Annotated in this window: 52 protein-coding genes and 4 pseudogenes; 46 read left to right on the top strand and 10 right to left on the bottom strand. The window is 69.8% G+C overall.

Annotation, left to right across the window (positions count from 1 at the left end):
- From F4X11_09295 to F4X11_09500, 42 genes and pseudogenes are all read left to right on the top strand, one after another.
- The coding region (locus F4X11_09295; GenBank protein ID MYN65209.1) for an S-methyl-5'-thioadenosine phosphorylase at positions 1-466 on the top strand (466 nt) is incomplete at its 5' end.
- Positions 463-1,383 carry a sugar kinase gene (locus tag F4X11_09300; GenBank protein MYN65210.1) on the top strand — a complete coding sequence of 307 codons (921 nt, stop codon included), beginning with the start codon at positions 463-465 and terminating at the stop codon, positions 1,381-1,383. The genes F4X11_09295 and F4X11_09300, both read left to right, overlap by 4 nt.
- Entirely contained in the window at positions 1,367-1,882 is a 516-nt protein-coding gene (locus F4X11_09305) for a DUF2085 domain-containing protein (GenBank protein MYN65211.1), read from the top strand. The genes F4X11_09300 and F4X11_09305 overlap by 17 nt, the downstream gene beginning before the upstream one ends.
- Positions 1,883-1,887: 5 nt before the next feature.
- The gene (locus tag F4X11_09310) at positions 1,888-2,277 is read left to right on the top strand and encodes a hypothetical protein (GenBank protein MYN65212.1); all 390 of its coding nucleotides are present in this window, start codon (positions 1,888-1,890) and stop codon (positions 2,275-2,277) included.
- A gap of 254 nt (positions 2,278-2,531) precedes the next feature.
- Entirely contained in the window at positions 2,532-2,879 is a 348-nt protein-coding gene (locus tag F4X11_09315; GenBank protein MYN65213.1) for a VanZ family protein, read from the top strand.
- A complete protein-coding gene (locus F4X11_09320; GenBank protein MYN65214.1) occupies positions 2,869-3,651 on the top strand; it encodes an enoyl-CoA hydratase in 783 nt (260 codons plus the stop codon). The genes F4X11_09315 and F4X11_09320 overlap by 11 nt, the downstream gene beginning before the upstream one ends.
- A complete protein-coding gene (locus tag F4X11_09325) occupies positions 3,648-4,160 on the top strand; it encodes a 6,7-dimethyl-8-ribityllumazine synthase (protein ID MYN65215.1) in 513 nt (170 codons plus the stop codon). Before F4X11_09320 ends, F4X11_09325 begins: the two co-directional genes overlap by 4 nt.
- 65 nt (positions 4,161-4,225) lie before the next feature.
- Entirely contained in the window at positions 4,226-5,404 is a 1,179-nt protein-coding gene (nusB, locus tag F4X11_09330; protein ID MYN65216.1) for a transcription antitermination factor NusB, read from the top strand.
- A gap of 392 nt (positions 5,405-5,796) precedes the next feature.
- Complete coding sequence (lysS, locus tag F4X11_09335; GenBank protein MYN65217.1) at positions 5,797-7,479, top strand: lysine--tRNA ligase; 1,683 nt, start codon at positions 5,797-5,799, stop codon at positions 7,477-7,479.
- 23 nt (positions 7,480-7,502) lie between these two features.
- On the top strand, positions 7,503-8,738 hold the full coding sequence (locus F4X11_09340) for an FtsX-like permease family protein (GenBank protein MYN65218.1): 1,236 nt from the start codon (positions 7,503-7,505) through the stop codon (positions 8,736-8,738).
- A 26-nt stretch (positions 8,739-8,764) separates the two neighbouring features.
- Positions 8,765-9,439, top strand: coding sequence for an ABC transporter ATP-binding protein (locus F4X11_09345; GenBank protein ID MYN65219.1), 675 nt, complete (start codon positions 8,765-8,767; stop codon positions 9,437-9,439).
- A gap of 94 nt (positions 9,440-9,533) precedes the next feature.
- Entirely contained in the window at positions 9,534-11,969 is a 2,436-nt protein-coding gene (locus tag F4X11_09350; protein MYN65220.1) for an ATP-dependent Clp protease ATP-binding subunit, read from the top strand.
- A 146-nt stretch (positions 11,970-12,115) separates the two neighbouring features.
- Positions 12,116-13,153, top strand: a pseudogene (locus tag F4X11_09355) (hypothetical protein).
- 399 nt (positions 13,154-13,552) lie between these two features.
- Positions 13,553-13,807: pseudogene (locus F4X11_09360) on the top strand (outer membrane protein assembly factor BamA).
- Positions 13,808-13,894: 87 nt separating this feature from the next.
- Positions 13,895-14,896 carry a BamA/TamA family outer membrane protein gene (locus F4X11_09365; GenBank protein ID MYN65221.1) on the top strand — a complete coding sequence of 334 codons (1,002 nt, stop codon included), beginning with the start codon at positions 13,895-13,897 and terminating at the stop codon, positions 14,894-14,896.
- Positions 14,897-14,912: 16 nt separating this feature from the next.
- A complete protein-coding gene (locus F4X11_09370) occupies positions 14,913-15,584 on the top strand; it encodes an OmpH family outer membrane protein (GenBank protein ID MYN65222.1) in 672 nt (223 codons plus the stop codon).
- 103 nt (positions 15,585-15,687) lie between these two features.
- Positions 15,688-16,953: an acyl-ACP--UDP-N-acetylglucosamine O-acyltransferase gene (gene lpxA / locus F4X11_09375; GenBank protein MYN65223.1), complete on the top strand. Its 1,266-nt coding sequence runs from the start codon at positions 15,688-15,690 to the stop codon at positions 16,951-16,953.
- Positions 16,954-16,973: 20 nt separating this feature from the next.
- Positions 16,974-17,813 (top strand): LpxI family protein, encoded by an 840-nt coding sequence (locus F4X11_09380; protein ID MYN65224.1) that lies wholly within the window; start codon positions 16,974-16,976, stop codon positions 17,811-17,813.
- The gene (locus F4X11_09385) at positions 17,810-18,778 is read left to right on the top strand and encodes a Gfo/Idh/MocA family oxidoreductase (GenBank protein MYN65225.1); all 969 of its coding nucleotides are present in this window, start codon (positions 17,810-17,812) and stop codon (positions 18,776-18,778) included. The genes F4X11_09380 and F4X11_09385 overlap by 4 nt, the downstream gene beginning before the upstream one ends.
- On the top strand, positions 18,775-19,671 hold the full coding sequence (locus F4X11_09390) for a hypothetical protein (protein MYN65226.1): 897 nt from the start codon (positions 18,775-18,777) through the stop codon (positions 19,669-19,671). Before F4X11_09385 ends, F4X11_09390 begins: the two co-directional genes overlap by 4 nt.
- The gene (locus F4X11_09395) at positions 19,668-20,468 is read left to right on the top strand and encodes a menaquinone biosynthesis protein (GenBank protein MYN65227.1); all 801 of its coding nucleotides are present in this window, start codon (positions 19,668-19,670) and stop codon (positions 20,466-20,468) included. The genes F4X11_09390 and F4X11_09395 overlap by 4 nt, the downstream gene beginning before the upstream one ends.
- Positions 20,465-21,682 (top strand): dehypoxanthine futalosine cyclase, encoded by a 1,218-nt coding sequence (gene mqnC, locus F4X11_09400; protein MYN65228.1) that lies wholly within the window; start codon positions 20,465-20,467, stop codon positions 21,680-21,682. Before F4X11_09395 ends, mqnC begins: the two co-directional genes overlap by 4 nt.
- Entirely contained in the window at positions 21,061-22,929 is a 1,869-nt protein-coding gene (locus F4X11_09405; GenBank protein ID MYN65229.1) for an amidohydrolase family protein, read from the top strand. Before mqnC ends, F4X11_09405 begins: the two co-directional genes overlap by 622 nt.
- A gap of 33 nt (positions 22,930-22,962) precedes the next feature.
- Positions 22,963-23,817 (top strand): 4-hydroxybenzoate octaprenyltransferase, encoded by an 855-nt coding sequence (locus F4X11_09410; protein MYN65230.1) that lies wholly within the window; start codon positions 22,963-22,965, stop codon positions 23,815-23,817.
- The gene (locus F4X11_09415; protein ID MYN65231.1) at positions 23,807-24,418 is read left to right on the top strand and encodes a UbiX family flavin prenyltransferase; all 612 of its coding nucleotides are present in this window, start codon (positions 23,807-23,809) and stop codon (positions 24,416-24,418) included. The genes F4X11_09410 and F4X11_09415 overlap by 11 nt, the downstream gene beginning before the upstream one ends.
- Complete coding sequence (ubiE, locus tag F4X11_09420) at positions 24,406-25,158, top strand: bifunctional demethylmenaquinone methyltransferase/2-methoxy-6-polyprenyl-1,4-benzoquinol methylase UbiE (protein ID MYN65232.1); 753 nt, start codon at positions 24,406-24,408, stop codon at positions 25,156-25,158. The genes F4X11_09415 and ubiE overlap by 13 nt, the downstream gene beginning before the upstream one ends.
- A gap of 15 nt (positions 25,159-25,173) precedes the next feature.
- Entirely contained in the window at positions 25,174-26,277 is a 1,104-nt protein-coding gene (locus F4X11_09425) for an energy transducer TonB (protein MYN65233.1), read from the top strand.
- Positions 25,998-27,362, top strand: a complete 1,365-nt coding sequence (gene miaA, locus F4X11_09430) for a tRNA (adenosine(37)-N6)-dimethylallyltransferase MiaA (protein MYN65234.1) — start codon at positions 25,998-26,000, stop codon at positions 27,360-27,362. Before F4X11_09425 ends, miaA begins: the two co-directional genes overlap by 280 nt.
- Entirely contained in the window at positions 27,346-27,597 is a 252-nt protein-coding gene (hfq, locus tag F4X11_09435) for an RNA chaperone Hfq (protein ID MYN65235.1), read from the top strand. Before miaA ends, hfq begins: the two co-directional genes overlap by 17 nt.
- Positions 27,597-28,694, top strand: coding sequence for a deoxyguanosinetriphosphate triphosphohydrolase (locus F4X11_09440; GenBank protein ID MYN65236.1), 1,098 nt, complete (start codon positions 27,597-27,599; stop codon positions 28,692-28,694). The genes hfq and F4X11_09440 overlap by 1 nt, the downstream gene beginning before the upstream one ends.
- A gap of 40 nt (positions 28,695-28,734) precedes the next feature.
- Positions 28,735-29,286 carry a DUF177 domain-containing protein gene (locus F4X11_09445; protein MYN65237.1) on the top strand — a complete coding sequence of 184 codons (552 nt, stop codon included), beginning with the start codon at positions 28,735-28,737 and terminating at the stop codon, positions 29,284-29,286.
- A gap of 6 nt (positions 29,287-29,292) precedes the next feature.
- Complete coding sequence (locus F4X11_09450; GenBank protein MYN65238.1) at positions 29,293-29,475, top strand: 50S ribosomal protein L32; 183 nt, start codon at positions 29,293-29,295, stop codon at positions 29,473-29,475.
- 57 nt (positions 29,476-29,532) lie between these two features.
- Positions 29,533-30,546, top strand: a complete 1,014-nt coding sequence (gene plsX / locus F4X11_09455) for a phosphate acyltransferase PlsX (protein ID MYN65239.1) — start codon at positions 29,533-29,535, stop codon at positions 30,544-30,546.
- A complete protein-coding gene (fabD, locus tag F4X11_09460) occupies positions 30,543-31,478 on the top strand; it encodes an ACP S-malonyltransferase (GenBank protein ID MYN65240.1) in 936 nt (311 codons plus the stop codon). Before plsX ends, fabD begins: the two co-directional genes overlap by 4 nt.
- Positions 31,479-31,481: 3 nt before the next feature.
- Complete coding sequence (gene fabG, locus F4X11_09465) at positions 31,482-32,222, top strand: 3-oxoacyl-[acyl-carrier-protein] reductase (protein ID MYN65241.1); 741 nt, start codon at positions 31,482-31,484, stop codon at positions 32,220-32,222.
- Positions 32,223-32,342: 120 nt separating this feature from the next.
- Complete coding sequence (gene acpP / locus F4X11_09470) at positions 32,343-32,585, top strand: acyl carrier protein (GenBank protein MYN65242.1); 243 nt, start codon at positions 32,343-32,345, stop codon at positions 32,583-32,585.
- A 34-nt stretch (positions 32,586-32,619) separates the two neighbouring features.
- On the top strand, positions 32,620-33,867 hold the full coding sequence (fabF, locus tag F4X11_09475; protein ID MYN65243.1) for a beta-ketoacyl-ACP synthase II: 1,248 nt from the start codon (positions 32,620-32,622) through the stop codon (positions 33,865-33,867).
- 153 nt (positions 33,868-34,020) lie between these two features.
- Positions 34,021-34,788 (top strand): electron transfer flavoprotein subunit beta/FixA family protein, encoded by a 768-nt coding sequence (locus tag F4X11_09480; GenBank protein ID MYN65244.1) that lies wholly within the window; start codon positions 34,021-34,023, stop codon positions 34,786-34,788.
- Positions 34,782-35,747, top strand: a pseudogene (locus tag F4X11_09485) (electron transfer flavoprotein subunit alpha/FixB family protein). The gene F4X11_09480 and the pseudogene F4X11_09485 overlap by 7 nt, the downstream one beginning before the upstream one ends.
- A gap of 1 nt (position 35,748) precedes the next feature.
- Entirely contained in the window at positions 35,749-37,407 is a 1,659-nt protein-coding gene (locus F4X11_09490; GenBank protein MYN65245.1) for an electron transfer flavoprotein-ubiquinone oxidoreductase, read from the top strand.
- Positions 37,404-38,114, top strand: coding sequence for a lysophospholipid acyltransferase family protein (locus F4X11_09495; protein MYN65246.1), 711 nt, complete (start codon positions 37,404-37,406; stop codon positions 38,112-38,114). Before F4X11_09490 ends, F4X11_09495 begins: the two co-directional genes overlap by 4 nt.
- Before the next feature lie 112 nt (positions 38,115-38,226).
- Entirely contained in the window at positions 38,227-39,264 is a 1,038-nt protein-coding gene (locus F4X11_09500) for a histone deacetylase (protein MYN65247.1), read from the top strand.
- A 14-nt stretch (positions 39,265-39,278) separates the two neighbouring features.
- On the opposite strand, the gene F4X11_09505 is transcribed toward F4X11_09500, so the two are convergent.
- Positions 39,279-39,530 (bottom strand): toxin-antitoxin system HicB family antitoxin, encoded by a 252-nt coding sequence (locus F4X11_09505; GenBank protein MYN65248.1) that lies wholly within the window; start codon positions 39,528-39,530, stop codon positions 39,279-39,281.
- Positions 39,527-39,949, bottom strand: coding sequence for a putative toxin-antitoxin system toxin component, PIN family (locus F4X11_09510; protein ID MYN65249.1), 423 nt, complete (start codon positions 39,947-39,949; stop codon positions 39,527-39,529). The genes F4X11_09505 and F4X11_09510 overlap by 4 nt, the downstream gene beginning before the upstream one ends.
- Before the next feature lie 59 nt (positions 39,950-40,008).
- Between F4X11_09510 and F4X11_09515 the strand changes: the two genes are divergently transcribed.
- From F4X11_09515 to holA, 3 genes are read left to right on the top strand one after another with little or no spacing between them, the layout of a single operon-like run.
- The gene (locus tag F4X11_09515) at positions 40,009-42,729 is read left to right on the top strand and encodes a leucine--tRNA ligase (protein MYN65250.1); all 2,721 of its coding nucleotides are present in this window, start codon (positions 40,009-40,011) and stop codon (positions 42,727-42,729) included.
- A gap of 14 nt (positions 42,730-42,743) precedes the next feature.
- On the top strand, positions 42,744-43,355 hold the full coding sequence (locus tag F4X11_09520) for a hypothetical protein (GenBank protein MYN65251.1): 612 nt from the start codon (positions 42,744-42,746) through the stop codon (positions 43,353-43,355).
- Positions 43,356-43,361: 6 nt separating this feature from the next.
- Positions 43,362-44,324, top strand: a complete 963-nt coding sequence (gene holA / locus F4X11_09525) for a DNA polymerase III subunit delta (GenBank protein ID MYN65252.1) — start codon at positions 43,362-43,364, stop codon at positions 44,322-44,324.
- Positions 44,325-44,333: 9 nt separating this feature from the next.
- Here holA and rpsT read toward each other — a convergent pair whose 3' ends face one another.
- The 4 genes and pseudogenes from rpsT to F4X11_09545 all read right to left on the bottom strand — a co-directional run bounded on the left by rpsT (position 44,334) and on the right by F4X11_09545 (position 47,283).
- Positions 44,334-44,633, bottom strand: a complete 300-nt coding sequence (gene rpsT / locus F4X11_09530) for a 30S ribosomal protein S20 (protein MYN65253.1) — start codon at positions 44,631-44,633, stop codon at positions 44,334-44,336.
- 127 nt (positions 44,634-44,760) lie between these two features.
- Positions 44,761-45,225 (bottom strand): annotated as a pseudogene (locus F4X11_09535) (DUF411 domain-containing protein).
- Between the two features lie 137 nt (positions 45,226-45,362).
- Positions 45,363-46,388 carry a hypothetical protein gene (locus F4X11_09540; GenBank protein ID MYN65254.1) on the bottom strand — a complete coding sequence of 342 codons (1,026 nt, stop codon included), beginning with the start codon at positions 46,386-46,388 and terminating at the stop codon, positions 45,363-45,365.
- Positions 46,306-47,283 carry a LexA family transcriptional regulator gene (locus tag F4X11_09545; GenBank protein ID MYN65255.1) on the bottom strand — a complete coding sequence of 326 codons (978 nt, stop codon included), beginning with the start codon at positions 47,281-47,283 and terminating at the stop codon, positions 46,306-46,308. Before F4X11_09545 ends, F4X11_09540 begins: the two co-directional genes overlap by 83 nt.
- On the opposite strand from F4X11_09545, the gene F4X11_09550 reads away from it, so the two are divergent.
- Positions 47,240-47,539: a hypothetical protein gene (locus tag F4X11_09550; protein ID MYN65256.1), complete on the top strand. Its 300-nt coding sequence runs from the start codon at positions 47,240-47,242 to the stop codon at positions 47,537-47,539. The two genes, F4X11_09545 and F4X11_09550, sit on opposite strands and share 44 nt — an antisense overlap.
- Before the next feature lie 99 nt (positions 47,540-47,638).
- On the opposite strand, the gene F4X11_09555 is transcribed toward F4X11_09550, so the two are convergent.
- The 4 genes from F4X11_09555 to F4X11_09570 all read right to left on the bottom strand — a co-directional run bounded on the left by F4X11_09555 (position 47,639) and on the right by F4X11_09570 (position 52,498).
- Positions 47,639-48,058, bottom strand: a complete 420-nt coding sequence (locus F4X11_09555) for an RNA-binding S4 domain-containing protein (protein ID MYN65257.1) — start codon at positions 48,056-48,058, stop codon at positions 47,639-47,641.
- 79 nt (positions 48,059-48,137) lie between these two features.
- Positions 48,138-50,942: an alanine--tRNA ligase gene (gene alaS / locus F4X11_09560; protein ID MYN65258.1), complete on the bottom strand. Its 2,805-nt coding sequence runs from the start codon at positions 50,940-50,942 to the stop codon at positions 48,138-48,140.
- Between the two features lie 57 nt (positions 50,943-50,999).
- Complete coding sequence (locus tag F4X11_09565) at positions 51,000-51,422, bottom strand: RecX family transcriptional regulator (protein MYN65259.1); 423 nt, start codon at positions 51,420-51,422, stop codon at positions 51,000-51,002.
- A gap of 101 nt (positions 51,423-51,523) precedes the next feature.
- Positions 51,524-52,498: a branched-chain amino acid transaminase gene (locus tag F4X11_09570; protein MYN65260.1), complete on the bottom strand. Its 975-nt coding sequence runs from the start codon at positions 52,496-52,498 to the stop codon at positions 51,524-51,526.
- Positions 52,499-52,832 lie beyond the last annotated feature (334 nt).

The following is a 52,832-nucleotide window of genomic DNA, read 5'->3' on the forward strand; positions in this document are numbered from 1 at the left end:
CCCGCCCCCCCCCCCCCCCCCCCCCCCCCCCCCCCCCCCCCCCCCCCCCGCCACCGTGCATCGCGGAGGCGTCTACGTCTGCATCGAGGGCCCGCAGTTTTCCACCCTCGCCGAGTCGCGCCTGTACCGGTCGTGGAACATGGACGTGATCGGCATGACCAACCTGCAGGAGGCGAAGCTTGCGCGGGAGGCGGAGATGTGCTTCGCGACGCTGGCGCTGGTCACCGACTACGACTGCTGGCACCCCGAGCACGACGAGGTGACCGTCGAGATGGTCCTCGAGACGCTGCAGGCGAACGCCGTGACTGCGCAGAAGACGATCGCCGAACTGGTGTCGCAACTGCCCGATGATCGCGAATGCGAGTGCACGACGGCGCTGGCGACCGCGATCATCACCCGGCCCGAGGCGATTCCCCCCGAGACCCGCGCCGAGCTGGCGCCGCTCATCGGCAGGTACGTGTCATGAGCCAGGCGGTGCTGACGGTGGGTTCGGTCGCCTTCGACTCGATCCGGACGCCCTTCGGCGCGGTATCCCGCGTGGTCGGCGGCGCAGCGACCTTCTTCAGTATCGCCGCGTCGTTCTTCAGCGACGTGCGTCTGGTGGCGGTGGTGGGGGAGGACTTCGACGAGCGCCACATGCAGGTTTTCGGCGGCCGGCGTATCGACCTCGAAGGCCTGCAGCGCGTGCCGGGCGACACTTTCCGCTGGAAGGGGGAGTACAAGCTCGACCTGAACACGCGCGAGACGATCTACACGCACCTGAACGTGTTCGAGGACTTCTCGCCGCGCGTGCCGGAGGGCTTCCGTTCCACGCCGGTCGTGTTTCTCGCCAACATCCACCCGGCGCTGCAGCTGGAGGTCCTCGACCAGATCGAGGCGCCGCGGTTCGTCGCTCTCGATACGATGAACTACTGGATCGACGGGACCCCGGACGAGCTGCGCCAGGTGCTGCGGCGCGTGGACGCGGTGGTGATCAACGACGAGGAGGCGCGGCAACTGAGCGGGAAGGCGAACCTGGTGAAGGCGGCGCGCGAGATCCGCGCCATGGGTCCCCGGCGCGTGATCGTCAAGCGCGGCGAGCATGGCGTGCTGTTGACGCGGGGGGACGACTTCTTCGCCGCGCCGGGGTTGCCGCTCGAGGAGGTCTGCGATCCGACCGGGGCCGGAGACACCTTCGCGGGCGGTTTCATCGGCTACCTCGCCGCGGCGGGCGACCTTTCCGACGACGCGGTCACGCGGGCGGCCATCTGCGGCAATGCGCTGGCTTCGCTGTCGGTGGAGGACTTCGGTCTCGGCCGGCTGCTCACCCTGACCGACGAGGACATCCGGGCCCGCTTCGAGTCCTTTCGGCGCCTGACCCACTTCGATGCGCTCACGTTCTAGGCTGCTGCTCCGGGGGTTGTTCGGGGGCGTCGTGCTCTGGTGCGCGGCGCTGGCGGCGACGCCGTACGCGCTGCGGCATGACGCGACGGGGGGTGCGCTGGTCGCGGGCAGCGCCGTCTACCTCGTCGCGAGCGCCGTCTGCCATCAGCGCGCGGATCGGTCCTTCCATCCCTGGGGGGTGCAGCTCCCGGTGTGCGGGCGTTGTGCCGGACTCTACGCCGGGGCGCTGCTCGGCGTCTGCGCCGCAGGATTCTCGCGCCGGCGAAACTCCCAACGCGACCGGAGGGTCGCGCAAGGCGTCTGCGCGGTCCGGTCCTTCCGCGGCCGGACTGCGGGGCTCGTGCTGGCCGCGGCGGCGCTGCCGACCGCGGCGACCGTGCTGCTCGAGGCGGGGGGGCTGGTCGATCCCGGCAATCTCGGGCGCGCGGCGTCCGCGGTTCCGCTCGGCGCGGCCGCCTGCGCGTTCGTGGCCGGTGTGATTCGCGGAAAGGTACACTAGAGGTGATGCGCAACCGTCCGCAGTCGGCCGATCCGGGCCGCGTCGCCGCGATCTGCGCCGCCGCCTGGGCGTTGCCCGGCGCCGGACATCTCTGGCAGGGGCGTGTGTCCAAGGGAATCGTGTTCCTCGTGGCGCTGCCGCTCATGTTCATGATCGGGCTCGGTCTCGACGGGGAGCTGTTCGCCATCGATCCGTCGCAGCCCCTGGTCGCGCTGGCCGCTCTGGCCGATCTCGGCATCGGAGTCCCTTACCTGCTGGCGCTCGTATTCGGCGCCGGGGGCGGCGACGCGGCGGCCGGCACCTACGAGTACGGCAACACGTTTCTCATCGTCTCCGGTCTCCTGAACGTCCTGGTCGTCCTGGACGCGTTCGACATCGCCCAGGGCAGGAAGTAAGGCGGCGCGATGGCCAGCCATTTCATCCTGATGGTGCTGTTCGCGGGCTTCGTCTCGCTGGTCTTCTCCGTCCTGATGCGAGACGAGCCGGCCGAGCAGGCGCGTTTCGGCGGGGTGCTGTTCGCCGGCTTCGTGCTGGCGGCCACGGTGCTCGCCTGGCTGATGTACCCGTTCCCGCTATGACCGTCCGGCGCGGCGCAGGTCCGGGTCGGTTGCGCCGCCTGTTGTGGGCCTGGGGGCCGGCGGCCGGTCTGATGGCCGCCATCTGGTTCGTGTCCGGCACACCCTCGCCGCCGCGATTGCCCGGCTCGGTGTCCGACGTCACCGCGCACTTCCTGGCGTACGGCTCGCTCGGGGCGGCGATGCTGCGGGGCGTGGCCGGCGCGGAATGGCCGCGGGTCGGCGTCGGCGGCGCGCTCCTGGCCGCCGCGCTGAGCGCCGCCTATGGCGTGACGGACGAGCTCCACCAGTCGTTCGTGCCCGGCCGGACACCCGAGCTGCGGGACGTGGCGGCGGATGCACTCGGATCGGCGGCCGGCGCCGGGCTGGTGTGGGCGTGGAGTATAGTTCTTGCCGTTCGAGCCAGACGCCATGCCGGATGAGAACCTGACCATCGAGCGCGATGGGGCCGTGGCCGTGCTCACCGTCACGCGGCCCGCGGTTCTGAACGCACTGAACAACCGGACGATCATCGAGCTGGAGGCCGCGGTGAGTCGGCTGACCGCCGACGACGCGGTGCGGGTGGTGATTCTGACCGGCGCCGGGGACAAGGCGTTCATCGCCGGCGCCGACATTCGCGAGCTGGCGGAGTTGAATCCGGTCACCGCCGAGGCGCTGGCGGCGCGCGGGCACGCGTTGTGCCACGCGCTGGAGCGGATGGGCAAGCCGGTGATCGCGGCCGTCAACGGCTACGCGCTGGGCGGCGGTTGCGAGCTGGCCATGGCCTGCACGCTGCGCATCGCGGCCGACACGGCGAGGCTCGGCCAACCGGAGATCGGGCTCGGCCTGTTGCCCGGCTACGGCGGCACGCAGCGCCTGCCGCGGTTGGTCGGCGCCGGACGCGCGCTGGAGATGACCCTGACCGGCGATCCCGTCGACGCGCAGGAGGCCTGGCGGATCGGTCTCGTGAACCGTGTCGTGCCGCGGGCCGAGCTGATGGCGAGCACGATGGAGCTCGCGCAGCGGATCGCGGGCCAGGCCCCAGTCGCCGTGCGCTGCATCCTGGCGGCCGTCCGCGACGGACTCGGGATGACGCTCGCCGACGGGTGCACTCACGAAGCGAGCCTGTTCGGGCTGGCCGCCGCGACGAGTGACTGGGGCGAAGGTACGCGCGCGTTTCTCGAGAAGCGCCGGCCGCGGTTTACCGGCTCATGAGAGACACCCCTGTCATCGAGGGGGCGACCGACGCGTCGGGCTTGCGGGTCGGCCTCGTCGTCTCCGCGTACCATCGCGCGGTTACCGCCGGCCTGTGCGATGGCGCCCTGGAGGCGCTCCGCGCTGCGGGCGCCCGCAGCGCGGGGACCGAGGGCGCCGGCTCGGCGACGGTGATCGAGGTGCCGGGCGCTTTCGAGATTCCGCTTGCCGCGCGCCGGGCCGCGGAGTCCGGCAACTTCGACGCGGTCGTCTGTCTCGGCTGCATCGTGCGGGGGGAGACGCCGCACTTCGACTATCTGGCATCCGCAGTCGCGCACGCGATCGCCGCGGCGTCGCAGGCGACCGGCGTCCCGATGACGTTCGGGGTGCTGACGACGAACACGCTGGACGAGGCCGCCGCCCGCGCCGGTGACGGGCCCTCGAACAAGGGACGCGAAGCCGCACTGGCCGCCGTGCAGTTGGCCAACGTCCTCGGCTCGCTGCCGGAGTCGGGCCGGACCGGGGCGTGATTGGAGCATCCTGCCGTGCGGCGTCGCCGGACATGCCGGCGCACCGGTCCGACGAGAACGACGCAATGACGATCTCCCAGTTCTTCAGGGACCGCCTCGGCGCGCCCCTTGTCAACGCCAGGTGGTCGTGGGGGGCGATCTCGCCGTCGACCGGTCAGGTCTACCTGCGCGTCTGGGATGACGAGCGCGGTACGCTGAGAGGACGGCGCTGCGTCCGGATCACGGACGGCGAGTTCCCCGACACGGCCGACCCGGGTGACCGCGAGCGGCATGCGCACGTGCAGGAGATCGAGAGAGGCGTCAAGCCCTATTGCGTCGTTCTGACAGCCGTCGACCCCCGGGAGAGTCCGCGGAAGATCAAGTCCTTCGACGAGAGCGCGTTGCTGGTCGGCGGTGAACTGATCAAGGACGCCGAGGGGCGCTTCTGGCTGGAGGATGCGGGCCGGTGCCCGGTCCCGGCGCCCGGCGAGCAGCCTGAGGTTGCTTCCTCGGGGACGCCGCGCGAGGAGCGGCCGCGACTGGTGAAGCGCGTCGCTCGCGGCGTGCCGGAAGCTCCTTCCGACCATCCGGCGCGTCGCGAGCCGTCTCGCGCCGCCCGCGCGTCCGGAAGCCCGGCGGAGGGGCCCCCTGAGAGCCGCGGGGTGCGGAACGCACCCGGGCACGGGGCCCGCGGGCAGGGGACGGTCGCCGGAGCGCCAGGCGGGCGCCGGCGGGCCCGGGAGACGGCGCTCCAGTCGTTGCATCGGACTCTCGATACCCCGGAGGGCGTGTTCGGCGCCAGGGAGTCCCGAACGGACAACTCGCGCGAGCGCCACAGGGCTCGCGAGACCGCTCTGCAGTTGCTGTATCAGTGGGACGTCGGCCGCATCGGGGCCGGCGACCTCGACGACGCGCTCGACCTCTTCTGGACGGTGCATCCGGCGCCGGCCCCCCGCCGGGAGCTCGCGGTCGGCCTCGCCCGCGGCGCCGTGGCCGCGTTGCCGGAGATCGATGCGCTGATCGCGCGACACACCGACAACTGGCGGTCGGAGCGCCTGGCCGTCGTCGACCGGCTCATCATGCGTTTGGCCGTGTACGAGCTGCTGTTCGAACGGACGCCGGCGGCGGTAGTCATCAACGAGGCGCTGGAGCTGGCGAAGACCTTCAGCGGCGAGCGCGCGGTCGCCTTCGTCAACGGCGTGCTCGACGCCGTGCGGCGCGCGATCACGGAGGAGCGCGACCGGAGCAGCGCGCTGGGGACGTGATGGCAGAAGCCGGCGGGCGGCGTGACATGAGCGTCGGTGAACAGACGAGAACGCCCGGTGAGCCGGGACCGCAGACAGGCGACGCCCAGGCGTGGGCCGGCGTGCGTGCGGCTCTGGACAATCCCAAGGACCTCTGGAGAACAATAAAGGGTCTTGCCAAGGAGACCGGACTGGATCGCGAGCAGGTGGAGGATCTTCTGGTCCGATATGGGTCCGAGGTCGTTCGGCGAGAGGGGAAAAGCGGGCAGAGCCGTATTGCGTCGAAGGAGCGCCTCGACAAGTGGCGGCAAGGGCGTGCCACCCGGGGCGCGGTCACAGACGATGCCGCGCGGCGACCGATCAACGACGAGGAAGCGCTGGCCAGGGTGCGCAGGGTGCTCAAGAAGGCGCGCATGAGTGCGGAGTTTCCGCGTGGCCAGAGATCCATCAGCGGAATTCTGAAGGCAACCAGATTGCGCCGGGAGCTGAATGCCGAACAACGCCGGGATTATCTGGAAGCTCTCCTTGACGGGCAGCCGGACATCGAACGAATCGAACGGAAGAAGGACAGAGAGATTCTGTACGCGCTGAAGGAGCGTGGCAGCCTGGACGAGCGGGACCGGAGGAACGCGAACCACGAGGCGCTTCGGGCGCTGGGGGTCGAGCCGTACCCCGCCCGTTTCAACCGGTCAGACAATGTATCGGCGGTCGTTGACGTACACGAGGGTCGCTCCGGGGCGGAACTGGAGGACGAGCGTCCCGAGACGAGCACGGCCGGCCGCATCGTGGCAATCAGGAGCTTCGGGAAGGCGAACTTCCTGGTGCTGTCGGACGGGAAGTCGAGGCTGCAGGTCTACCTCCGGGAGGACTCCGTCAGCCCGCGCGACTTCAAGGTGTTCAGGCTACTCGACGTCGGTGACCTCGTCGGCGTCGAGGGCCGCATGTTTCGCACCCGGACCGACGAGCTGACCGTCTGGGCGAAGTCCCTGAGTTTCCTCGCCAAGTGCTTCGAGCCGCTCCCGGAGCAGTGGTACGACACCGACGTCGAGATCCGCTACCGCCAGCGCTATCTCGATCTGATCGTCAATCCGGCGTCCCGGCCGGTCTTCGAGACCCGCAGCCGCGTCATTCGGGCCATCCGCCGGTTTCTCGACCGTCGCGACTACCTGGAGGTCGAGACGCCGATGATGCAGCCGATGCCGGGCGGCGCGCTCGCCCGGCCGTTCGTGACACATCACAATGCGCTCGACCTGCCACTCTATCTGCGGGTCGCGCCGGAGCTCTACCTGAAGCGGCTCACCGTCGGCGGGATGGAGCGCGTCTACGAGATCAACCGCAACTTCCGCAACGAGGGGATCTCGACGCGGCACAACCCCGAGTTCACGATGCTCGAGTTCTACGAGGCCTACAGCGACTACGAGAAGCTGATGGACCTGACCGAGGAGCTGCTCGGCGCCGTGGCGGACGAGGTGCTCGACGGACAGGAATGCACGTACGACGGCGCGGTCATCTCGTGGCGCAGGCCGTTTGCGCGGCTTTCACTGCGCGGGGCAGTGCGCGGCGCCGTCTCGAAACGGCTGGGCCGCGACGTGTCCGAGGACGACCTCCGGGATCGGGCGAAGGTGACGGAACTGGCCCGCGATCTCGACGTCGACGTCGCGCCCGACGCCGGTCCCGGCAAGATCGCTTTCACGCTGTTCGAGGCGCTGTGCGAGGATGAGCTCGTGCAGCCGACCTTCGTCCACGACTTCCCGACCGAGGTCTCGCCGCTGTCGAAGCAATGCCCCGGCGACCCCGACACGGTGGAGCGGTTCGAGCTCTACATCGGCGGCATGGAGATCGCCAACGCGTTCAGCGAGCTGAACGACCCGGCGGAGCAGCGGCGCCGTTTCGAAGCCCAGTTGCGGGCGCGGGGCGCCGGCGACGAGGAGGCGCACGCCATGGACGAAGACTACATCCGCGCCCTCGAGCACGGCCTGCCACCCACCGGCGGCGAAGGCATCGGCATCGACCGGCTGGTCATGCTGCTGACCGACAGCCGGTCCATTCGGGACGTCATCCTGTTTCCGCTGCTGCGGCCGCTCGCCGGGTCGTAGTCAGGCATCCTCGAGCGGGGCCCATGAACCTGCCCTTCGAGCTCTACGTTTCACTTCGCTATCTCGTGGCGCGCCGCAAGCAGGCGTCCATGGCGAGCACGTCGCTCATCTCAGTGCTCGGCGTGACGGTCGGGGTCACCGCGCTGATCGTCGCGCTGGCCCTGATGACCGGGTTGCAGCAGGAGCTTCGGGACCGCATCGTCGGCTCGCAGGCCCACGTGTACGTCTGGAACGTGCTGGAAGGCGGCTTCGCGGACTACCGGGAGGCGGCTCGCACGCTGGCCGCGCTGCCGCGCGTGGAGGCTGCCGCGCCGGCGATTCCGGGCCGGGCCCTCGCCCGCAGCCGCCGCGGCGACGTCTTCATGAACGTCAAGGGCATCGACCCGGAGCTGGAGGCGGCGGTCACGGAGCTGGATACGTCGTTGAGCAGCGGAAGCCTGGCGGATTTGTCCGGCTACGACGGGCCGGCGCTCGGCGGCATCGTGATCGGCGAGGGGGTCTCGCGGGAGCTCGGCGCGTTCGTGGGGGACGAGATCACCCTCCTCACCCCGAGCGGCACGCTGTCGCCGATGGGGGTGCTGCCGCGTCCCCGCCGCCTCGCGGTGGTCGGCGTCTTCAGTCTCGGGATGTACCAGTACGACGCGGCGTACGGCTTCGTGACGCTGGACGCCGCCCGGCGGCTGTTCGGCAAGGACCGGGTCGAGATGATGCAGCTCCGCGTCGACGACCCCTATGCCTCGCGGGAGGTCGCCGACGCCATCCCGGAGCAGCTCGGCGACGCCTACATGACCGATGACTGGTCACAACTCAACTCGACCCTCTTCGAGGCGCTGTTCCTGGAGAAGATGGCCATCTCTGTCGCCATCGGCCTGATCGTGGTCGTGGCGACGCTCAACATCGTGTCGTCGCTGATCATGCTCGTCATGGAGAAGAGCCGGGACATCGCCATCCTCAAGACCATGGGCGCGAGCGCCCGCACGATACGGCGGATCTTCGTCCTGCAGGGGGCCGCCATCGGTCTGGCCGGGACCGCCGCGGGCGCCGCCGCCGGCTACGTCATCTGCACGGTCATGGATCGCTACCAGCTCCTGCGACTCCCGGTGGACGTGTACCAGGTGACCTACGTGCCGTTCATCATCGAGCCCTTCGACTTTGGCGTCGTCCTGCTGGCGGCGAACGCCGTCTGCCTCTTCGTGACCCTGCATCCCTCGCGCCGCGCGGCCGCCATCGAGCCGGCGGAGGCGCTGCGGTACCAGTAGGACATCGCGCCCGACCACCGCTGGCCATGCCTTTCCTGGACGTGCGCGGGTTGTCGAAGTCGTATTCCATGGGCGGGCGTACGCTGCCGGTGCTGCGCGATCTCGACCTGACCGTCGAGACCGGGGAGATGGTCGCGATCATGGGGGCGTCCGGGGTCGGCAAGAGCACGCTGCTGCAGCTTCTGGGCGGCCTCGACCGCGTTCGGGAAGGGCGGATCGAGGCCGCCGGCGTGGAGCTGACGGCCCTCGACGACGATGCCCTCACCGCGTTCAGAAACCGGCGCGTCGGGTTCGTCTTCCAGCTCCATCACCTGCTGCCGGAGTTCTCCGCCCTGGAGAACGTCGAGATGCCGATGCGCATCGCGCGGCGTTCGCCGGCGGAGTCCCGGGCGCGGGCGGAGGCGCTGCTGCGCGAGGTGGGGCTCGGAGACCGCCTCGCGCACCGGCCCGGCATGCTGTCGGGCGGGGAGCAGCAGCGGGTGGCCGTGGCGCGCGCCCTCGTGATGCGGCCGGCGCTGCTGCTCGCCGACGAGCCGACCGGCGATCTGGACGAGTCGACCGGCGCGGCGATCCACGGCCTGCTCCTCGACATGCACCGCGCGCACGGCCTGACGTCGGTCGTGGCCACCCACAACGAGCGGTTGGCCGCCGCGTGCGACCGCGTGCTGCGGCTCGCCGGTGGGGGGCTTTCCGCGGCTTGACGCGGCGCCTCGGCGGTCCGCGTGGCCGGTGCGCCGGTACCTTATAATCGATGCACAACCGAGACGCTGGCCACCACGCGTCGGAGCAGTCGACATGTTCGAGCGATACACGGAACGGGCGCGGCGTGTCTTGTTCTTCGCGCGCTACGAGGCGAGCCAGCTCGGCAGCATCTCGATCGAGACCGAGCACCTGCTGCTCGGCCTGATTCGCGAGGGCAAGGGACTGACGAGCCGCATCTTCGCCCGCTCGCGCCTGTCTCTAGAGAACATCCGCAAGGAGATCGAAGGGCGCACCGTCTTCCGCGAAAAGGTGTCCACGTCGGTCGAGATTCCGTTCAGCGCCGAGACCAAGCGCGTGCTGCAGTTCGCCGCCGAGGAGGCGGACCGGCTGCTCCACAACTACATCGGGACGGAGCATCTGCTGCTCGGCATCCTGCGCGAGGAGCGCTCCGTGGCGTCGACCATCCTCTCCGAGAAGGGGATGCGGCTCAACGCGGTCCGCGAGGACATCGTGCAGCTCCTCAACGAGAAGACCACGGTGACCCGCGTCAAGGAGACGCCGCTGCTGGCCGAGTTCAGCCGCGACCTGTCCGACGCGGCCATGAAGAACCGGCTCGACCCGCTGGTGGGCCGCGCCGTGGAGATCGAGCGGGTGCAGCAGGTGCTGTGCCGCCGGACGAAGAACAACGCCGTGCTCATCGGCGAGCCCGGGGTCGGCAAGACGGCCATCGTCGAGGGGCTGGCGCAGCGCATCGCTTTCGGCGACATCCCGCACTTCCTGGCCGACAAGCGGCTGCTCGCGCTCGACATCCCGCTGATCGTGGCCGGCACCAAGTATCGCGGGCAGTTCGAGGAACGCCTCAAGGCGATCATGAAGGAGCTGACCGAGAATCCGAACATCATCGTGTTCATCGACGAGTTGCACACGCTGGTGGGCGCGGGATCGGCGGAGGGCTCGCTCGACGCGGCGAACATCCTGAAGCCGGCGCTGTCGCGCGGCGAGATTCGCTGCATCGGAGCGACGACGCCGGCCGAGTACCGGAAGTACATCGAGAAGGACCGCTCGCTGGAGCGGCGGTTCCAGGCGGTGAAGGTCGAGCCGCCTACCGAGACCGAGGCGCTGGAGATCCTCAGCCGGATCAAGGACCGCTACGAGCGCTACCACCGCGTGGCGTACTCGCAGGAGGCGATGGAAGCGGCGGTCTACCAGTCGAACCGCTACATCACCGATCGTTTCCTGCCCGACAAGGCCATCGACCTGGTGGACGAGGCGGGGGCGCGCGCCAAGCTCCGGGCCGCGGGCTACAGCGAGGAATTCAGCGAGATCAACAAGAACATCCGCGTCGCGGTAGAGCAGATGGAGAGCGCGACGGCGCAGAAGGACTACGAACGGGCGCAGTTCTTCCGCGAGCAGGAGGTTCTCGCGCGCGAGAACCTGCAGGTGGTGCGCGAGAAGTTCGACGTCGAGGCGGGCGGCCAGCCCGTCGAGGTGGGCTCTGCGGACATCGACGACGTGGTGTCCAAGTGGACCGGTGTGCCCCTGACCACCATCAACCAGGACGAGAGCGCGAAGCTGCTCCGGATGGAGGACGAGCTGCACCGGCGGGTGATCAGCCAGGAGCGGGCGATCTCGGCGCTCGCGCGCGCCATCCGGCGATCCCGCGCGGGGCTGAAGTCGCCGCACAGACCGGTCGGCAGCTTCGTCTTCCTCGGACCGACCGGCGTCGGCAAGACGGAGCTGGCGCGGGCCCTGGCGAGCTTCCTGTTCGGCAGCGACACCGCGCTGGTGCGGTTCGACATGTCGGAGTACATGGAGAAGCACTCCGTCTCGAAGCTGATCGGGTCGCCGCCCGGCTACGTCGGCCACGACGAGGGGGGGCAGCTAACCGAGAAGGTCAAGCGCCACCCCTACTCGGTCGTCCTGCTCGACGAGATCGAGAAGGCGCATCCCGATCTCTTCAACATCCTGCTGCAGGTGTTCGAGGACGGCCATCTCACCGACGGCCTGGGCAATCGCGTCGACTTCAAGAACACCATCGTCATCATGACGTCGAACATCGGCGCCCGCCACATCCAGAAGAAGGCGGCGGTCGGCTTCCAGTCGACGAGCGCGCAGGAAGTGCAGCGCAGCGTGACGGACCTCGTGCTCGGCGAGGTCAAGCGGACGTTCAATCCCGAGTTCGTGAACCGGGTCGACGAGATCATCGTGTTCGAAGCGCTCACCGACGACGATCTGCGCGAGATTCTGCGGATGCTCGTCCGGCAGCTCAACGAGAACTTGGCCGGCCGCGACCTGCGCATCAACCTGGCCCCGGACGTCATCGACTGGATCATCGACCTGACCTGCAAGGACCGCTCCTACGGGGCGCGGCCCCTGCGGCGGGCGATCCAGCGGCACGTGGAGGACCCTCTGTCGGAGGAGTTGATTCGGGGGCGGCTGGAGTCCGGCGAGATCGAGGTCTATCTGGATGCCGGGGTGCTGGCCTACCGGGCCGCCGGCGAGGAGGTGGAGGGGCGGTGCCTCGTTTAGCAGGTTCATGCCGGCCGAAATCTGGTTCCGCACGTCCAAAATGCCGTAGAATCGTACGTAGTTCGTCTGTTACGCGGCGCTTGCCAGCCGTGACCGATGGGCGGGATGACGGGCCGGCACGGGCGGCGCCCCACGGGTGTACTTCAATGCAGGTGAATCGACCAACGGCACATCCGGAGCGGGTCGGCATGCGCGGCGCGGCCGCGGTTCTGGCTTTCTCGGCGGCATTATCAGTCGGCGTTGCACCGGCGGAGGGACAGCCTTCCATCTTCGGGACGCCGCAGCAGCAGGCGCCCTCCATCTTCGGCGGGACCCCCGAGCCCCCGCGGCCCTCGTTGCCGCCTCCCGATTCGCCGACGCTGCTCCGGAACATCGAGCTCCGGTTCCCGACCCAGGGAGGCGTGCCGGGCGTCGACCTCAATACGTACCTCTACTACATGGAGGTCGCGAAGCAGGTCAGCCTGCCGTCCCAGCAGAGGTGGACGCCCTACACGGACGAGACGGCCGAGCTCATCCTGGACGACTTCCAGCGCCTCTGGGACACCGGGTTCCTGAACGACCTGTGGATCGAGGTGGTCGACGACCCGTACCCGAACGGCGTGGAGGCCAAGCGGGTCATCTTCAACCTGGAGGAGCGCGAGCGGGTCAAGATCGTGACTTACGAGGGCTCCGAGGTGCTGAAGACCGAGGACATCCTGGAGAATCTGGAGCAGCAGGGCATCACGCTGCGGATGGATTCCTTCATCGACCCGGAGACGATACGCCGCGTCAAGGCCGTGATCCGGCAGGGGCACCAGGCGCAGGGGCACATGTTCGCGGAGGTCGATCACACCATCGAGGAGCTTCCGGGGGGGCCGAAGCTGGTCCGCCTGACGTTCCACATGACCGAGGGGCCGAAGGTCCAGGTGCACGAGATCGACTTCATCGGCAACGAGGCGATGAGTGATCGCCGGCTGCGCGGCCAGATGAAGAAGATCAAGCAGCGCTGGTGGCTCTCGTGGATGACCGGCCGCGGCACCTACAAGCCCGAGGAGTACGAAGAGGACGCGGTGGCCATCGAGGGCTTCTATCGCGACCGGGGCTACATCACGGCGCAGGTGGGCCAGCCGGAGCTCGATTACCTGGAGCTCTCGGAGGACGGCGAGACCCGCGGGCTGCGGCTGCGGATTCCCGTCGACGAGGGAGAGCGGTACCGCATCGGCGATGTGGACTTCGCCGGCAACGAGATCCTGCTCGAGAGAGGGCTTCAGCGGATCTTCGAGGATATCGAGCCGGGGGACTACTACAGCGAGGGCGACGTGCGGAAGGGCTTCGACGACGCCCGTGAGCTGTACGGCTCGCTCGGCTACTACGAGATGACCCTCGCTCCCGAGCTCGAGCCCCGGACCGAGGAGAGCGAAGCGGCGCGAGTCGCCGAGGCGGAGGCCGCTGCCGCGGCCGAGGCGAACGGGAATGGCAACGGGAACGGGAACGGGAACGGTGAATCGCACGTCGAAGCCAATGGGAACGGGAACGGCGACGGCGAGTACGTCGCTGCGCCGCGTCCGACCCGCATCGACGGCGACCCCGTCGTCGACGTCACCATCCGCGTGCAGGAAGGCGAGCAGTACTTCATCAACCGGATCGAGTTCGCGGGCAACCAGACCACGCACGACGAGGTGATCCGCCGCGAGCTGCAGGTGGCCGAGAACGCGGTGCTCAACACCGAAGCGCTCAAGCACAGCGTGCGGCGGCTCAATCAGCTCGGGTTCTTCGAGCCGCTCGAAGAACAGGGCGTCAACATCGAGAAGGTGGAGTCGGCCGAGAACGAGGTGAACCTCACGTTCGATCTGACCGAGACCAACCTGAACCAGTTGACTTTCGGGGCCGGCTACTCGCAGTTCGACGGCGTGTTCGGCCAGGTCTCGTTCCAGACGTCGAACTTCATGGGACGCGGCGAGACGTTCGGCGTCTCGGTGCAGCGCGGGCAGTGGGCCAACAACTCGCAGTTGTCCTTCACCCGGCCCTACAACTTCGGGCGTCCGATCTCTCTGGGAACGCAGATTTTCTCGCGGGAGATCGACTGGTTCAGCTTCCGGGAGAAGACGGTCGGCGGCTCCTCGACCTTCGGCATACCGCTGAGGCTGTTCACCCGCATGTTCGTGACCTACAGCCTGGAGAACTCCCAGGCCAGCATCAGCGAGTACCTGGGGCGCAACGTCGACGCGTCGTACCTGGCGGCGTACAACCCGTTCTTCGCGGACGCCCTGCTGCTCGGGAGCGACGGCAAGCGTACGGTGAGCAAGGTGACGCCGCAGCTCCAGCACAACACGGTCGATCACCCGATCTTTCCGAGCCAGGGAAAGAGCCTGTCGCTGGCCCTCGAGCTGGCCGGCGCCGGCGGCAACACGAGGTTCGTGAAGCCGATCCTGGAGGCCACCGTCTACCGGCCGCATACGGCTCGCACGATCATCGGCGCGCGCGTGCAGTACCGTCACCTGCAGGCGGGCAATCCCGAAATGATTCCGGTCTTCGAGCGTTTGTGGCTCGGCGACGAGTACTCGATTCGCGGATTCGACATCCGCCGCGTCGGCCCGACGCTGTCGGACGTCAATCCCGATGTCCCGAACAATTCGTACCAGGGACTGATCGTCATGGGCGGCAACAAGAGCCTGCTGCTCAACCTCGAGTACCAGTTCGTGCTCGGGGGGCCGGTACGGCTGGTGACCTTCTACGACGCCGGGCAGGTCCAGGACTTCGGTCGGGAGTTCAGCATGAACGACTTCCGAACATCGACCGGCGTCGAGTTGCGCTTCTTCATGCCGATGCTGAACGTGCCGTTCCGGCTGATCTACTACTACAACCCGCAGGTGGAAGGCATCTTCAACGATCGCTATCAGCCGCAGGAACGCCACGGATTCCGTTTCGCGATGGGCACGACGTTCTGACGACGCAACCGGGTCCATGCATTCGTTGTCAACCATCCAGGCCGCGCGCGGCTGGGGGTCGCGCGCCCACGAGGACTACCCGATGAGACTTGTTGTCCTGACGACGTTGCTCGCCGCTTTACTGTCCGGGGTCACCGCTGCGCCCGCGGCCGCGCAGGCCCGGTCTTCGCTGCCGTTCCCGGCCGGCACCAAGTACGCCTTCGTGGATCTGCAACGCGTCGTCGCCGAGTCGGTCCCCGGACAGAGCGCCAACGCACAGGTGCAGCAGTTGCTCGAGGCGAAGCGGGCGGAGATCGAAGCGCGGCAGGCCACGCTGCAGACCCAGATCGACGCCAAGAACCAGAGCCTGCTGAGCATGCAGCAGCGACTGGCGCAGGGCGAGACGGTCATGAGCCTCGAGGCCCGTCAGGGCCTGACGCGCGACATCGCCCGCCTGCAGGTCGACATTCAGCGCGACACGGAGGACGCCCAGGCCGAGATGCAGCGCGTCACCCAGGATGCCGACGCGGAGGTGACGGATCTGCAGCAGAGACTCCAGGTGGATCTGGACTCGAGGCTGGGTCCCGCACTTGCTTCGGTCGCGAGCGAGCGCGGGATCGATTTCATCCTGAACTCGGCCGGGCTGGTCTGGGCGAACCCGGCGCTCGACCTGACGCAACTGGTCATAGACGACCTGAACAGACGCTGATGGCACGCCGCAGGTCGTTTCCCGGCCGGCCAGTGCCGTCGATCGGATCGTCCGCCGGGTGGACTGCGGGTGTGCGGCCCTGTAGACTGGCGCCCGCGTTCACTTGAGCCGGACACACGTGCCTCTCGACATACCTGTCGTTCTCGATCGTCTCCGTCACCGCTATCCCTCCCTGCTCGTCGACAGCGTCGTCGAGCACGAGCCGGGCCGCCGCGTGCGCGCGGTGAAGAACGTCACCGTCAACGAGGAGTACTTCCAGGGGCATTTTCCCGGAAACCCGTTGATGCCCGGCGTCATGATGATCGAGACGCTGATGCAGGTGGCGACGTTGCTTCTACTCGGCCCGTCGAGCGACGTCCCCACGGGGCGGGCGGCGCTGCGCGGGGTGAACAACGCGAAGTTCCGCAAGCAGGTGTTTCCGGGGGACCGGCTGTGCCTCGATGTGACGCTCCGCAGCCGCGACGCGGAGGTGGCCGTCGTCCGGGGCGTGGCGACGGTGGACGGGCAGACCGTGGCGGAGGCGGAACTGCTGGTCGGCATTGAGCGGTCCGCCTACGTCGACAAGACGGCCAAGGTCCACCAGGACGCCGTGCTCGGCCCCGACACGGTCGTCGGCCCCCACGCCATCGTCGGGGCCGGCGTCAGAATGGGGCGCGGCTGCCGGGTGGGCGCGTCGGCCGTCGTGGACGGCGATACCGAGCTCGGCGACGAGTGCGAGATCTTTCCTTTCGCCTCCGTCGGGCTCATTCCGCAGGATCTCAAGTACGAGGGCGAGGAGACGCGCCTCGTCATCGGCCACCGGAACGTGATCCGGGAATTCGTCACCATTCATCGCGGGACGCGCGGCGGCGGCGGGCTGACCCTCGTCGGAAACGACAACGTGTTCATGGCCTACGCGCACGTGGCGCACGACTGCATCGTCGGCAACAAGACGATCTTCGGCAACGGCGCCACGCTGGGCGGCCACGTCGTGGTCGAAGACGAGGCGACGATCAGTGCCTTCTCCGGCGTCCACCAGTTCTGCCGCGTCGGGCGGCAGGCGTTCATCGGCGGCTACAGCGTGGTCACCATGGACGCGCTGCCGTACGGGAAGACGGTGGGCAATCGGGCGCGGCTGTACGGCGTCAACACCATCGGCCTCCAGCGCCGCGGCGCCTCGCCCCAGACCATCACCCAGTTGAAGCGGGCCTTCCGCTATCTGCTGCAGTCCAAGCTCAACACGACGCGGGCGCTGGCCCGCATCGATACGGACGAGAATCTCGACGGCCACGAGGTTCGCTACCTGGTCGAGTTCATTCGGACATCCAGGCGCGGCGTCAACCTGCGCCGTCCGGCCAGAAGGGTGGAGCCGGTCGTGGTCGAGGAGTAGCCCGCAACCTCGAGCCGTCCATGCGAATCGGCCTGATTGCAGGCAACGGCCAGTTTCCGTTTCTGGCGCTCGACGCGGCCCGCAGCCTCGGCCACGACGTCACGGTGGTCGCGATACGGGAAGAAGCGGATCCTTCGATCGAAGCGGCGGCCGCCGCGGGTCGGCCGGCCGCGTTTCACTGGGTCTCGCTCGGCCAGCTCGGCCGTTGCATCGACATTCTGAAACGCGCGAACGTCACCCGGGCGCTGATGGCGGGGCAGGTCAAGCACACCCGCATATTCTCGGGCATCGTTCCGGACCTCACCCTGCTGTCGGTGCTCCGGCGGCTGAGGACCCGCAACACCGACGCCTTGATCTCGGCGGTGGCGGACGTGCTCGGCACGCACGGGATTCAACTGGTCGACTCGACCGCGTTTCTCGACCCCCTTCTCGCGCGATCCGGCACGCTCACCGAGCGGGCTCCGAACGACGAGGAGCGCGGCGACCTCGCATTCGGCTACCGGATGGCGGATGCGATCGCCGGACTCGACATCGGCCAGACGATTGCCGTACGGCAGCGCGCCGTCGTGGCGGTCGAGGCGATGGAGGGCACCGACGAGGTCATCGCCCGAGCCGGACGGTTGGCCGGAGCCGGGTTCTGCGTCATCAAGGTCGCGAAGCCGAACCAGGACATGCGTTTCGACGTGCCGGTGATTGGCGTTCCGACGATTGAGGCGCTTCGCGCGGCCGGCGCCACCGTGCTGTCGGTCGATGCGCGTCGTACGGTGGTGCTGGACGGGGACCGCGTGTTCGAGGCCGCGAACGGCGCCGGCGTGTCGGTGGTGGGTCGGGTCGTCGGCGCGGGGGCGCCACCGGCATGAGGGAGCCGGCCTTCCGCGCGGCGGTGGTCGGCGTCGGTCATCTGGGTCGCCACCACGCCCGCATTCTGGGCGCGGCCCCGGGGGTCGATCTCGTCGCGGTGGTCGATGTCGACCTGGAGCGGGCGCGGGCGGTCGCCGCCGACGTGGGTACGGTCGCGTTGCCTACCGTGGGCGAGATCGAGCCTCCGGTCGACGGGGTCGTGGTGGCCGTGCCTACCCGGGATCACGTCCGTGTCGGCCTGCCGCTGCTGGAGGCCGGCGTCGCGGTGCTGGTAGAGAAGCCGATCGCCGCGTCGATTGCCGAGGCCGACCGTCTGATCGCGGCCGCTGCCGCCTCGGGCGCCACGCTGGCGGTGGGGCACACCGAGCGGCACAACCCCGCGGTCACCGCGGCGCTGCCGTTGATTTCGGCTCCGCGCTTCATCGAGGTGCACCGCCTGGCGAGCTTTCAGCCCCGCAGCCTCGACATCGACGTCGTGTTCGACGTCATGATTCACGATCTCGACGTCGTGCTGTCCTGCGTCGGTTCCGAGCCGATCTCGATCGAGGCGGTCGGCGTCCCCGTGCTCAGCCCGCGGATCGATATCGCGAATGCCCGCCTGCGCTTCGCGAACGGTTGCATCGCGAATCTGACGGCCAGCCGGATCAGCCGGGATCGGGTCCGCAAGCTGCGCGTGTTTCAGCCCCACGCGCTCGTCTCGGTAGACTATGCGGAGCAGCAGGTCGAGACCTGGAAGGTCAAGAAGGGCAAGGGCGAGCGGATGGGCATCGACGGAGGACGGGTCGAGGTGAGGAACGCCGAGCCGCTCGAGCGGGAGTTGGAGGACTTCGTTCGCGCCGCGCGGCGCCGGACGTCTCCGCGCGTGACCGGCGCGGACGGCCGGCGGGCGCTTGCCGTCGCCCAGCGGATCGCGGACGCCATGACGGCCGGCGGCGATCCGTCGCCGGTGCACGGGGCCGCATGACCGCCGCATCCCGGTTCGAGGCGATCGGCGACAAGGTGCGGGCCGGCGTGCCGCTCTCCGCGTCGGAGATTGCCGCGCTGTCGGAGACGCGCGATCTCCTGCGACTCGGAGCGCTGGCCGATGAACGGCGACGCACTACGCGCGGCGACCACGCCACCTTCGTACGCGTTGCGGAAGTGCCGGCGACGGGAATCCCCGTGGAATCCGTTTCCCGGCCGGCGGGTGAGGTGCGTCTCGCCGGGTGCCCTGCCGCCGCGAGCCGCGTCGTGGAAGCGGTTTGCGCCGCCGTGCGCGCGGCGGGCGACGTGCCGGTGAGCGGCTTCGCGCTCGACGAGCTCGTGGACCTGTGCGAGGGCGATGTTGCGCGCTTCGACGATCTGATCGCCGCGTTGCGAGCCGCGGGGCTGGCGTACGTCGCCGAGGCGCGCGTCGAGCGCACCGCGGATCCGGCGTGGATCGCCCGCGCGGCGGCGGGCGGCGTGCCGGTGGCGCGTTGGACCGTGGATTCGTCGCTGGCCGGCGGCGAGGCGCTCCGGCGCGTAGCCGGCTGGGGCGCGGATGTTTCCGTGTCGGTCTTCGCACCACTTCCGCGCGCCTCGTCCGAACGGCCCTCGACCGGCTACGAAGACGTCCGGCAGGTTGCGCTGGCGCGCCTGCTGGTCGACAATACCGAGTCGATCCAGGTGGATTGGCGACGCTACGGACCGCAATTGGCGCAGGTGGCGCTGACGTTCGGTGCGGACGACGTCGACGGCGTCTCGCCGAGCGACGCATCGCAGCACGGGCTCCGTCGTGCGCCGCTGGAGGAAATCACGCGGAACATCCGCGCGGCGGGACTGGTGCCGGTCGAGCGGGACGGCCGTTTCCGGAAGCTGCGCACGCATCAGCCATGAGTGCCATCCGTGTCGGAGTCGTCGAGTACCTCAATGCAAGGCCGCTCGTCCACGGGCTGGATGCGCGTCCGGATCTCTTTTCGCTGCGGTACGACGTGCCGGCGCGTTGCGCCGCCCTGCTTCACGACGGGTCGGTCGACCTTGCGCTTCTGCCGGCCATCGAGTACCTGCGGCGGCCGGACTATCGGGTGGTGCCCGACATCGCGGTGGCGTCCACCGGTCCGGTGGCGTCTGTGGCGCTCTTCACGACCCGGCCAACGGCGGCCATCCGTTCGATCGCCATCGATTCGAGCTCGCGCACGGCGGTGGCGTTGCTCCGCGTCCTCTGCGCGGAGTGGTTCGAGATCGAGCCGAAGTTCGTCACGATGCATCCGGACCTGCAGGCGATGCTCAAGCGGTGCGACGCGGCTCTGCTGATCGGCGACATCGCGCTGTTCACGGAGCACGAGACGGTGGTCGACCTCGACAAGATCGACCTGGGCGAGGAGTGGGCCGCGATGACCGGCCTGCCGTTCGTCTGGGCCTTCTGGGCCGGTCGCAGCGACGTGGTCGAAGCGGAGCACGTGCAGGCCCTGCGCGCCGCACGCGATGCGGGCGCCGCCGCGATAGACGACGTGGTGGCCGCGCATCCGCCTGCGGATGAGGAGCAGTCCGAGGCGGCGAGGGAGTATCTGCGGAAGAACGTGCAGTTCACTCTGACCGAGGAGGGCCGATCCGGCGTGAAGCGGTTCTACGCCGCCGCGGCGGACATCGGCATCGTGCCGCAGGCCGGCGCCCTGCGGTTCTTCGACGCATGACGGAACGTCTTGTCGACGGCGCCGTGCAGCGCGTGCTCGACGGCGGGCGTCTCGATGCCGCCGAGGCCCTCGCTCTCTATACCGACCTGCCGACGCACCGGCTCGGACAGTTGGCCGACGCCGCGCGGGCCGCACGGCACCCGGACCGAGTCGTCACCTACATCATCGATCGCAACGTCAACTACACGAACGTGTGCGTGGCCCGCTGCAACTTCTGTGCGTTCTACCGGGAGGTCGGCGCCGGCGACGGCTACGTGCTCGGATTCGACGAGATCTTCGCCAAGATCGACGAGACCGTCGCGGTCGGCGGCGTGCAGCTCCTGCTGCAGGGCGGCCACAATCCCGACCTGCCCCTGCGCTGGTACGAGGACCTGTTCAGGGCGGTCAAGGCGCGTTATCCGGACTTCAAGCTGCATGCGCTCTCGCCGCCGGAGGTCATCCACCTGTCCCGCCTCTCGCAACTGCCGGCGCGCACCGTCATCGACCGGCTGGTGGCGGCGGGTCTCGACAGCATTCCGGGCGGCGGGGCCGAGATCCTGGTCGATCGCGTACGCAAGCGGTTGAACTGCTACGGCAAGGCGACCGCGGCGGAGTGGATCGACGTGATGCGGCACGCCCACGAAGCGGGCCTGCGGACCACCGCGACGATGATGTACGGTACGGTCGAGCGGCTCGACGAACGGATCGAGCACCTGCTGCGGCTGCGGGAGCTGCAGGATGCGACCGGCGGCTTCACCGCATTCATCACCTGGAGCTTCCAGCCGTCGAACACCGAGCTGGGGGGCGCCGGCGCCACCGGCGTCGAGTACCTGAGAACCCTGGCGCTCGCCCGGCTCGTCCTCGACAACTTCGACAACCTGCAGGCTTCCTGGGTCACGCAGGGCGGCAAGGTCGGCCAGTTGAGCCTCGCCTGCGGGGCCAACGACATGGGCAGCGTGATGATCGAGGAGAACGTCGTGCGCGCCGCCGGTGCCGCGTACTGCATGGACGAGGTGGAGATCGTCCGCAACATCGAGGACGCCGGCTTCGTCCCGAAGCGTCGCGACATGCAGTACAGGGTGCTGGGCGACCCCATCTTTCGCGAGCGGCAGGTGCCGCGCATGACCGAGCTCGCCACCGCGCGCGAGGCGGGCGACGCGTCCGTGCCGGCCGAGCTGGATCGCTATCCCGCACGGAGTCTGGCCGGCAAGCGGCGCCGGCAGCCCGTGGCGTAGCCCGGCCCGTGCCCCGGATCCGCTACCGCGCCCGCTGGCTGGCGCCCATCGCGTCCCCCCCGCTGGAGGACGGCTGGGTGGACGTCGACGGGGGCGTCATTCGCGCCGTCGGCGCCGCGGCGGACGCCGGCAGCGACGCCGCGGACCGGGAGGTCGACCTCGGAAGCGTCTGCGTGCTGCCCGGCCTCGTCAATGCCCATACCCACCTCGAGCTGTCCGGGCAGCGGAGCGCCGTTCCGCCCGCCCGCTCGATGCCGGCCTGGGCGTCGGCGTTGATGCGCAACCTGCGGGAAGAGCCACCCGGCGCGGAGCAGGCGGCAATCGTCGCGGCGGTCGCCGAGCTGCGCCGGGCCGGGACCGCGCTGGTCGGCGACGTCACCAATACGCTGGCGTCGCTGGCGGCGCTGGAGGCGGGCCCGGTGGAGGCCGTGGTCTTCCACGAGTCGCTCGGCTTCGACGTCGCGGGTGCGGCCGCCGCGGCGGCCGCGGAGCGCCTCGACCGGCTGGTGTCCGAACGCGGGGACGAACGGGTGCGGGTCCGTCCCGCGGCGCATGCGCCCTACTCGGTTTCTCCCGCGCTCTTCCGGGCGCTGGCCGCCGTTGCCGGGCCGCGTTCGGTGCACCTGGCCGAGTCGCGCGAAGAGTGCGAGTTCCTGCGCGCGGGGACCGGGGCCTGGCGGGAGATTCTGGACGCCCGCGGCCGGTGGGATCCGGAATGGCGGCCGCCGGGGTCCGGGCCGGTGGCCTACCTGGACGCGCTGGGCTGGCTTCGGGATGACTCGTTGCTGGTTCACGGGGTGCAACTGCAGCCGGACGAGATTCGCCGCGTGGCCCGGTCCGGCGCCACCATCGTGACCTGCCCGCGGAGCAACGCCTGGACCGGCGCCGGCGTCCCGCCCGTGCGGGCGTTCTACGCGGCCGGGGCGTCGGTGGCGGTGGGCACGGACAGCCTCGCCAGCGCGCCCGATCTGAACACGTTCGCCGAGCTGGCCGAGGTCCGCCGTCTCGCGCCGGAGGTCCCGGCCCGGCGCATCCTGCGCAGCGGCACCCTCGACGGGGCCGCCGCGCTCGGCCGGGGGAGGACGCACGGAGCCATCGAGGCGTCCCGCCGCGCGGCGCTGATCGCCGTCGAGACGCCGGCGACCGTACGGGATGTGGAAGAATATCTGTTGACGGGGATCGAGCCGGAGCAGATCGCCTGGCTCGATGGGGGGGACGCGGGCCGCGGCGCGCCGGCCGGCTCCTGAATCGACCGCCGTCGCGCGATTCCCGGAGCAGGCATGCTGTCTCGACTGCGGACCTACGCGTCGTTCATTCGGTTCAGCCACACCGTGTTCGCTCTGCCGTTCGCGTTGACCGGCGCGATGCTCGCCGGCCTGGAGACCGACCTGACCTGGCGTCGGGCCGGCTGGATCGTGCTGGCGATGTTCACCGCGCGGACGGCGGCGATGGCCTTCAACCGCCTCGTCGACGCGCACTACGACGCGCTGAATCCGCGCACGCGCGAGCGCGAGATTCCGCGCGGTCGGGTTTCCCGCCGGGAGGCGGCAGCCATCGTCGTCGTGGCCGCGACGGCGTTCGTGGCGGTCACGTATCCGCTGGGCGCGGTCTGTTTCGCGCTGTCCCCGGTGGCGCTCGCCATCGTGTTCTGGTACTCGCTGGCCAAGCGCCACACCACCTGGACGCAGCTCTTTCTGGGACTGGCGCTCGCCGTCGCCCCGGTCGGCGGGTGGCTGGCGGCGGGCGGCGGCTGGAGCTGGACGCCGTGGTTGCTGGCGGTGGCCACCGGGGCCTGGGTCGCGGGCTTCGACATGATCTACGCGTGCGAGGACGTCGGTTTCGATCGCCGCCACGGCCTCCGGTCCATTCCGGCCCGGTTCGGGGTGGAGCGGGCGCTGCGCTTCTCGCGCCTCTCGCACGTCGTGACCGTCGCCGGACTGGCCGCGCTGGCCTGGCTGGCGCCGTTGGGCCCCGTCTATCTGGCCGGGGTAGCCGGGGTGGCCCTGCTGCTGGCGTACGAACAGTCGCTCGTCAGTGCCGCCGATCTGTCGCGCGTGAAGCAGGCTTTCGATCTGAACGGGTACGTCGGCATCCTCTATCTGGCCGCCACCGCCGCCGCCATCCATGTCGGATAAACCGTCGCGTGTGGCGGTCGGGATCACGGGTGCGAGCGGCGCCCTCTACGCGGTTCGCACGCTGGCGGCGTTGCTGGCCGCGAACGTGCGGGTGGATCTCGTGGTGTCGGATTTCGGGCGGCGCCTGCTGGCGGACGAGCTGGGGCCGGACGCCGCGGTGGATCGACTCGGCTCCTATCTGACCGCGCGTTACGGGGTGGCTTTCGCGTCCGACGCGCTGGCCGTCCACCGCAACCGGGACGTCGGGGCGGCGATCGCCAGCGGCACCTCGCCCTGCGAAGCGATGGTCATCGTGCCCTGCTCGATGAAGACGCTGGCGGGCGTGGCGCACGGATTGTCCCGCAACCTGATCGAGCGGGCGGCGGACGTTGCGTTGAAGGAGCGGCGCCCCCTCGTAATCGTGCCGCGCGAGACGCCGATGAGCCTGCCGCAACTCCGCAACATGGTGCTCTGCGCCGAGGCGGGCGCGCACATGCTGCCGGCGATGCCCGCCTTCTACCAGCGCCCGGACACGCTCGACGACCTCGCCGACTTCATCGCCGGGAAGATCGTCTCGTGCCTCGGTTTCGATCAGGACCTCTTTCCGGCATGGACCGGGTGATCGACAAGACGCCGGATCGCATCGCGGCGATGTTCGACGCCATCGCGGGGCGCTACGACCTGCTGAACCACCTGCTGAGCGGTGGTCTCGACCGGCGGTGGCGGGCGCGCGCCGTCGGCGCGTTGCGTCTGACCGGCGAAGAGACGGTTCTGGATCTGTGCACCGGTACCGCGGACCTTGCCATCGCGCTGCGCCGCCCGCGCAAGGGCGCGTCGCGCGTCGTGGGCATCGACTTCGCGGGCCGCATGCTGGAGCACGCCGCCCGCAAGCTCGACGCACTGGGCATGGGCGGCCGGATCGGACTGGTGCGGGGCGATGCGATGTGCGTGCCGCTTCCGGCGGCCTCGGTCGATGCGGCCGCGATTGCGTTCGGCATTCGCAACGTGGAGGACCCCCGCCGAACGCTGGCGGAGCTGCATCGCGTGGTCCGGCCCGGCGGCCGCATCGCCATCCTGGAGTTCGGGATGCCCACCCTGCCCGGACTTTCCTCGCTCTACCGTTGGTACTTTCGCCGCGTGCTGCCGTGGGTCGGGCGCTTCGTCTCGCGGCACGACAGCGCCTACGCGTATCTGCCGGCGTCCGTCGGCGCGTTCCCGAGCGGGGCCGAGTTTCGCCGGTTGCTCGACGACGCGGGCTTCGTCGATACGACGGCGGTCCGGATGCTGCTGGGCGTCGTTTATCTGTACGCTGCGACCCGCGCGCCGGCGGCGGAAGCGCGCGAGGGTAGTCGCGGACTATAATCGACTGGGCGCTTCATGATCTTCGACTTCGAGGACCGTTACTTCGACACGCCCACGATCGAAGCGGCGATGTCGTGGCGCGAGCAGGTCCTGCTGTCGGTCCTCGCCCACGCACTGGTCGTGCTGCTGGTGCTGTTCGTGCCGCAGCTTCCGTTCGTGCAGGAGGCCGAGGCGCTCCGGTTGGCCCGGCTTGCGGAGCTGCAGGAGCTTCAGGAGCAGCAGCAGCAGCTCGCGCTGGCCGCGGACGAGAACCGCACGTTCGTCTACATCGAGCCGCTCGTCGACTTCGAGGCCGACCAGGCCCCGAATCCCAACGCGCCGTTGTCGGACCGGGATCGCATCGCGCAGTCGCCGACGGCCGCGGACGACCCCCTCAACAATCTGCCGAACGCCGACGGCAACTCGATGCGGTTCGTGGAGAGCGAGGATCCCTCCGATGCCCTCGAGCCGGATCGCGCGGTCGACGCCGCGGAGGCGGCGAACCGGGAGGAGTCGGCGGCCGAATCCCGATTCGAGGACGCGAGCGGCGACGTGCCCGACGCGGAGACGGCGGATGCATCGCGGGCCGCCGACGCGCTGGGGGAGGACGACGGCCGCCTGCCGGACGATCTGGTGGAGCAGTTGCTCGCCGACGGCGCCCTGAGCCTGCCCGGCGGCGGCGAGCCGGATCCGGACGACTTCGATGCGGACGCGGATCGGCCGGCGGACGGCCTGCTCGGGCGCGCCATGCGCAATCTCGACCGCTATGCCCGGCGTCAGACCTTCAACAACCAGCGCGGGCGCGTGGATCGGCAGGCGCCGTTCATCCAGTTCGACTCCAAGGGGGCCGACTTCGGCCCGTGGATCCGCCGGTTCGTGGCGCAGGTGTACCGCAACTGGTTCATGCCGTACGCCATCATGTCGATGCACGGCAACGTGGTGCTCACGTTCAACGTGCATCGCGACGGGTCGATCACGGACCTGAGCGTCATGAAGCCGTCCCGGGTCAGGGCTTTCACCAACTCGGCGTTCAACGCCATCTCCACGTCCAACCCGACCTATCCGTTGCCGGACGACTATCCGGACGACACCTGCTTCTTCACCGTCACGTTCTACTTCAACGAGTCTCCGCCCGCCTGAGACCAACACGCCGCGGAGCGTACGAACATGCCCTCGCGCCTGCAGCAGATCGGTTGGGTTCTGTTCCTCGTCGGATTGATCGTCTGGGTCCTGATGCGGTGGTCGTGAGCGCGCCGGCGCGGCCCTGCCTCGTGGCCGTCGTGGGACCGACGGCGACCGGCAAGAGCACGCTCGCCGTCGAGCTCGCGTTGCGGATCGGCGGCGAGGTCGTCAGTTGCGACTCGACGGCCCTGTACCGCGGCTTCGACATCGGGACCGACAAGCCGTCGCCGGCGGCGCGCTGCGGGGTGCCGCACCACCTCATCGACGTCGCCGAGCCGACGGCGAGGTATTCGGCGGCGCGCTACGCCCGTGAGGCGGCCGACGCCGTGCGCCGGGTGACCGCCGCGGGCCGCGTCCCGGTGCTCGCGGGGGGCACCGGCCTCTACTATCGCGCGCTGACGCGCGGCCTGTGTCCCGCGCCGGCACGCGACGACCGGCTGCGTGCGCGGCTCGGACGCGTCGCCGCACGGCGCGGCGTCGAGTCGCTGCATCGTTGGGTGGCGCGCGTCGATCCCGACTCGGCGCTGCGCGTGCAGCCGCACGACGAGAAGCGGCTCGTGCGGGCGCTCGAGGTCTACCTGCTCACGGGACGCACCCTGACCGCTCACTTCGCCGAGACCCGCTCCGCGCTGGAGGACTACGACGTGCTGCCGTTCGCCCTGCGCCTGCCGGCCGAGGAGATCGCCCGGCGCGTCGCACGGCGGGTCGAGCGTCAGTTCGAGCGCGGCGTTCTGGACGAGGTCCGCCGGGCGCTCGCGGCCGGCGTGCCCGAGGATGCGCATCCCTTCGGCGGCCTCGTGTACCGGCAGGTTCTGGAACACCTGCAGGGTGTGCGCGACGAGCCGGCCACGCGTGCGCTGATAGTGCAGGAGAACCGCCGCTACGCGCGGCGCCAGTTGATCTGGTTCCGAAAAGAACCTAACCTACGCTGGATTCAACGGCCCGGTGAGCATCCCGGCGCACTGGCCGAGGTCCTGACGGCGCTCGGCGCGTATTCCACACGCTTCGCGCCCTCTACTGCGAATCATGTCGACCCCCGCTGATCGTCAGTCCGCATCGAACCTGCAGGACGTCTTTCTGAACGGCGCTCGGCGCGAACGGTTGCGCGTGACGGTGCGCCTGATGGACGGCACCGAGGTGTGCGGCCGCATCAAGAGCTTCGATCGCTACGCGCTGCTCGTGGAGCACGATGAATCGGACGTGCTGCTCTTCAAGCACGCGGTGGCGACCATCCGGCCTCGCGCCAGCGCCGGTCCGGACCCCGCCGCGGGGGGCTGATGGCGGAGCCCGGTTCCGACGACTCGCTTCGCCGGCAGCTCGAAGCGCGCGAGCGAGCCACGTTGGGGCCTGCCGCCGCACTCAGCAGTCGCAGCCGCGGCCGCCTGCGGCCCGAGCCGGATGATCCGATCCGGCCGGTGTTCCAGCGGGACCGCGACCGGATCGTCCACTCCAAGGCGTTCCGTCGTCTCAAGCACAAGACGCAGGTGTTCCTGGCGCCGACCGGCGATCACTACCGGACCCGCCTGACGCACACCCTCGAGGTGTCGCAAATCGCCCGGACCATCGCCAAGGTGCTGCGGCTCAACGAGGAGCTGACCGAGGCCATTGCGCTGGGCCACGACCTCGGGCACGCGCCGTTCGGGCACGCCGGCGAGCGCGTTCTGACCCGCCTGTTTCCGGGCGGCTTCAACCACTACGAGCAGAGCCTGCGCGTCGTCGACGTCCTCGAGCAGAACGGCGCGGGGCTCAATCTGACCTGGGAGGTGCGCGACGGGATCAGCAGGCATTCCAAGGGCAGGCATGGAGCTCCGGTCGGCGTCGAGCCTGCCCTGCGCGCCGCGACCCTGGAGGGGCAGGTCGCCCGGGTGGCGGACCTGATCGCCTACGTCAACCACGACATCGACGACGCGGTGCGGGCCGGCATACTGCGGGTCGAGGCCCTGCCGGCCGCACCGATCGCCGCGCTCGGCGCGACGTCCTCCGAGCGGATCGGCTGCCTCGTGGCGGACGTCGTGCGCGAGACCCTCGCGCGGGAGGGCGAGCCGGAAGTGGCGATGAGCGCCGAGGTGCTGCAGGCGACGCTCGACCTGCGGGCGTTCCTGCACGCCGAGGTATACGAGAACGACGCAGCGGTCGCCGAGTTCGCCAAGGCGTGCGGGATTCTCGAAGGCTTGTGGGAGAAGGTGCGGGAGAGGCCGGCGCGCTTCCTCGATGCCCGGACGGTGGAGCGCGACGGTCTGGACGTCGCGGCGAAGGACTTCCTCGCGGGGATGACGGATCGCTTTGCGATCGGGCTGTTCGAGCAGATCTTCGTGCCGCGGCCCTGGAGTCGGGGCGGGGTCGACGCCGAGCCGGGTAGAGCCGATGTGATATAGTGCGTGGTTCGGTCGGAAGACGGAAGGAGCAGCCGGGGTGGTGTCCATGCGCTTGGACCTGCGTGAAGTTCGCGGTCCCGCGCACCGGGTCGATCGCAGCTTTCCCGCCTCGGCGTTCGGTCCGGAAGAGGCGTTCGCGGTCGCGTCGCCGGTCGAGCTGAGGTTGAACGTCCGGAAGGACGGCGACAAGTTCAGTCTGCGGGGGCGGCTCGTCACCACGGTGCGGCGCGACTGCTGCCGATGCCTGGAGCCGTTCGACGTGGCGACGGAGTTGGACATCGACGTGCGCTATCTGCCGCAACAGGTCAATACGGGCGAAGGCGAGCACGAGATCTCCGACGACGATCTGTCGATCGCCTTCTATCGCGACGACGAGATCGATCTCGGCGGCCTCGTGCGGGAGCAGTTGCATCTGGCGGCCCCGATGAAGCCGCTGTGCGACGACGCGTGCCGCGGCTTGTGCCCGGTCTGCGGCGCCAATCGGAATGACGAGACCTGCGGCTGCGACACCGCGTGGCACGATCCGCGCTTCGCCGCCCTGCGGTCGCTCGTGCGCACCCCCGCCGGGCCGGGGCCGCAGCGAAAGGGTTGAACAGACATGGCGAATCCAAAGCGGCGGCATTCGAAGGCCCGCACGGCCAAGCGACGTGCACACGATGCTCTCGAACCCGTCGTCTTGAGCACGTGCCCGCAGTGTCACGAGCCTCAGGTGCCGCATCGGGTCTGCCCGCACTGCGGCTACTACAAGGGACGCCAGGTCAAGGCGATCAAGGAAGCCTAGCCAGTACCGGTGGGTGGCGTGCCGGCGTTCACCGGGGTCGCGACGTGACCTATCACCATGCGCATTGCCGTTGACGCGGGCGGTGGCGATCACGCGCCGCGAAACGTGGTCGCCGGCGCACTCGTGGCCGCACGCTCCCTCGGATTCGGGTTGACGCTGGTCGGCCCGAGGCAGGCGATCGACAGCGAGCTGTTGCGTCATCCCGAGGCCGAGGGGGTGGATCTGCGCGTCGAGCCCGCGCCCGACGTGATCGGGATGGACGAGGGGCCGGCGGCCCTGCGGCGCAAGCCGCGGTCGTCGGTGCGGGTCGCGGCGGAGACGGTGGCTCGCGGCGATGCCGCCGCGTTCTTCAGCGCCGGCAACACGGGGGCGACGCTCGTCGCGGCGCACGCTTCGTTCGGCATGCTGCCGGGCGTGGATCGGCCGGCGCTGGCGACCCGGATCCCGACGCTGCGACGCGACGCGGTCTTGCTCGACGTAGGGGCCACGGTCGACTGCCGGCCGCGCCATCTCGTGCAGTTCGCAGCGATGGGAACGGTGTATGCCAGGACGATGCTGGCGATAGAGACGCCGCGGGTGGGGCTGCTTTCGATAGGGGAGGAGTCGACGAAGGGCAACGACCTGACGCGGGATGCGCATCGGCTGCTCAGCGGCGGGCCGTTGTGCTTCATCGGCAACATAGAGGCGCGCGACGTGTACTCCGGAGTAGCGGACGTGATCGTGTGCGACGGGTTCACCGGGAACGTCGCGCTGAAGGTGAGCGAGGGGCTGGTCGAGGTGGTCGAGGAGTTGTTGCGGGAGGAGCTGGGCCGGACGTTCACCACGCAGTTGGGGTTTCTGCTGTCGCAGCGCGCGTTTCGCCGGTTCCGCCGGCGCGTCGACTACTCCGAGTACGGCGGCGCGCCGCTGCTGGGCGTGGCCGGTCTCACGATGGTCGGCCACGGGCGTTCGTCCGTCAAGGCAGTCCGCAACGCCCTGGCGCTCACCTACCGTTTCGCGCGCGCGGAGTTCGTCGATACGATCGCCGCGCGCCTCGCACCGGAGGCGCCCCTGCTGGAGCGGGCCCAATGATCGCATTCGTGTTTCCGGGCCAGGGTTCGCAGCGTGTCGGCATGGGCCGGGCGCTGTGCGAGACGTTCCCCGTTTGCAGGCAGGCGTTCGAAGAGGCGGACGAAGCGCTCGGCGACCCGATCAGCCGCCTCTGCTTCGACGGCCCGGAGGAGCAGCTCGCGCTGACCCGCAATACCCAGCCTGCCGTCCTGGCCGCGAGCGTGGCCGTGGATCGGCTGTTGCGTTCGCGCGGTCATGCGCCGGCGTTCCTGGCCGGACACAGCCTCGGCGAGTATTCGGCCCACGTGGCCGCGGGTACTCTCGGGCTTGCCGACGCGTTGCGTACCGTGCGCCGCCGCGGCACCTACATGCAGGAGGCGGTGCCGGTCGGAGAGGGCGCCATGGCCGCCGTGCTGGGCCTGCCGGCCGAGCGGGTCTCGCAGGCGTGCGCCGAGGTCGCCGACGGGCAGGTCGTCAGCGCGGCGAACCTGAACGCCCCCGGGCAGGTGGCGATTGCCGGCCATGCGGCGGCGGTCGAGCGGGCGGGGCTGCGCGCCAGGGCGCTCGGCGCGCGGCGCGTAATGCCGCTGCCGGTGAGCGCCCCGTTTCATTGCGCGCTGATGAAGCCGGCCGAGGAACGGCTGGCGCCCGAGCTGCGCGCCCTCGTGGTCGCCGATCCCGCGGCGCCGGTCGTGGCCAACGTGGACGCCGAGCCCAAACGGACGGGTCGCGAGGCGGTCGAGGCCCTCATCCGCCAGGTGAGCGCGCCCGTGCGGTGGGAGGACGTCGTTCGACGATTGGTCGCCGACGGTGTGACCACGTTCATTGAAGTCGGGCCGGGCGGCGTGTTGAGCGGACTCATCAGGAAGATCGACCGATCGGTCAGTGCGACCTGCGTCCACGACCCGTCGAGCCTGGAATCGGCGGAGACGACGTTGCGGGCGCAGGGATGACGCATGTATGACCTGAGCGGGCGGGTGGCGATCGTGACCGGCGCGTCGCGAGGCATCGGCAGGGCGATCGCGCTCCGGCTTGCGTCGGCCGGCGCACGGGTAGTGGCGGGCGCGCGGGCCGATCACGCGCAGGCGGTGGTCGACGAGATCGAGAATGCGGGCGGGACGGCGCTGGCCGTGCAACTCGACGTGACCGCGCCGGCGTCGGCGGCCGGCATCGCACAGGCCGCCCTGGAGCACTTCGAGCGCATCGACGTGCTGGTGAACAACGCCGGAATCGTGCGCGATCAGTTGCTCTTGCGGATGAAGCCGGAGGATTGGGAGGCGGTGATCGCCACCAACCTGACCGCCGCCTTCTCGTGCTGCCGGGCGGTGCTGCGTCCGATGGTGAAGCAGCGGTCCGGGCGGATCGTCAACATCGGCTCCGTCGTGGGGCGGACGGGCAACCCGGGCCAGGCCAACTACGCGGCGTCGAAGGCGGGTCTGGAAGGATTCACCCGGTCGCTGGCTCTGGAGGTCGCCTCGCGCGGGATCACGGCCAACGTCGTCGCGCCCGGCATGATCGAGACCGACATGACGGCGTCGCTCGACGAGGGCGCCGTCGACGCGCTGCGCGGCCGCATCCCGATGAGCAGGCTCGGAACGCCGGACGACGTCGCGGCGGCGGTCTGCTTTCTCGCGTCGGACGAAGCATCGTATATTACAGGGCAGGTCGTGAGCGTCAATGGTGGGATGCACCTCTAGGGGCTGCGCCGTGACAGCGGTGCAGACTCCTGGTGAGGGTTGGTTGGGCGGCAAGCGGAGGCCGCAGCGCGACCTCGGCGGTCGCGTTCGGCGACGATTGACGGGCTAGGAGGCTGGTTAATGGCGGTGGTTGACAAGGTCAAGAGCATCATCGTGGAGCAGCTGGGCGTCGACGAGGAAGAGGTCACGTCGGATGCGTCGTTCGTCGACGATCTGGGGGCCGATTCTCTCGACACGGTCGAGCTGGTCATGGCGTTCGAGGAGGAGTTCGGACTGGAGATTCCCGACGGGGATGCGGAGAAGATCACGCGCGTGAAGGAAGCGGTCGACTACATCGAGTCTCACGCCGGCGACGCCGGCTAGCGTCCCGTTGGCTCGATCCCACCAGGAGCATCCGTTGCCAAGGCGCGTTGCAGTTACCGGGGTCGGCCTCGTGTCCTCGCTCGGAATCGGGACCGAGGCCAACTGGGAAGCGTTGCTGGCCGGCCGGAGCGGCATCCGGACCATCACTGCGTTCGACGCGTCCAGCTACGCCTCGCGGATCGCCGGTGAGGTGCCCGACTTCGACCCGCTGCAGTTTCTGTCGAAGAAGGACGTCCGGAAGATGGACGTCTTCATCCAGTACGCAATCGCGGCGTCGGAATTCGCGCTCCGCGACGCCGGGCTGCCGACGAACGAGGGACTGGGCACGGAGGTGGGTGTCTTCATCGCCTCCGGGATCGGCGGCTTCAGCACCATCGAGCGGGAGCACAAGGCCCTGCTCAACGGCGGCCCGCGCAAGATTTCGCCCTTCTTCATCCCCTCGGCGATCATCAATCTCGCGGCGGGGCAGGTCTCCATCCGATTCGGCGCAAAAGGGCCGAACTCGGCGACGTGCACGGCATGCTCCGCATCCGCGCACGCGATCGGTGACGCTTTCGAGATCATCCGGCGGGGCGACGCGCAGGTCATGGTGGCGGGCGGATCCGAGGCCGCCATAACGCCGATGGGAGTGGGCGGTTTCGCGGCCATGCGGGCCCTGTCGACGCGCAACGACGAGCCGCAGCGCGCCTGCCGTCCGTTCGACCGGGACCGGGACGGCTTCATCATGGGCGAGGGGGCCGGCGTCGTCATTCTCGAGGACCTCGATCGCGCCCGGGCGCGCGGGTCCCGGATCTACTGCGAGCTGGTCGGTTACGGAATGTCGGCCGACGCGCATCACATGACCGCTCCCTGCGAGGACGGCGCGGGCGCCGTGCGGGTTATGCAGAATGCCGTCCGATCGGCGGGGATCGAGCCCTCGGCCGTGAATTACGTCAACGCACACGGCACTTCTACTCCGCACAACGACCGCATCGAGACCCTGGCCATCAAGACCTGCTTCGGCGATCACGCGTCGTCGTTGGCGATTTCGTCGACCAAGTCGATGACCGGACACCTGCTCGGCGCGGCAGGCGGACTCGAGGCCGGCATCACCGCGCTCGCGGTGCGCCACCAGATCGTGCCGCCGACGATCAATCTGGACAATCCCGATCCCGACTGCGACCTCGACTACGTGCCCAACGCGCAGCGCGCGCTGCCCATCGACTATGCGCTGTCGAATTCCTTCGGGTTCGGCGGCACCAACGCCAGCCTTCTGTTCAAGCGCTACCCGTCCGGGGCGTAGAACGGCGCAGACTGGCAGCGAGGCCTGGCCGGGCGGGAAGCTGAGGCCGCAGCGCGACCTTGCGGGCGCGTTCGGCAGCGATTTTCGGGCTGCGCCGGGTGATCGGGTTCCGGCGGCGCCGGCGGGGGCTCGCCGAGGAGCGAAGAACGCACGATGAAGACAGCCGTTTGCATCAAGCAGGTCGTGACCCGCGACTGGCCGTTGCGTCCGGCGGAATCCGCAACGTGGGTCCGTGACGACGACGCCAGCTTCGAGATGAACGAGCCCGATGCCTACGCGCTCGAGGAGGCCCTGCGCCTGAAGGAGCGGCACGGCGGCGAGGTGGTCGTCTGCTCGGCGGGTCCGGCCCGGATCAGCCAGGTCATTCGCGAGGCGCTCGCGCGCGGCGCCGATCGGGCCATCCACGTCGAGAGCGACGCGCTGTCCACGGCGGGGGCCGACGCGGTGGCGGCGGCGCTGGCGGCCGCGATGCAGGGCGAGTCGTTCGACCTGGTGCTGACCGGGCTGCAGTCCGACGACCAGGGTTTCGGACAGACCGGAGTCGTCCTGGCGGAGCGCCTCGGCCTGCCGCACGCCACCATCATCATGGAGGTGGACGTCGCCGCGGACGGAGCCGGCCTGCGGGTCAAGCGCGAGCTGGAGAGCGGCTGGTTCCAGTGGGTGGCCATGCCGCTGCCGGCCCTGCTCACCATCCAGAGCGGCATCAACCAGCTCCGCTACGCCACGCTCCGGGGCATCATGGCGGCGAAGCGGAAGGAGATTCGCACGGTGCAGCTCGACGGCGTCGCGGCGCAGGGGCAGCGGATTCTGGAACTGTACGTGCCGGAGAAGACGAGCGCCACGCAGTTCATCGACGGATCGGCGCCGGAAGCGGCGCGCGAGCTGGTGCGGCTGCTGCGAGAAGAAGCGAGGGTGTTGTGACTCTGGTCATCGCGGAACAGCGCGGCGGCGTGCTCAACCCGGCCACGTGGGAGACGCTGGCGGCCGCGCAGCAGATGAACGCGCCGGTCGCGGTGGCGGTGGTCGGGGCCCGCGTGCAGGATCTGGCCGCGGAGCTGGCCGCGGCGAACGTGGCCGAGGTGCTGGCGGTGGCGCACGAGGCGCTCGAGCCGTACACGCCCGACGGCTTCGTCGCCGCTCTCGCGCAGGTGGTGGGGACGACGGGGCCGGAGCGGGTGCTGTTCCCGCACACGTATCAGACGCGCGACCACGCGCCGGCTCTGGCGGCCCGGCTCGGGAGGGTGCTGATTCCCGACTGCATCGGCTCGAAGGACCGCGACGGGCAACGGGTGTTCGTCCGGCCGATGTTCCAGGGCAAGTTCGTGGCCGACGTGCTGCCGGAGGGACCCGCTCCGCACTTTGCGAGCTTCCAGATCGGCGCGTACCGTGCCGACGCCTGCGTGCGCGGGGCGGCGTCCGCGACGGTGCGCGACGTTGCCGTGCAGCTCGACGCGGGGGCGATTCGCCAGCGGCCCGAAGCCCCCTTCCAGGAGGCGAAGCAGGCCGTCGACTTGACCCAGGCCGAGCGCATCGTCGCCGTCGGGCGCGGCATCAAGGGCCAGGAGCACCTGCCGCTCGCACAGGATCTGGCAAGGGCGCTCGATGCGGAGCTGGCCGCGTCGCGGCCGATCTGCGACTCCGGCTGGTTGCCCATGGACCGGCAGATCGGCAGCTCGGGCCAGACCGTCGCACCGAAGCTGTATCTGGCGGTCGGCATCTCCGGCGCCATCCAGCACCTGGTCGGCATGAAGGGCGCCCGCACCATCGTCGCCGTCAACAAGGACGCCGACGCTCCCATCTTCGAGGTGGCCGACTACGGCATCGTCGGCGATCTGTTCGAGGTCGTGCCGGCGATCGTGGCGGCCCTCGACGGAGACTGACGTGGAGCGCGAGACGCTCGACGTCGACGTGCTCGTCGTCGGGGGCGGGCCGGCCGGACTTGCCGCGGCGTACCGCCTGGCGCGGCTGAACGAGGAGCAGGGCGGCGAGCCGCTGATGGTGGCCGTTCTCGAGAAGGCCCGCGCGGCCGGCGCCCACATGCTCTCGGGGGCGGTGCTCGATCCGTCGGCCCTCACGGACCTGATGCCGGACTGGAAGAGCCGTGGCGCGCCCCTCGACGTTCCCGTTCGCGACGACCGCATCTACTTCCTGACCGCGCGCCGGGCGCTGCCGTTCCCCGTCACCCCGCCGCCGCTGCGCAACCACGGACACTACGTGGTCTCTCTCAACCGCCTTGCGAAGTGGCTCGCGGAGCAGGTCGAGGCGGCGGGCGTCGACGTTTTCACCGGGTTTCCGGGGACGGAGCTGCTCTACGAGGGAGATCGGGTCGTCGGCGTGCGCACCGGCGACCGCGGCCTCGACCGGCACGGCGAGCGCAAGGGCACGTTCGAGCCGGGCGTCGACATCCGCGCCAGGGTCACGGTGCTGGCCGACGGGGTGCGGGGCAACCTCACCAAGACCCTGGTTCGCCGCTTCGGGCTCGATGCCGGCCGCTCGCCGCAGAGCTACGCCATCGGGATCAAGGAGCTGTGGGACGTGGACCCGGACCGGCTGCCGGCCGGCTCGGTCATCCACACCATGGGCCATCCGCTCCGCCACGAGGAGTTCGGGGGCGGTTTCATCTACGCGTTGCCGGCCGGACGCCTCTGTGTCGGCTTCGTGGCGGGGCTCGACTACCGGGATCCGCTCTTCGACCCGCACGTGGCGTTCCAGCGCTTCAAGCGCCACCCGCTCGTCTCGAGCCTGCTGGGCGGCGGCCAGATGGTGCGCTACGGCGCCAAGGCGCTCCCGGAAGGCGGCTGGCATGCCCTGCCGCGCTGCCACGCCGACGGCGCGCTGATCGTGGGCGACGCGGCGGGATTCCTGAACTCGATGCGGCTCAAGGGCATCCATCTCGCGATGCGGAGCGGCATGCACGCGGCCGACGTGGCGTTCCGCGCCGTGCGCGAGGGCGACGTCTCGGGCGCGCGGCTGTCCGAGTACGCCCGTCTCGTCGAGGAGGGACCGATTCGCCGCGAGCTCTACCCGGTGCGGAACGTGCACCAGAGCTTCGCCGGCGGACTGCTGGCCGGCCTCATCTATTCCGGCATGTCGCTCGTGACCGGCGGGTGGTGGATCAGGGATCCCATGCCGTCCCACGCGGGCCACGAGCGGACCCGGACCCTGAAGCAGTACTTCGGCGGCGGTCCGCCGCCCGAGTCTCCGAGCGTGCCGATCGACCGCGCGCTGACGTTCGACCGGTTGACCAACGTCCACTACTCGGGCACGCGCCACGACGAGGATCAGCCGTCGCACCTGCTCGTGGCGGACACCGACATCTGCCGCACGCGCTGCATCGAGGAGTACGCCAATCCCTGCACGCGTTTCTGTCCCGCCAACGTGTACGAGATCGTCGACGCGGGGGCCGGCGCGGGCAAGCGGCTGCAGGTCAACGCGTCGAACTGCGTCCACTGCAAGACGTGCGACATCATGGACCCCTACCAGATCATCGACTGGGTGCCGCCCGAAGGCGGCGGCGGTCCGTCCTACGAAGGCATGTGAGCCGCGACGCCCCGCGCCGGCGCCTGTCCGCCCGCCAGATCGCTTCGGCCGAGGCGATCGCCACGGTGGGACTGCCGGTCGTCGCCGCCCTCTGCCGGACGATCCGGTGGACGGCCGAGGGGTTGCAGCACTACGATGCGATTCAGGCGGCGGGCCGGCAGCCGGTCATGGCCTTCTGGCACGGCCGCATCGTGCACGCCACCTGGTTCTTTCGCCGCCGCGGCATCGTCGTCATGATCAGCGAGAACTTCGACGGCGAGTGGATCGGGCGGCTGATAGAGAAGTTCGGCTACCGCACGGCGCGCGGGTCCACCTCGCGCGGCGGCGCGCGTGCGCTGGTCCGGATGCGGCGGCTGGCGGTGGAGGGCGCGCCGACCGGGTTCGCGGTCGACGGTCCGCGCGGCCCGGCCCGCTCGGTGCAGCCGGGCGCGGTCTGGCTGGCCAGCCTCACCGGCAACCCGGTGCTGCCGTTTCACAGCGAGGCGGATCGCTACTGGACCGCGCGGAGCTGGGACGGGACCCAGGTGCCGAAGCCGTTCGCCCGCGCGGCCATGGTGGTAGGCGAGCCGATCGAGGTGCCGCGCGGGGCCGATGCCGATCTGATCGAGCGCAAGCGGGAGGAGCTGGCGCGTTCGCTGCACGACCTGGCAGGGCGCGCCCGCGCGATCCTGGCCGGTGCGGACGAACGCCAGGAGTCTGCGCCGTAGAACGGCGTAGACTCCGGCCAGGCTCGACTGAGCAGGGTTGGGACGCCGCGGCTCGACCGCAGCCGGTCGCGTTCGGCGACGACCTCCGGGCCAGCCGAAAGGAGAGCCAGTGATGGCGAAGGCGGACGTCTTGCTCATCTCTTCACCCCGGTTCGTCGATCACCGTCCGCCCAGCGGGCACCCGGAGCGCCCGGAGCGGGCCGAGGTCATGGCGCGCGTGGCCGCGCGCTGGACGACGGGCGGAGGCCGCACCGCGCAGCCTGCGCCGGCCACGGACGAGGCGCTCGCGCGAGTCCACGACGGCCGCTACCTGGAAGCCATTGCGGCGACGGCGGGACGGCGAGCCCAGCTCGATCCCGACACCTGGACGTCGACGGACTCCGTGGCGGTGGCGCGCCTCGCGGCGGGCGCCACGGTGGCCGCCGTCGATCACGCCCTCGACCACGGCGCGCCGGGATTGGCCTTCGTGCGCCCGCCCGGCCATCACGCCGAGCGCGCGCGCGCGATGGGATTCTGCCTCTACAACAATGCCGCCGTCGCGGCCGCGCACGCTCTGGCGCGCGGCATGGAGCGCATCGCGGTGGTCGACTACGACGTCCATCACGGCAACGGCATCCAGTGGATCTTCTACGACGATCCGCGGGTAATGTACGTCTCCACGCACCAGTATCCCTTCTATCCCGGCACGGGGGCGGCCGACGATGTCGGTCGGGGCGACGGGGCGGGGACGACGGTCAACGTGCCGCTCGCGGCCGGCGCCGGGGACGCGGATCTCGACCGTGTGTTCCGCGAGGTCGTGATGCCGATTCTGAGTGCGTACGAGCCGGACGCGGTCGTGTTGTCGGCCGGCTTCGACGCGCACGCGGCCGATCCGCTCGGCGGGATGCAACTGTCGACGGGCGGCTACGCAACCCTGACGCGCCGCCTGTGGGCGTTTGCGGCCGACCGCTGCGCGGGCCGGCTTGCCGTAACAACCGAGGGCGGTTACGACCTCCAGGCGCTGGAGGAGTGTCTCGACAGCACGCTGGAGGTCTGTGCGGCGGAGCCGCCGGCGTCGGTCGCTCCGGTGGCCGGGTCGACAACCATCGCCGCCGCGGCCCTCGAGTCCGTGCTGCGGGCCCAGTCGCCGTACTGGCCGGGCGTCGGGTGAAACTCTCCCCGCGGTCAGGGCAAACGGTCTTCGGGCTCCGGAGGCTGTCCACCTTCCCTCCGCAACAGCCGGCGCGCCGCCTCGATGTCGGCCCGCGCCGCGCAACCGGAGAAGAACTCGGCGGTCTTCATCGCGGAGATCTTCTCCGCCACTGCCGTCGTCACGAACTGATTGATGCTCGTGCCGTCCGCCTTGCTGATCTCTACAATGGCCGCCTTCAGCGACGCAGGCAGCCGCAACGGATAGGTGCTGAGCAGTTTCTTCATGACGGGAGGTTCCTCAATGCCTCCTGGGGTGACAGCACTGATATGCCGAAGCGGGCCGGGGCCTGGCCGAAGTCCCGCCGGTTGAAGGTGACCAGGGCGTCGGCCGCGCCGTTGATGGCGGCTTCCAGGACCATCTCGTCGGCCGGGTCGCGTAGCTGCGGGCGCCACAGGAACCGGGTTGCAACTGGTTCGGCGACCGCGCACAGCGCGGTGACGATGGTCTCGACATCGGTCTCGCTCAGGCCCGACGCGATGCGCTGGTCCGCGTCGCCGCAGACCGCTTCGTATTCCAGCGCCAGCGCCACGGAGACCAGCAGCGTGAATGCACCGGTCAAGGCTCGGTCGAGCAACTCTGCCGACGCACCGGTCGGACTCCGCAGGCCGGCGACGACGACATTGGTGTCCAGCACCAATCTCATCACATACGATATCACGACGTAGCGAACGCGCCCGGAAGCGGAGGCTCGTCCCACGAGCGATGGCGGCGACGAGGGATAGGGCGACAACTGCCTGGGGGCGGCATCACTCGACTGGAGGCGTCGGCCCGCATGTGCGAACTGGCGGTCGCGCCGTCGCCGGCGACTGTACAATTCTCCTTGTGCGCGACTACGACCCCCAGGCGATAGAGAAGAAGTGGCAGCGCCGCTGGCGGGAGCGCCGCGCGTTCGAGGTGGCAGTGGATCCGGAGCGGCCGAAGTTCTACTGCCTCGTGATGTTCGCCTATCCGTCCGGCCACGCCCACGTCGGCCACGTGCGCAACTACATGATCGGCGACGTGGTGGCGCGCATGAAGCGCATGCGCGGCTACAACGTGCTCCATCCGTTCGGCTGGGACGCCTTCGGCATGCCGGCCGAGAACGCCGCGATCAAGAACCGCACGCATCCGGAGACCTGGACGCGCGCGAACATCGCGCACATGAAGGACCAGTTGCAACGGCTGGGGATCAGCTACGCCTGGGAGCGGGAGATAGCTACCTGCGACCCGGAGTACTACCGCTGGAACCAGTGGCTGTTCCTGAAGATGTACGAGCGGGGGCTCGCCTACCGCCGGCAGTCCGCCGTCAACTGGTGCTCCGACTGCCGGACGGTGCTCGCCAACGAGCAGGTCGTGGACGGCGGCTGCTGGCGTTGCGGAACGGCGGTGGAGACGCGCAACCTGAAGCAGTGGTTCCTGCGCATCACGCAGTACGCCGACGAGTTGCTCGACGGAACGGAGAAGCTCGACCAGTGGCCGGACAAGGTGCTGACGATGCAGCGGAACTGGATCGGCCGCTCGCACGGCGCGCTCGTCCGCTTCGCCCTGGCCGGCGAAGGCGGCGCGTCGGTTGGCGCGGCCGGCTCCTCCGGCCCGGCCGGTACCGACGGCGGGGGTGAACCGGCGGAGGACGGCATCGAGGTCTTCACCACGCGCATCGACACCATCCACGGGGCCACGTTCGTCCTGCTCGCGCCGGAGCATCCGCTCGTCGAGCGGATTGCGGCCGGGCGGTCCGACGCGTCGGCGTTCCGGGCTCGGGTGGGTCGCTTTCGCGCCCTGGACCGAACGGCGCGGCTGACCGGGCAGATCGACAAGGAAGGCGTGGACACCGGACGCCGGGCGGTCAATCCCTTCACCGGCGAGACCGTGCCGATCTGGGTGGCCAACTTCGTCCTGGCCGAGTACGGCACCGGGGCGATCATGGCGGTTCCGGCCCACGATCAGCGCGACCTGGAGTTCGCCCGCAAGTACGGGCTTCCCGTGCGGGTGGTCATCCAGCCGGCGGGAGAGGCGCCCCTGGACGACGGTTTGGACACGGCGTTCGCGGATCCCGGCGTCCTGGTCGACTCGGGGGAGTTCTCCGGCCTGGAGAGCGATCGCGCGCGGGCGGTCATGACGGCGGCGGCCGAGGAGCGCGGGATCGGGAAGGGCCGGGTGCAGTACCGGCTGAAGGACTGGGGCATCTCCCGCCAGCGCTACTGGGGCACGCCCATACCCATCGTCTACTGCGACACTTGCGGAACCCGTCCGGTGCCCGAGGACCAGCTCCCGGTGGAGCTGCCGCGGGTGGAGGAGTTCACCGGCCGCGGCGACTCGCCGCTGGCGCAGGTGCCGGAGTTCGTCGACGTGGAGTGCCCGGACTGCGACGGCCCCGCGCGCCGCGAGACCGACACGATGGACACGTTCGTCGACTCGTCGTGGTACTTCTATCGCTACTGCGACCCGCGCGGCGACACGGCGCCGTTCGACCCCGGGACGGTCCGCTACTGGGCGCCGATCGATTTCTACAGCGGCGGGGTGGAGCACGCGATCCTGCACCTCATCTACTCCCGCTTCTTTTGCAAGGTGCTGCGCGACCTCGGGCTGGTGGAGCACGACGAGCCGTTCACGCGGCTGCTGACGCAGGGGATGGTCCTGCGCGACGGCGCGGTGATGTCGAAGTCGAAGGGCAACGTGGTCGATCCGGACCAGATGACCGCCACCTGCGGCGCGGACGCGCTGCGGCTCTACGAGATGTTCGTCGCCCCGCCGGAGAAGGAGATCGAGTGGACCGACGCCGGGCTCGACGGCAGCGCCCGCTTCCTGGCCCGCGTCTGGCGGCTCGTGACCCCGTTCGCGGAAATCTGCGCCGCGGGCGGCGTTCCTTCCGTAGAGGGGCTGGAGCTCGGCGACGCCGAGCGCGCACTCCGGCGCAAGACGCACGACACCATCCGGCGCGTTTCCGAGGACCTCGATCCGCGGGTGCACCTGAACACCGCCGTGTCGGCGCTGATGGAGCTGGTGAACGACCTGTACGCCTACTGCGAGCGGGCGCACATCGGCCCGTTCGCGGGCGATCCTTCCGCGCCGGCGTCGGGGGCCGGGCCGGCTTCGCTGGCGGTCGTACGCGAGGCGCTCGAGGCGCTGGTGCTGATGCTCTCGCCGTTCACTCCGCACCTGTCCGAGGAGCTGTGGGAGGCCATGGGCCATGGCGAGGGCGTCGAGGCGGCGGGGTGGCCGGTCTTCGACGCCGACGTGGCGCGGGCCGACACGCTGGTCCTGCCCGTGCAGGTGAACGGGAAGGTGCGCGCCCGGTTGACGGTCTCCGTCGACAGCGGCGAGGACGAGCTGCGCCGGCTCGCGCTGGACCAGCCGCAGGTGCGGGCGCACACCGCGGGGAAGACCGTCGCCCGGATCGTCGTCGTGCCGGGCCGGCTCGTCAGCATCGTCGCGAAATCGTGAGAGGAGTGCACCCGATGCAACGAATCCCACCGAGGAACAACGCCCGCGGAGCGGGCATGGACGCGCGGATGCCGGGGCGCCTGCGCCGCGCGCCGGCGGTTTGCGCTCTGCTTGCCGTCCTTGCCTGTGGCGCCCTCTCAGGGTGCGGCTACTCGCTGGCCGGGCAGGGATCGTTCCTGCCGGATTACATCGAGACCGTCGCCATCCCGATGTTCGAGAACAACACCCCCGTCTTCGACGTGGAGCAGCTTCTCACGCAGGAGGTGCGTACCGCATTCATCAGCCGGGGCTCGTACCGGGTTCAGACGGCGGAAGCGGGCGCCGACGCGACCTTGACCGGGACCATCACCGACATCCGTATCGCGCCGGCCAGCTTCAGCGCGGACCAGCAGGCCTCCCGCTACGTCTTCACGCTGCAGGCCGCCATCGAGTTTCGCGATCTGACGACCGGCGAGGTCGTCTGGGACGATGCCCAGATGGTGTTCAGCGACGAGTACGAGGTGGCCTCGGGAACGGGCGACATCGCCAGCGTATCGACCTTCTTCGGGCAGGAGGCGAACACCGTCGAGCGGCTCGCCGTGGACTTCGCGACCACGGTGGTCAGCTCCATTCTCGAGGCCTTCTGAGGGCGCGTGGGCGTACTGACGCCGGCGGCGCTGCGGGCCCGGATCGCGTCCGCCGAGCCGGATCCCGTCTATCTCCTGGTCGGCGACGACGAGCGCGAGAAGGCGGCGTTGATCGCGGCGCTGGCCGATACCATCGACGAGGGCGTGCGCGCCTTCAATCTCGACCGCTTCCACGGCGGCGACGCCGGCCTGGACGACGTGCTCGCCGCGGCGGGAATTCTGCCGGTGATGGCCCCGCGCCGGATCGTCATCGCGGTGCGGGCCGAGCGGATGCTGCAGCCACCGAAGGAGAGCGAGGCCTCACGTCGCGCCCTGGCGGCTCTGGAAGGCTACCTGCAGGCGCCGCCGGCCGAGACGACGCTCGTGCTGGCGGCGGACGGGCTGGACACGCGGCGGCGGATCGCGAAGCAGCTTCGAGAGCGGGCCACCGTCGTCCGCTGCGGCGTTCCGGAGGACGCGGCCGGGGTTCGCGACTGGATACGGGAGCGCGTGGAAGAGGCGGGCCGGCGGGCCGAGGCCCCGGCAATCCGTTTGCTGAGCGACCTCGTCGGCCGCGACGCCGTGCGCTTGCGGAACGCGGTGGACCGGCTGCTGCTGTTCGCGGATGCGGGCGACGCGATAACCTCGGCCCACGTACGTGAGTTGCTGGGCCCGGTCACACCCGGCGCAGCCGACGACTGGGCAGTGGCCCGCGCCATCGAGCAGGGCGCGACCGACCGTGCGCTCCGGGAGCTGGGGCTGACCCTCGACGCCGGGGCCGTGCCCTACATGGTCCTGGGCCAGCTCGCGTGGGTTGCCCGGGCCAAGCTTGCCGGGGCCCGGGTCGCGCCCGCGATAGAAGCGGTCTTCCGTACGGACCTCGCCTTGAAACAGTCCGGCGGGGATCCGCGCGTTCTGCTGGAGCGCCTGGTGGTGGATCTGTGTGGAACCGCGACGGCACGGGGTGCGAGCCGCCGCTTCCGGTCTTAGCCTAGCCGCCTAGCCTTCCGGGGCCGGCGCCGACGCCTTCCGCATCCGCTTCTCGAGCCGCGACTTGTGCCGCGCCGCCGCGTTGCGGTGGATGACGCCCTTGCCCGCGAGCTTGTCGATCAGGGCCGACGTCGCGCGGATCGACTCGCGCGCGCTCGACGCCTGGTCCTCGTTCCCGCCGTCGACTGCGCCGATGGCGCTGCGCGCCGCACGGATCGCGCGGCGTACCCGGCTCTTCATGCGGTTGTTTCTGTCCCGGCGCTGGAGACTCTGCTCGTGGGCCTTGATCGCAGACTTGTGGTTCGCCATGAAACTCCCAATCCCGGCAGTCCGCGGTGAAAGGCACCGCCGCATGCGAGCGACGATGCATCCCGCGGGGACTGCATTCTTCCCGGGGCGCGGCCGCCGCGCAAGGACGGCAAACCGGCGCCGTCCGCTACCTGCCGTGCGACGAGTAGACCTCCGCGTTGCCGTTTCTCTCGAATGCGATGACGTCGTAGCGCTGTATCGGCCGGCCCGGCACTTCCATGCCCGGAGACCCGATGGGCATTCCCGGCACCGCGAGTCCGGCAACGCGCGGACGCTCGATGAGCAGGCGCGCGATGTCCGCGGCCGGCACGTGGCCCTCGATCACGTAGTCGCCGACGATGGCGGTGTGACACGACGACAGCGCCGGGGGAACGCCTGCGCGCCGCTTGAGCGGCACTACGTTGGGGACGTCCGTCATCTCTACGTCGAAGCCGTGTTCCTGCAGGTGAACCACCCACTTGACGCAGCAGCCTCAGGTGGGGGACTGGAAGACCTTGATTGTCTCCGCATGCTGCTGGCCGTGTGCAACGCCCGACGACACCATCAGGCCGGCTGCCAGCAGCAGACCGAGCGCCAGTACGAGATTTCGCATGGACATGCTCCTTGGCGCGGGCGACAGACAACCCGCGAGTGACCGCCATTATAAGGCAACGCGACGGGTTTCGGGGACGAGTCGGAGCGTGCCCGACCGGTCCAATCGACACCTCCCTCGTCCGGGGCGGCCGGCAATCATGGTGGCCCTTGCGGCCCGGACCACGCGACCTCCCCGAGGATCCGGTCGTCTTCGGCCACCGTGCGGGGCTCGTGGGCGGGATTGTCGCTGGCCAGCAGCCAGCGGGCGCCGGACTGCCGCAGGCGCTTGACGACGAGCCCCGCGTCGGTGCGGACCGCGAACAGGCGTCCGTCCAGCGGTTCGGTACGGCCGGCGTCGATCGCGACGAGGTCCCCGTCGCGAATCGTCGGCTCCATCGAATCGCCCACCGCACGGACGCAGGTGAGGCGTTCCGGCCGCGCCCAGGTCGCCAGCGCGTCCGTCGCAACGGCGATCGACATCTCGGGCGACTCGTCGAATACGATTTCGCCGGAGCCCGCCGCGAGCCGGACGTCGGGAGCGAACGGGATCATTGCCACGGCGCTGTCGCGCCCCGTGCGAGCGGACGATCGTCCGTCTGACGCCGGGCCGGAAATCAGCGCCACGGCTGTCGCCGTCCGGTCCACGAAGTCCTGTACGAGGCCGACGCTTTCGCGCAGTCTCGATGCCAGCGCGTCCCTGTCCAGCGCCTCGAGTGCGTCGGCGACGCTGGCATCTCGCGGGAGGCCGAGTGCGTCGGCGATCGCCGGCGGCAGTCCCGGTCCCGTCGACGAGGGCGCCCGGGCCGGGCCGATGTAGAGCTCGAGGTCCAGCGCGGAGGCCATCAGCTCGAGGGTCGTGCTGCGCGCGGCGCGGCCCTGCATGATGCTTCTCAATTGTCCGACGGGGATGCCGGTGCGAAATGAGAACGGCCGCAGACCCTCTGCCGCGACCCGCTGGCGCACGGCCTGCCGCAGGTAGTCGATGCCGTCGGAACGTGTCACTACTGACACGATATCAGGAATCGAGCGGGTGGGGTCGGGTTCTCGGAACACCCTGCATGCTGAACGCGGCGGCGCTCGGTAGCGGGGCAGCTCTTCTTCAGCCGTCGCCGCGGCCCCGCGGGCCGCACCACGCGACCTGCCCGAGAATCCGATCGTTCTCGGCCACCGGATGCGATGCATGGGTACGGTTGTCGCTGGCCAGCAGCCAGCGCCCGCGGCTCTGCCGCAGGCGCTTGATGACGAGACCGCTGTCCGTCCGAACCGCGAACAACTGTCCGTCCAGCGGGTCGGTCCGGGCCGGGTCGACCACGACGAGGTCGCCGTCGCGGATGTTGGGCTCCATGGAGTCGCCGGCCGCGCGCACGCACGTCAGGTGCTCGGGCCGCGCCCAGGACGGCAGGGCGTCGGCGGCGACGGCGATTGACACCTCCGGCGATTCCTCGAACACCACCTCGCCGGTACCCGCCGCGAGCCGCACTTCCGGAGCGAACGGGATCATGACCACGCCGCTCTCCGAGGCCTCGCCTGCGCGCGAACGCCCACCGGAGACGAGGCGGGGAATCAACGCCGCCGCGGTCGCCGCCCGTTCCATCAACTCCTGCACGAGTCCGATTCCCTCGCGCAGCCTCGACGCCATCGCATCCTTCTTGATCGCGTCGAGAGCGTCGTCGATCGTGGCGTCGCGCGGCAGGTCGAGGGCCCGCGCGATCTCCGAGGGGAGCCGCGGCCGGGTCGTCGAATCCGCCCGCGCCGGGCCGATGTAGAATTCCAACTCCAGGACGGACGCGATCAACTCGAGGGTCGTGCTCCTGGCCGCCCGCCCCTCGATCACGCTCCTCAACTGTCCGAGCGGGATGCCGGTGCGGTGCGCGAACGGACGCAGTCCCTCCGCGTCGATCCGCTGCCGAACGGCCTGCCGGAGGTAGTCGATCCCGTAGCGTGTCACGACCGACACGATACACGGAATCACTTGCACGCACGTGCCATTTGTGGCATGCTTCCGTGCCATGGACGACACGGTTCGGCGGCTCGTGGCGCTCTGCGGCCTGTTCGCCGAGAGCACCGGGCGGAGCATCTCTACCGTCTCCCGCTACGCGACGGGAAGCGGCGAAACCATCGCGCGGCTGCAACGCGGCCACGCCATCACGACGCGGCGCGCGGAACGCGCCATCCGCTTTCTCTCCGACAACTGGCCGGCGCCGGTGGAGTGGCCGGCAGACATTCCGCGCCCCGCCGTATCTCCAGGTCTCGCCGATGAGCCGGAACTGCCGGTCGCGGCCCTCGGCGACGGCAGGGACGCGCTGTCCGTGGAACCGCTGAGCAGCGGCTGAGAGACCGGCCTTTTCTCCCGCGCTTCACGAGGTCCGAGCCCAGGCGCTTCGATTCGAGGCTGGCGCGGCAGGCAGCCGGTAGCAGCGGCTCGTCGTTGCCTATTCGCGACCCTTCAGGCGCCGGAGTTGCCGCCGCTGCTGCTTGTCGGGGGCCGTAGCGCGGCCGGCGCGCCGGAGCAGCATCCTGAACGCCAGCTCCTCCTCCCTGGGCGGCGGCGTCCGGTCCTCGTACAGCCCCCGCGCGTCGGCCTTCGGCAGATGGTGCTCGGCGAGCGCCGCCACCGACACTATCTGCGTCACACCGTTGGGGCGGGTGATGCGGATCTCGTCGCCAGGGCGGATCTCCCGGTGCGGCTTCGCTCTACGACCGTTGATCTCGACCTTGCCGCCCTTCGCCGCGCGCTGCGCCTCGGAGCGCGTCCGGAAGAGGCAGGCCACGTCGAGCCAGACGTCGAGACGTACGCACTGCAAGAGGTCCGTGTCCGTAGGCTGGGACGGTGATCCTGCCCGATTATCCATGAGCGGTGCAGGGCGGTTCCCGGCGATCCCGCACGATGCGCGGCGGTAGTGGAACGCGGCGGGACGCTTCGCCGCGAAGCTACGATCCGACCAGCATGCGGCCGACCGCGGTGCGGCTCTCGGGAACGATGCTGTCGATACGGTCGATCTGCCGGCCGCCCGCCTGCGCAAAATCCGGGCGCCCGCCGCCGCGTCCCCCGACGATGGGCGCGAGCTCCTTGATCAGATTGCCCGCGTGGACGCGATCCGTCAGGTCACGGGTTACCGAGACGACCAGGGCCGCCTTGCCGTCGTTGTCGGACGCCAGCACCACGACTCCGCTTCCGAGGCGGTCGCGGAGCGAGTCGGCGAGTGTGCGAAGCGCTCCCGGCTCGAGGCCGGACACCACGCGGGACACGACCGGGATGCCGTCGACCTCCTCCGCACCGTCATCCTGCGCCTCTCCCGCCGCCGCACCGGCCATCGCCGCCTGCACTCTGAGGCGCTCGTTCTCACGTACAAGCCGCTTGTAGTCGGCGGCCAGCTTTCTGACGGCGTTCGCAGCCTGATCGGCGTGGACCCTGTTCACGGGGCGACGGAACCGGAGGTGGTGCAGTCTGTCGACGGCCGCCACTGCTGAATCCGCTGGCGTATCGAGGGCGTGGGCCAGCAGGGAAAGCTCGTCTCCGCGATCCTGGAACATCTGTACGGCCTTCTCTCCGGTCACTGCCTCAATCCGCCGGACGCCGGCCGCAACGCCGCCCTCGTGGGTGATGAGGAAGGGCCCGATGTCGCCGGTCGCGCGGCAATGCGTCCCGCCGCAGAGTTCGACGGAGAAGTCCGGGACGGTGACGACGCGCACCCGATCCCCGTACTTCTCGCCGAAGAGAGCCATGGCGCCGGCTGCGATGGCCTCCTCCGTCGACCGCTCCTCGGTCTCGACTGCCTGATTCCGGAAGACGTGACTGTTCACCAGGCGTTCGATCCGGTGCAGCTCGTCGGCGGTGACCGGTTCATGGTGAGTGATGTCGAACCGGAGGCGATCCGGGTCTACGAGCGATCCCGCCTGCCGCACGTGCTTCCCCACGATCTCACGCAGCGCCGCGTGCAGGAGGTGTGTCGCGGTGTGGTTGCGCCGGATGTCGTCGCGGCGCTTCCCGTCGACCTCGGCGGTTACCTCGTCGCCGAGACGGAGCTCTCCGTCGCGCACCGCGGTCAGGTGCATTCGGGGCCAGACCCGCTTCAGGCGCACCACATCTTCCACGGCGGCGCCGAGATCCTTCGCGATCAGGCGGCCCGTGTCCGAGACTTGGCCCCCCGCCTCCAGATAGAAGGGGGTCCGATCGAGTACGACGTATCCTTGCTCCCCGGGAGCGAGCGCCTCGACGCCGGTGAGACCCGCGCCGTTGCCGTCGCGACGGAACAGATGGGTGATGCCGCTCCGGGTGGATGTGGTCTCGTAACCGTCGAACTGCTCCGGACGGAATTGCGGTTCGCCCTTCGACGTAAGCACGTACGGTCCGGCGGTTATCGCAACCTCCGATTCCTGCGCGCCGCCGAACGTCGCCCCCGCGCGGGCGCGGGCTCGCTGTTCCTCCATCGCCCGTTCGAACTCCGCCCGATCCACATCCACCGACCGGGACTGCGCCATGTCCTCGATGAAGTCGAGGGGCATGCCGAACGTGTCGTAGAGCTGGAACGCCGCGTCTCCGGTCAGGGTTCCTCCGCCGCTCTCGGCGACGGCGAGCGCCGCTTCCAGGTGCGGCAATCCGTCGCGGAGCACGCGGTCGAACTGCGCCTCCTCGCGGCGCACGACCGATGCGATGACCTCGCGGCTGGCATCCAACTCGGGATACGCACCGGCCATCTCGGCAATCACCACGCCGGTGAGCTCGTGCAGGAACGGCTCGGTCAGCCCGAGCTTCTTTCCGTGCCGCATCGCCCGCCGCATGATCTTGCGGAGCACGTAACCGCGCCATTCGTTCGACGGGACGACGCCGTCGGCGATGAGGAACGTCATCGCGCGCAGGTGATCCGCGATTACACGCAACGACACGTCGCTCGTGTCGTTCGCCGGGCGGCCGGCCAGCGGCCCGTACTCCGAGCCCGCCCTTTCCCCGATGGCGGAGAGGAGGGGGGAGAAGAGGTCCGTGTCGTAGTTCGACAGCTTGTCCTGCAGGACCGCGACTATCCGCTCGAGTCCCATGCCGGTGTCGATGGACGGGGCCGGCAGCGGCGTGAGCGAACCGTCCGCCCGCCGCTCGAACTCCATGAAGACGTTGTTCCAGATCTCGACGTAGCGGTCGCAGTCGCAGTCGATGCCGATGCAGGGTTCGGTGGTGCAGGGCAGATGGTCGCCGCGGTGGTAGTGGATCTCCGAGCAGCGGCCGCACGGGCCCGTCTCGCCCATCGCCCAGAAGTTCTCCGCCGCGCCCAACTCGGCGATGCGCGACGCCGGGACGAGGCGCTCCCAGATGGCGTACGCCTCGTCGTCCCGCGGGACGCCGTCCTCGCCCTTGAAGACCGTCGCGTAGAGGCGCTCGGCGGGGAGGTTCCAGACGCCCGTCAGCAGCTCCCACGCAAAGGGGATGGCGTCGGCCTTGAAATAGTCGCCGAACGAGAAGTTGCCGAGCATCTCGAAGAACGTGTGGTGCCGAAGGGAAGGCCCGACGTTCTCGAGGTCGTTGTGCTTCCCGCTGACCCGCATGCACTTCTGGGACGTCGTGGCGCGCCGGTACTCCCGCCGCTCGGCGCCGAGGAAGAGGTCCTTGAACTGGTTCATCCCCGCGTTGGTGAACAGCAGCGTGGGGTCGTCCCCGGGCACGAGCGGGGAACTGGCCACGATGCGGTGCCCGCGCTCGCGGAAATACTCGAGAAAGCTCTGTCGAATCTCGGCCGAAGTCATCCGGGTCATTTTGTCACACGGCATCTCGCCGCCGGCGGCGCGGCGGCGATACCTCCTTCAGGAGGGCTCCTCGTCATCCGCCGGTGCGGGCGCCGCGGCGCGGTTGCGCAGCGTCGCGGTCACCATGCGCGGCTCGAAGCCCTGGCGAACCAGATAGCGGTACAGCTTGCCTAAGTGGATGCGGTCCTCGACCGCCGCGCCCTCGGGCAGGCGCCGTGCGAGAGCCCGTTCGAGCACCGTTTGCACACCGTGCTCGGCGTAGACCTCGGCCACGGCGGCGTGCGCCACCGCGGGTGCGATGCCGAGTGCGGCGATCTCCCGCTCGGCCCGGAGGGGGCCGCGATGGGTTACGCGGGCCGCCCGACGGGCATGCACGCGGGCGGTACGGCTGTCGTCGAGCGCGCCCTCCTGCTGCAGGCGGGCGACGGCGGCCTCTATTCCGCCGCTATCGAAACCTCGCCGGCGCAGCCCCTCTACCATTTGTGCCGTGCACCGCTCGCGCCGGGCCAGCAGGGACAACCCCGCTGTGTAGGGATTGGAAGGCAAAGCGCACTGCAGGCCGCCGCGCCGGGCTCGTACCGTCAGCCTGCTCCGGCTGCGGCCTCGGCCCCTTGCGCCGCCGTCACGGGATCGCCGTAGACGAACTTCAGCCAGCCGTGCGTATCGGGTACGCGGCCCTTGATGACGTCGAAGAAACGGCGCTGAATGGCCGCGGTCAGCGGGCCGCGCTTGCCGTTGCCGATCGCGATTTTGTCGATCGACCGGATGGGCGAGATCTCGGCCGCGGTGCCCGTGAAGAAAACCTCGTCGGCGATGTACAAGGCCTCGCGCGGCAGCGTCTCCTCGCGTACCTCGAACCCGAGATCTCCCGCCAGCGTGATGACGACATCGCGTGTGATGCCCGGCAGGATCGAGTCGGCGGACGGGGGCGTCGTGATGAGGCCGTCACGGACCACGAAGATGTTCTGGCCGCTGCCTTCGCTCACGAAGCCGCGCGGGTCGAGGGCGATGCCTTCGGCGTACCCGTTCAGGGTCGCCTCCATCTTGATGAGCTGCGAGTTGGCGTAGTTGGCGGTCGACTTGGCCACGGACGGGAACCGGTTGGGCGCCCCCCGGCCCCAGGAGCTGACCTGGACGTCGACGCCGTGCTCGAGCGCGTCATCCCCCAGGTAGGCGCCCCATTCCCAGACCAGGATCGCAGCCTCCACCGGGCAACTGAACGGGTTGACCCCCAAGGTGTCGTAGCCCCGATAGAGCAGCGGACGGACGTAGCAGGCGCTGTACCGGTTCGCGCGTATCGTGTCGAGAATCGCCTCGTGGAACTCTTCCGGTTCGAGCTCCTTGTAATCCATGCGGTAGATCTTCGCCGAGTCGTACAGCCGCCGGACATGTGCGTCGAGGCGGAACACGGCGGCGCCGTCGGGCGTGTCGTAGCAGCGTGCACCCTCGAAGACGCCGCTTCCGTAGTGGATGACGTGGGAGCCGATGTGAATCTTCGCGTCGGCCCAGTCGACCAACTCGCCGTTCATCCAGATACGGCCGGTGCCGAAGCTCATGGCAATTCCGTGATCTCTTCCGAGGCCAACAGGTTAATTGTCCAGTCTAAGAGGGCGGCGCGCGGTTTGCAAGCGAACGAACTACCAAATCTCTCCGCAGAACGGGCAGCGGTCCGCCCGCGCGTGCAGCGGCTTGTGGCAGCGCGAGCAGAAGCGGCTCGACGACGGGCTGTCGCTGCGCCGGCGGCGAGGGGTGACGCGGCCGCGGGCGCGGGGCGCCTCGGCGTGGGGTTCCGGCGGCGCCGCCCCCCGCCCGGGCGGGGGGGGGGGCCCCCGGGAGGTTTTAAAAAAAGCGCGCCCCCGCGACCAAAGACAGACGGGGAAGGGGGGGGGT

Source organism: Acidobacteriota bacterium, assembly GCA_009861545.1.
In the GTDB taxonomy this organism is placed as follows: domain Bacteria; phylum Acidobacteriota; class Vicinamibacteria; order Vicinamibacterales; family UBA8438; genus WTFV01.

Excerpts from the sequence above, each read along its gene's own strand:
- F4X11_09300 (MYN65210.1), top strand. The coding sequence starts at position 463 with ATGAGCCAGGCGGTGCTGACGGTGGGTTCGGTCGCCTTCGACTCGATC.
- F4X11_09305 (MYN65211.1), top strand. The coding sequence starts at position 1,367 with ATGCGCTCACGTTCTAGGCTGCTGCTCCGGGGGTTGTTCGGGGGCGTC.
- F4X11_09310 (MYN65212.1), top strand. The coding sequence starts at position 1,888 with ATGCGCAACCGTCCGCAGTCGGCCGATCCGGGCCGCGTCGCCGCGATC.
- F4X11_09315 (MYN65213.1), top strand. The coding sequence starts at position 2,532 with ATGGCCGCCATCTGGTTCGTGTCCGGCACACCCTCGCCGCCGCGATTG.
- F4X11_09320 (MYN65214.1), top strand. The coding sequence starts at position 2,869 with ATGCCGGATGAGAACCTGACCATCGAGCGCGATGGGGCCGTGGCCGTG.
- F4X11_09325 (MYN65215.1), top strand. The coding sequence starts at position 3,648 with ATGAGAGACACCCCTGTCATCGAGGGGGCGACCGACGCGTCGGGCTTG.
- nusB (MYN65216.1), top strand. The coding sequence starts at position 4,226 with ATGACGATCTCCCAGTTCTTCAGGGACCGCCTCGGCGCGCCCCTTGTC.
- lysS (MYN65217.1), top strand. The coding sequence starts at position 5,797 with ATGAGTGCGGAGTTTCCGCGTGGCCAGAGATCCATCAGCGGAATTCTG.
- F4X11_09340 (MYN65218.1), top strand. The coding sequence starts at position 7,503 with ATGAACCTGCCCTTCGAGCTCTACGTTTCACTTCGCTATCTCGTGGCG.
- F4X11_09345 (MYN65219.1), top strand. The coding sequence starts at position 8,765 with ATGCCTTTCCTGGACGTGCGCGGGTTGTCGAAGTCGTATTCCATGGGC.
- F4X11_09350 (MYN65220.1), top strand. The coding sequence starts at position 9,534 with ATGTTCGAGCGATACACGGAACGGGCGCGGCGTGTCTTGTTCTTCGCG.
- F4X11_09365 (MYN65221.1), top strand. The coding sequence starts at position 13,895 with ATGGGACGCGGCGAGACGTTCGGCGTCTCGGTGCAGCGCGGGCAGTGG.
- F4X11_09370 (MYN65222.1), top strand. The coding sequence starts at position 14,913 with ATGCATTCGTTGTCAACCATCCAGGCCGCGCGCGGCTGGGGGTCGCGC.
- F4X11_09380 (MYN65224.1), top strand. The coding sequence starts at position 16,974 with ATGCGAATCGGCCTGATTGCAGGCAACGGCCAGTTTCCGTTTCTGGCG.
- F4X11_09385 (MYN65225.1), top strand. The coding sequence starts at position 17,810 with ATGAGGGAGCCGGCCTTCCGCGCGGCGGTGGTCGGCGTCGGTCATCTG.
- F4X11_09390 (MYN65226.1), top strand. The coding sequence starts at position 18,775 with ATGACCGCCGCATCCCGGTTCGAGGCGATCGGCGACAAGGTGCGGGCC.
- F4X11_09395 (MYN65227.1), top strand. The coding sequence starts at position 19,668 with ATGAGTGCCATCCGTGTCGGAGTCGTCGAGTACCTCAATGCAAGGCCG.
- mqnC (MYN65228.1), top strand. The coding sequence starts at position 20,465 with ATGACGGAACGTCTTGTCGACGGCGCCGTGCAGCGCGTGCTCGACGGC.
- F4X11_09410 (MYN65230.1), top strand. The coding sequence starts at position 22,963 with ATGCTGTCTCGACTGCGGACCTACGCGTCGTTCATTCGGTTCAGCCAC.
- F4X11_09415 (MYN65231.1), top strand. The coding sequence starts at position 23,807 with ATGTCGGATAAACCGTCGCGTGTGGCGGTCGGGATCACGGGTGCGAGC.
- ubiE (MYN65232.1), top strand. The coding sequence starts at position 24,406 with ATGGACCGGGTGATCGACAAGACGCCGGATCGCATCGCGGCGATGTTC.
- F4X11_09425 (MYN65233.1), top strand. The coding sequence starts at position 25,174 with ATGATCTTCGACTTCGAGGACCGTTACTTCGACACGCCCACGATCGAA.
- hfq (MYN65235.1), top strand. The coding sequence starts at position 27,346 with ATGTCGACCCCCGCTGATCGTCAGTCCGCATCGAACCTGCAGGACGTC.
- F4X11_09440 (MYN65236.1), top strand. The coding sequence starts at position 27,597 with ATGGCGGAGCCCGGTTCCGACGACTCGCTTCGCCGGCAGCTCGAAGCG.
- F4X11_09450 (MYN65238.1), top strand. The coding sequence starts at position 29,293 with ATGGCGAATCCAAAGCGGCGGCATTCGAAGGCCCGCACGGCCAAGCGA.
- plsX (MYN65239.1), top strand. The coding sequence starts at position 29,533 with ATGCGCATTGCCGTTGACGCGGGCGGTGGCGATCACGCGCCGCGAAAC.
- fabD (MYN65240.1), top strand. The coding sequence starts at position 30,543 with ATGATCGCATTCGTGTTTCCGGGCCAGGGTTCGCAGCGTGTCGGCATG.
- fabG (MYN65241.1), top strand. The coding sequence starts at position 31,482 with ATGTATGACCTGAGCGGGCGGGTGGCGATCGTGACCGGCGCGTCGCGA.
- acpP (MYN65242.1), top strand. The coding sequence starts at position 32,343 with ATGGCGGTGGTTGACAAGGTCAAGAGCATCATCGTGGAGCAGCTGGGC.
- F4X11_09480 (MYN65244.1), top strand. The coding sequence starts at position 34,021 with ATGAAGACAGCCGTTTGCATCAAGCAGGTCGTGACCCGCGACTGGCCG.
- F4X11_09500 (MYN65247.1), top strand. The coding sequence starts at position 38,227 with ATGGCGAAGGCGGACGTCTTGCTCATCTCTTCACCCCGGTTCGTCGAT.
- F4X11_09505 (MYN65248.1), bottom strand. The coding sequence starts at position 39,530 with ATGAAGAAACTGCTCAGCACCTATCCGTTGCGGCTGCCTGCGTCGCTG.
- F4X11_09510 (MYN65249.1), bottom strand. The coding sequence starts at position 39,949 with ATGAGATTGGTGCTGGACACCAATGTCGTCGTCGCCGGCCTGCGGAGT.
- F4X11_09515 (MYN65250.1), top strand. The coding sequence starts at position 40,009 with ATGGCGGCGACGAGGGATAGGGCGACAACTGCCTGGGGGCGGCATCAC.
- F4X11_09520 (MYN65251.1), top strand. The coding sequence starts at position 42,744 with ATGCAACGAATCCCACCGAGGAACAACGCCCGCGGAGCGGGCATGGAC.
- rpsT (MYN65253.1), bottom strand. The coding sequence starts at position 44,633 with ATGGCGAACCACAAGTCTGCGATCAAGGCCCACGAGCAGAGTCTCCAG.
- F4X11_09540 (MYN65254.1), bottom strand. The coding sequence starts at position 46,388 with ATGCATCGCATCCGGTGGCCGAGAACGATCGGATTCTCGGGCAGGTCG.
- F4X11_09545 (MYN65255.1), bottom strand. The coding sequence starts at position 47,283 with ATGCTCCGCCCGGTGCTCTCGGCGAACAGGCCGCAGAGCGCCACGAGC.
- F4X11_09555 (MYN65257.1), bottom strand. The coding sequence starts at position 48,058 with ATGGATAATCGGGCAGGATCACCGTCCCAGCCTACGGACACGGACCTC.
- alaS (MYN65258.1), bottom strand. The coding sequence starts at position 50,942 with ATGACTTCGGCCGAGATTCGACAGAGCTTTCTCGAGTATTTCCGCGAG.
- F4X11_09565 (MYN65259.1), bottom strand. The coding sequence starts at position 51,422 with ATGGTAGAGGGGCTGCGCCGGCGAGGTTTCGATAGCGGCGGAATAGAG.
- F4X11_09570 (MYN65260.1), bottom strand. The coding sequence starts at position 52,498 with ATGAGCTTCGGCACCGGCCGTATCTGGATGAACGGCGAGTTGGTCGAC.